The sequence below is a fragment of the Micromonospora rubida genome, assembly GCF_009908295.1.
In the GTDB taxonomy this organism is placed as follows: domain Bacteria; phylum Actinomycetota; class Actinomycetes; order Mycobacteriales; family Micromonosporaceae; genus Micromonospora; species Micromonospora rubida.
Genome location: NZ_JAAALO010000002.1, coordinates 217755 through 274282 on the forward strand (window position 1 = coordinate 217755; position 56528 = coordinate 274282).

Consider the following 56528-nt stretch of genomic DNA (forward strand, 5'->3'; position numbering starts at 1 on the left):
CCGGATGTGCTCGGACAGCAGCATCCCGTTGCCGAACACGTCGCCGGACATGTCGCCGACGCCGACCACCGTGAAGTCCTGGGTCTGGGTGTCGTGCCCCAGCTCCCGGAAGTGCCGCTTCACCGACTCCCAGGCGCCCCGGGCGGTGATGCCCATCTTCTTGTGGTCGTAGCCGGCCGAGCCGCCCGAGGCGAACGCGTCGCCGAGCCAGAAGTTGTGCGCCGCCGAGATCTCGTTGGCGATGTCGGAGAACGTGGCCGTGCCCTTGTCCGCCGCCACCACCAGGTACGGGTCGTCGCCGTCGTGGCGGACCACGTCGTCGGGCGGCACGATCTCGCCGGCGGCGATGTTGTCGGTGATGTCGAGCATCGCGCCGACGAACTCCTTGTAACAGGCGACCGCCTCGTCCCGGTCCCCCGGCTTCTGCTTGAGCACGAAGCCGCCCTTGGCGCCCACCGGCACGATCACGGCGTTCTTCACCATCTGCGCCTTGACCAGGCCCAGCACCTCGGTCCGGAAATCCTCCCGCCGGTCGGACCAGCGCAGCCCGCCCCGGGCCACCGGCCCGTACCGCAGGTGCACGCCCTCGAACCGGGGCGAGTAGACGAAGATCTCGAACTTCGGCCGTGGGGCCGGCAGGTCCGGGATGGCCTGCGGGTCCAGCTTGAACGCCACGTACGCCTTCGGCCGCCCGCCGACCGGCTTCTGGTAGAAGCTGGTGCGCAGGGTGGCCTGGATCAGCGTCAGGTACGACCGCAGGATCCGGTCCTGGTCGAGGCTGATCACGTCGTCCAGCGCGGCGTCGATCTCCTTCACCAGCTCGCCGCTGCGCCCGTGGCGCTGCTCGGCGGTCGACTCCCCGGGCGCGAAGCGGACCTCGAAGAGCTCCACCAGCAGCGCGGTGATCCGCGGGTACGCGATGAAGGTCTGCTCCATGTACTCCTGGGAGAAGACCGTCCCGGTCTGCCGCAGGTACTTCGCGTACGCCCGCAGCACCACCACCTGTCGCCAGGTGAGCCCGCCGCGCAGCACCAGCTCGTTGAAGCCGTCGACCTCGGCCTCGCCCCGCCACGCCGCCGCGAAGGCGTTCTCCACGTGCGGGCGCACCTCGGCCAGCTCCTGGTGGCCCTCGGGCAGCCGCAGGCCGAAGTCGTACAGGTAGACCCGGCCGTCGATCCGGTCCACCTCGTACGGGTGCTCGTCGACCACCCCGACGCCGAGGGAGTGCAGCACCGGCAGCACCGCGGACAGCATCATCGGCTCGCCGTACCGGTAGACCTTGAACCGGACGTCCATCTTCTCGTCGGCGTCCGCCGGGCGACCGGCGCCGTTCACGCGCGGCGAGAGCTGCTTGCGGAACAGGTGCATCTCAAGCTGGCCGGGCTCCTCCAGCAGCTCCAGCTTCGCCAGGTCCTTCATCGCCTCGTACGGCGTGTGCCCGTCCTTGTAGCCCTCCGGGAAGGCGTCGGCGTACCGGCTGAACAGGTGTTTCGCCTGCTCGTCGCCGAGCTTGCGCTCCAACACCAGCCGGTAGTCGTCGTCCCACAGCCGGGTGGCGTCGGCCAACTCCTCGGCGAGCAGGTCCGCGTCGATGTCCCCCGGCGGACGGGCCGGATCGGTGCGGACGATGAAGTGCACCCGGGCCAGCATCGACTCGGTGACCCGGGTGGTGTAGTCCACCCCGACGCCGTTCAGCTCGCGCAGCAGGATGTCCTGCATGCGCAGCCGGTTCTGCGTGGTGAACCGGTCCCGGGGCAGGTAGATCAGGCAGGAGATGAACCGCCCGTACGCGTCCCGCCGCAGGAAGACCCGAAGCTGCCGGCGGCCGGCCATGCGCAGCACGCCGATCACCGCGTGGTACAGGTCCTCCGTCTTGATCTGGAACAACTCGTCGCGCGGGTACGTCTCCAGGATCTGGAGCAGGTCCTTACCCGAGTGGCTGCGCCGGCTCAGGCCGGAGCGGTCCATCACCTCGGCCACCTTGCGGCGAACCACCGGCAGCTCCCGGACGCTCGTCCGGTACGCCGCCGTGGAGAACAGCCCCAGGAAGCGCCGTTCGCCGATCACCTGACCGGCCTCGTCGAAGATCTTGAAGCCGATGTAGTCCAGGTACGCCGAACGGTGCACGGTGGCCCGGGAGTTCGCCTTGGTGATGATCAGCAGGCGCTTCTCCAGCGCCTTCTCGTGCGCCTCGGACGTCATCGAGGACAGCGCCCGCGCCTCCGGGGAGTCCGAGCGCAGGATGCCCAGGCCGGTGCCGAGCACCGCCTCCACCGCCGAGCCCTCGCCGCCCGGGGTGTCCACCAGCCGGTACTCGCGGTAGCCGAGGAAGGTGAAGTGGTCGTGGGCCAGCCAGCGCAGCAGCTCCACCGAGTCGGTGATGTCCTTCTCCGGCACCGGCGGGCGGTTGTCGGCGGTCCGGGCGGCGGCCAGCTCGTCGGCCAGGGCCAGGGCGCGCTGGCGCATCTTCGGCCAGTCCTCGACCGCCTCCCGCACGTCGGTCAGCACCCGTTGCAGCTCGCGGCGCAGCTTCTCCCGCTCGCCCGCGTCGCGGACCGGGTCGATCTCGATCCGCATCCAGCTCTCGACCAGGTCCCCGGCGATCGCGTCGTCGGGCTCCACGTCCGCGGAGACCTCGGTCAGCCGGCCCAGCGGCTCCCGGCGCACCACCACCAGCGGGTGCACCAGCAGGTGCACGTCGAGGTGGTGGGCGTTGAGCAGGGCGGTCACCGAGTCGACCAGGAACGGCATGTCGTCGGTGACGATCTCGATCACCGTGTGGTGCTGGTCGGCGTCCGGTTCGTGGATGCGCAGCTTCAACTCGCCCGGCACCCGCTGCTGGGCGAGATCCCAGTGCGCCCGGGCCGCGTCGAGCATCTCCTCGGCCGTGAACCCGATCAGTTCCTCGTCCGGGGCGAACCGCCAGAAGCGCCCGACCAGTGTCGCCGCGTCATGGTCGTCGCCGGCGAGTGTGACCGCCTGGGCGACCAGTCGTTCCGCGTTCGGCACCGGCTCGTCGAGCTCGGCGTCCTCCACGTCGTCGGTCAGCACCTCCACGGGCAGCCCGAGATCGTGGATGGTGTCGATACTCGAACCGGTCATCCCGGTAACTCCTGTGTCGAGCCGGCCGGAGCCGTCCCCGTCGGTCGCCGAATCGAAGCTGTCGTCGTCCCGGCCGGTGTCATCCTGCCGGAGGTCGGGTCCCGGTTTGATCGCCGGACGCCGGTCCATCGGTGCCACTCCCCTCGACCCACCGCGTTGTGGGTCACTCTGCCGCCCAGCCTAGGCCCTGCCCGTCCGTGCCTTCGTCGGCGGACCACCGGCCGGACGTCCGGTTCGGGACTCTGTCCTTTCACCCGTTGCAGACATGTGGTCGGCCGGCTGGGGAGTACCCCGGTCGGGATGTTCATCACACCTTCGCGGGGCCTCTTTCCGCACGTGGCGGGCCAGGCGGGGCAGTGTGCCAGGCGGGGCCGTACTACCGTGGCGGGAGCCCGACGAGATCCGGAAGGACGGCTCCATGCGTCTGTCGTACCCCCTCGGTGGGTCCCGCCGCCCACAATCCCGCCGGCTGGTCGCGGCGCTCGCGGCCACCGCGCTGGCCGCCGCCACACTGACCGCCTGCTCCGCCGAGGACGGCCCGGAACGCGCCGTGGACGCCTTCCTGTCCGGTTGGGGCAAGGACGACCTCCAGGCGGTCGGCTTCGTCGACCCCACCGGGAAGAAGGTGCCCGCCGCCGACGTGACGCGGGAGATCCGGGAGCTCTCCGGAGAGCTGGCGGCCACCCCACCGGCGCTGCGCCGCACCGGAGACCCGAAGATCGACGCGAACATCGCGACCGCCGGCATCCGGGTGGACTGGACCCTGCCCCCGGCCGGAACCCGCTGGGGATACGACCGGCAGGTACGGCTCACCCGGGGCGGCGACGACCAGTGGCAGGTGATCTGGGAGCCCCAGGTGGTGCACGAGCAGCTCACCTCGGGCGACCGGCTCGCGGTGCGCCGGGACGTCGCGCCCCGGTCCGGGGTGCTCGACAGCGCGGGCACGCCGGTCGTGGTGCCCCGCCCGGTGGTCCGGGTCGGGCTGCAACCGAGCGAGGTCACCGACGCGAAGGCGGTGTCCCGGCAGCTCGACGCCGCATTCCGGGCGATCCGGCCGGCGCTCACCCCGCCGGTCGACCTCGCCGACCTGCCCAAGCGCCTCGCCGAGGCCGACCCGAGCGCGTTCGTCGAGGTGGTGACGCTGCGCGACGAGGCGTACCGGCAGATCCGCTCGCGGATCTACGACCTGCCCGGCACCAAGTTCCAGGCCGAGAAGCTCGACCTCGCCCCCACCCGCGAGTTCGCCCGGGCGCTGCTCGGCTCGGTCGACCAGGCCCAGGCGGACGACCTGGCCGCCCACCCCGACCGGTACCGGAAGGGCGACCTGGTCGGCCACGGCGGCCTCCAGGGCCGGTACGACGAGCGGCTGCGCGGCGTCCCCGGGCTCACCGTGATCATCGAGCGGCCGGGGCCGGACGGCACCGTCACGCCGACCGGCACGGCGCTGTTCCGCCAGGAGCCGAAGGCCGGGCAGACCGTGAAGACCACCCTCGACGTGGCCACCCAGAACGCCGCCGACGCCGCGCTGCGCGGGGAGAAGCGCCGCGCCGCCCTGGTCGCGGTACGGGTCAGCGACGGCGCGGTGCTGGCCGCCGCGAACGGGCCGGGGGCCGCCGGGGAGAACCTGGCCTTCACCGCCCAGGTGCCGCCCGGCTCCACGTTCAAGATGGTCAGCGCCCTCGGCCTGCTGGACCGGGGCGCGGTCACCCTGGAGGGCCCGGTCGCCTGCCCGAAGACGTTCGCCGTGGACGGCCGGTCGTTCAAGAACTCCGACAACTTCGCCCTCGGCTCGGTGCCGTTCCGCACCGACTTCGCGAAGTCCTGCAACACCGCTTTCGCCGCGCTCGCCCCGAAGCTGGGCGCGGACGGCCTCGCCCAGACCGGGCGGGCGCTCGGCCTGGAGGCCGAGTGGGACCTGGGCGTCGACGCGTTCACCGGCAAGGTCTCCGCGAACGGCTCCCCGGCCGAACAGGCCGCCGCCTCGTTCGGGCAGGGCACCACCGTGGTCAGTCCGCTGGCCATGGCCGCCGCCACCGCCGCCGTCGCCCGGGGCCGCTGGGAGCAGCCGAAACTGGTCCTCGACCCGGCCCCGGCCAAGGCCGCGCCCGCCGGGCCGGAGCTGAAGCCGGAGTCGGTGCAGCCACTGCGGACGATGATGCGCGAGGTCGTCACCGCCGGCACCGGCAGCGCGCTGAAGGACGTCCCCGGCGGCCCGGTGCACGGCAAGACCGGCACCGCCGAGTACGACGACAACCCCGCGCACACCCACGCCTGGTTCGTCGGCTGGCAGGGCGACGTGGCGTTCGCGGTCTTCGTGGAGCGGGGCGGGTCCAGCACGGCCAGCGCGGTGCCGATCAGCGAACGCTTCCTGCGCGCCCTCGCCGCCTCCTGACCGCCTCACCGCCCACCGCCTGCCGCCTGCCCTCTGCCGCCTGCCTGCCTGCCCGCCTACCGCCTGCCCGCGCCGTACCGCCCCCACCGGGTCGCCAGCGGCCCAAACCGCCACGGCCTGTGGGTGCTCGCTGACCGGGCTCCGCTACGCCGGGCCGTTCTCCGGCACGGGCTTGCGCCGGAGCGCTTTTGAGGCTGCAAGGTCGCCCTCGACATGCTGCGGGGTCTCGGCGTCGCCAGCACGGGCTTGCCCCCGGAGCGCCTTTGGAGCTGCCCGCACAGACGGGGCACCTGTCGCCCTGCGCACCTTTACGAGCGCTCGATGGGCGCTCGATGGGCGCACAGACGGGGCAGCTCCAAAGGCGCCGTGCAGGTACCGTCGGCCGCGTCACGACCTGGCCGACCGGCGACCGGCGACCGGCGAAGCCTCGACCGGCGACCGGCCATGCCCCAGGTAACGCCTCGACTGCCCGGCGGGTCAGCACCGAACAGATCAGCAGGCAGCGACGGACGAACCCTGCGGCAGACCGACAGCGTCGGACGAGCCGCGCCAGACAAGCCGCGTCAGGCGGACAGCATCGGACAAGCCGCGTCAGACGGACAGCGGCAGACGGACCACGGAGGCCGACGCGTCAGGCCATCCCAGCTGCGGACTGCGACGTGTCGTCGCTCGTGCCGGGGTGGCTGGCGTCCGGGGACGATGCGGGAACACGGCGCAACAGGCCCGGGCCGGCCGAGGCGGGGGGCCCGACGGGTTCCAGGACCGGGCCCGGGGTGCCCAGATCCGCCGGCCTGTCCGGTTCCTCCGGCCCGCTGGCGGCACCGCCGAGGTCGGCGGGGAGAGCGGGGGCGGCAGGGAGAACGTGGGCGGGCGGAAGGGCGGCATCGGCGGGGGCGGGCGGAAGGGCGGCATCGGCGGGGGCGGGGGGAAGGACGGCATCGGCGGGAGCGGCGGCATCGGTCGGTTCCCGTGCCGCGCCCGGGTGCGGCGCGTCGGCGGGGAAGGCTCCGGGGACGGCTGCGGGGAAGGCTGCGGAGACGGCCGGGCGGCGGGCCGAGGGAGGGCGCGGGCCGGGGGTCGCCGGGAGCAGCCGGGGCGCCACCGCACTCTGGGCGGTGACCGGGGCCAGCCCGGCCACCACCGTGTTGACGATCTCGGCGGCGTACGCCCCGTCCTGGTCGTAGTCGGGGTCGAAGACGGTCAGCTCGACGCCGAGGCAGTGCGGGGTGTCCACCAACCCGGCGAGCAGGATCTCCAGCTCGGCGAAGGCGATCCCGCCCGGGTCCGGGGCGTCCACCGCCGGCATCACCGCCGGGTCGAGCACGTCCACGTCGACGTGCACCCAGTACCCGGCGCAGTCGGCCAACTCCTCGTGCGCCCACTGGGCGGTGCGGGCCGCGCCCTCGGCGCGCAGCGTCGGCACCGGCCGGGTGGTGATCCCGGCGGCCTGGAGGTCGAGGCGGTACTCGTCCTGCGCCCGGATGCCGAGCACCACCACGTCGATGTCCCGGAAGTACGGCCGGCGCCCCTCGATGGCCGCCAGGTCGGCCTGCCCGCGCCCGGTGACCAGGGCCAGGTCCTCCCCCGCCGCAGCCCCGACGTAGGAGGCGTTGCCGGGGTGCCGAAAGTCGGAGTGGCCGTCGACGAAGACGAGCCCGATCCGGCCGCCGACCGCCTCACCGAGCCGGTGCATGGCCAGCGCCGAGCCGAGCAGGATCGAGCAGTCCCCGCCGAGCACGAGCGGGAACTCTCCCCGGTCGATGATCGAGCCGATCCGGTCGGCCAGCGCGGCCGAGTACGCGGCGATCTCCGGGGCATGGCAGACGCCGTCGCCGGGACGCCAGTCGCCCGGGTCGTACCGGGGCGGGGTGAGGCAGCCGGCGTCGCGGGCCCGCAGCCGGGCCAGCAGGCCCTGGTCGCGCAGCGCGCCGGGGGCCTTGCCGCAGCCGGGGACGGCGGTGGGGGTGGGCGGGCGCAGCCCGAGGTTGGACGGCGCGTCGAGGACGGCGATCCGGCGCATATGGGCTCCCGTCCTCGTGGGTCGGGCGGGCCGGCGAACGCCGGCCCGCGCTGGCGTACGGCGAACTCAGAACAAGGCGCTGGCCAGGGCCCGGCGGGCGGAGGCGACGGCGGGGTCATCCGGCCCGGCGACGGTAAACAGGCCGACCAGGTGCTGGCGTACCTTCTCCCGGTCTTCGCCCGCAGTGCGGCGGACCAGGCCGACCAGGCGCTGGTAGGCCTGCTCCGCCATGCCGCTGAGCACCTCGACGTCGGCGGCGAGGAGTTGGGCCTCGACGTCGTCGGGGTCGGCCTGGGCCGCGGCGAGTGCCGCGCCCGGGTCCGCCCCGGCGACGCGGCGGGCCAGCCCGACCTGGGCCAGGCCGGCCTCGGCCGCGGCGTCCGCCGGCGACTCGGAGAGGATCTTCCGGTACGCCTGCTCGGCGGCGTCCAGGTCTCCGCCCAGCAGGGCGTCGTCGGCCTCGTCGAGGCGCGGGTCCTCCTGCTCGGCAACGGTGACCCCGCCGGCCTTGAGCACCGCGTCGATCCACTGGCGCAGCTGGGCCTCGGGGACCACTCCGGAGAACGCGTCGACCGGCCGCCCGCCGACGACCGCGTAGACGGTGGGGATCCCCTGGACCTGGAACATCTGGGCGATGCGCGGATTGTCCTGGACGTCGACCCGGGCCAGCACCCACGCGCCGCCGCCCTCAACCGCCAACTGCTCCAGCACCGGCGCGAACTGGTCGCTCTCCGGGTAACCGGCCGCGCCGAAGAAGACCACGACGGGCAGGGCCACGGAACGTTCGAGCACCTCGGACTGGAGGGTGGCCTCGGTCACATCGATCACGGCGGCCCCGCCGCCGTCGACGACGCCACCCGGCAGACCGGGGGGCGGGCCGGCCTGGGCCGGTGTGCTGGGACGGGTGGGGGCCGGTGCGGTGCCGCGCAGTGCGCTGAGGTCGACCGCGCCGCGGGTGAAGATCGACGAGGTGATCCGTGGGTCGCTCATGGTTACCTAGTCTCGCACGGCCGCCGCCCAACTCCGATCAACCGCGACGGCGACAAATGTGACTCTCGCGGCTGCTCACCGGCGGTGCCACCACACCCCACCCACGCCCGCCCCCCACCCCGACGATCTTGCACTTGCGGCCCACTTATTGGGGCTTTCGCGGCTTTCGCCGGGGCCGCAAGTGCAAGATCGCGGAGCAGGGTGGGGTGGGGTGGGGTGGGGTGGGGGGTGGCTAGAAGCGTGCTGGTTCGCGGTAGATGCCCCATTCGGCGCGTAGTGCGTCGCAGATCTCGCCGAGGGTGGCCTCGGCGCGGACGGCGTCGAGCATCGCCGGGATCATGTTCTCCCCGGTGCGGCTCACCTCGACCATCCGGGTCACCGCGGCGGAGACCGCAGCATCGTCCCGGGCGGTCTTGCGCTCGGCCAGCGACCGGCGCTGCTCCAACTCCACCTCGTGCGAGATGCGCAGGATCTCCAGGTCCTTGGCGATCGTGCCGGTGTGGCAGTTGACCCCCACGATCCGCTTGTCGCCCTTCTCCAACGCCTGCTGGTGGACGAAGGCCGACTCGGCGATGTGGCCGGTGAACCAGCCGTCCTCGATGCCACGCAGGATGCCGGAGGTCATCGGGCCGATCTGGTGCGGCCCCTCGCCGCCGAGTTGCCGGATCCGGGCGAAGATCTCCTCCGCCTCGGCCTCGATCCGGTCGGTGAGCGCCTCGACGTACCAGGAGCCGCCGAGCGGGTCGGCCACGTTGGTCACCCCGGTCTCCTCCATCAGCACCTGCTGGGTACGCAGGGCGATCTCGGCGGACTCGTCGGTCGGCAGGGCCAGGGTCTCGTCGAGGGCGTTGGTGTGCAGCGAGTTCGTCCCGCCGAGCACCGCGGCGAGCGCCTCCACGGCGGTGCGGACGACGTTGTTGACCGGCTGCTGCGCGGTCAGCGACACCCCGGCGGTCTGGGTGTGGAACCGCAGCCACAGCGCCTTCTCGCTGGTCGCCCCGTACACGTCGCGCAGCCAGCGGGCCCAGATCCGGCGGGCGGCACGGAACTTGGCGATCTCCTCGAAGAAGTCGACGTGTGAGTCGAAGAAGAAGCTCAGCCCGGGGGCGAAGACGTTGACGTCCAGCCCGCGCGACAGCCCCAGCTCGACGTAGCCGAACCCGTCGGCGAGGGTGTACGCCAACTCCTGCGCGGCGGTCGAGCCGGCCTCGCGGATGTGGTACCCGGAGACCGACAGCGGCTTGTACCGGGGGATCTCGCGGGCGCAGTACTCCATCAGGTCGCCGATCAGGCGCAGGTGCGGCTCCGGGTCGAACAGCCACTCCTTCTGCGCGATGTACTCCTTGAAGATGTCCGTCTGCAGCGTGCCGTCCAGGGTGGACAGGTCGGCGCCCTGCCGCTCGGCGGCCACCAGGTACATGCAGAACACCGGCACCGCCGGGCCGGAGATGGTCATCGAGGTGGTGACGCCGGCCAGGTCGATGCCGCCGAAGAGCGCCTCCATGTCGGCGGCCGTGTCGATGGCCACCCCGCAGTGCCCGACCTCGCCGAGCGCCTGCGGGTCGTCGGAGTCGCGGCCCATCAGCGTCGGCATGTCGAACGCGACGGACAGCCCGCCGCCGCCCGCGCCGAGGATCATCTTGTAGCGCTCGTTGGTCTGCCGGGCGTTGCCGAAGCCGGCGAACTGCCGGATCGTCCAGGTCCGCCCCCGGTAGCCGGTCGGGTGCAACCCCCGGGTGTACGGGAACTCGCCCGGCCAGCCGATCCGCTCGAAGCCCGGGTACGCGGCACCCTCCGGCGGGCCGTAGACCGGGTCGACGGTCATCCCGGAGAGCGTGGTGAAGTCGGCGTCCCGCTTGCGTGCGGCGTCGTAGCGGGCCTGCCAGCGTGCCCGTCCGGCAGCGATCTCGTCGGCGTCCATGCGCGGGGCTCCTCCTCGGGTCCTCGTCAGAAGACCGAGTGTAGAACCCGCGCCTGAACGATCGCTAAGGAAGTTGGTACCGGTTGGTAACCCGGGTCAGGCCGGCGACCCGGCCGGCTCGCCCAGGGCCACGTCGTCGACCCGGATGTTGATCTCATCGACCCGCAGCCCGTACGCCTCGACCGCCTGGGTGACCGCCGCCCGTACCCCCTCGGTCACCTGCGGCACCGGCCGGCCGGCGTCGATCACGATGACCAGGTTGACCACCGCCGCGCCGTTCGTGACGTGCGCCGAGCAGCCCCGCCGGGCATCGCCCACCTGGTCCAGCCCCACCTTGTCGAGCACGGCGTTGAAGAACCGGGCCACGTCGCCGCCCAGCTCCGCCACCCCGGGGACCGACCGCGCGGCGGCCACCGCGATCTTCTCCACCACCTCGTCGGAGACCTGGGTGGTGCCACCCGCCACCGCGTCCGGCGTCACCGACAGCTCCTGCGTCGCCTCGTCGCCCATGCTCTCCCCCAGTACGCTCGCACCGCCCCACGGGTACCCGTGGAGCGGTGCGAGCGTACTAGTTCGTGGGGGTCCGCAGTGGACAGCTCAGGAGCGGAGCTGGGCCAACAGCTCGTCGGCCGCCGCGTACGGGTCGAGGGCCCCCTCGGCCACCCTCGCGGCGAGCGTCGGCAGCTCCGTACCGTCGCGCAGCGAGCCGATCCGGGCGCGCAGCACGCCCAGCGCGATCGCCTCGATCTCGGCGGCGGCCCGCGTCTCCCGACGGCGGCGCAGCTCGTCGTGGCGCTCCAGCCAGTCGCGGTGCTTGTCGATCGCGGCGGCGATGTCGTCGATCCCCTCGCCGCGCGAGGCGATCGACCGGACCACCTGCGGCCGCCAATCGCCGGGCCCCCGCTCGCCCAGGGCGATCATGCCCTGGATGTCGCGGACGGTGGCGTCGACCCCGTCCCGGTCCGCCTTGTTGACCACGAAGACGTCGGCGATCTCCAGGATGCCGGCCTTGACCGCCTGGATGGCGTCGCCCATGCCGGGGGCGAGCAGCACCAGCGTGGTGTCGGCCAGCGAGGCGACCTCCACCTCGGCCTGGCCGACGCCGACGGTCTCCACCAGCACCACGTCGCAGCCGGCGCCCTCCAGCACCCGGACCGCCTGCGGGGTGGCCGCCGACAGCCCACCGAGATGACCCCGGCTGGACATCGAGCGGATGTAGACGCCCGGGTCGGTGGCGTGGTCCTGCATCCGCACCCGGTCGCCGAGGATCGCCCCGCCGGTGAACGGGCTGGACGGGTCGATGGCCAGCACGCCGACCCGGTGCCCGCGCGCCCGCAGCGCGCGGACCAGCTCGTTGGTGGTGGTCGACTTGCCCACCCCGGGGGACCCCGTCAGCCCGACCACCTGGGCCTGACCGGCGTACGGGGCGAGAGCCGCCGCCACCTGGGGCAGCGCCTCGTCGCCGGACTCCACGAGGGTGATCAGCCGGGCCACCGCGCGGGGGTCACCGGCGCGGGCCCGCTCCACCAGCATCGGCACGTCCCGGCTGCGGCGCACCGACGGCACGCCGGCGGCCGGGGCCTGCCCGACCGCTCCGCTCACTGGGCCTCGCCAGCGGCGGGGACGTGGACGATCAGCGCGTCGCCCTGGCCGCCGCCGCCGCACAGCGCCGCCGCGCCGGTGCCGCCGCCACGCCGCTTCAGCTCCAGCACGAGGCTGAGCACCAGCCGGGCGCCGGACATGCCGATCGGGTGGCCGAGCGCGATGGCGCCGCCGTTGACGTTCACCTTGTCCGGGCTGATCCCCAGGTCACGGGTGGACTGGACGCCGACGGCGGCGAACGCCTCGTTGATCTCGACGAGGTCCAGGTCGGAAATGCCCAGGCCGCCCTTCTTCAGGGCGTGGTTGATCGCGTTGGACGGCTGCGAGTGCAGCGAATTGTCCGGGCCGGCGACGTTGCCGTGCGCGCCGATCTCGGCCAGCCAGGTCAGCCCGAGCTCCTTGGCCTTGGCCTTGCTCATCACCACCACGGCGGCGGCGCCGTCGGAGATCGGCGAGGAGCTGCCGGCGGTGATCGTGCCGTCCTTGGCGAACGCGGGGCGCAGCTTGGCCAGCGACTCGACGGTGGTGCCCGGCCGGATCCCCTCGTCCTCGCCGATGACCAGCGGGTCGCCCTTGCGCTGCGGGATGATCACCGGGGTGATCTCCTCGGCGAAGTGGCCGTTCTTCTGCGCGGCGGCGGCCCGCTGGTGGCTGGCCGCGGCGAACGCGTCCTGCTCCTCACGGGTGATGCCGTGCTTCGCGCCGTGCCGCTCGGTGGACTCGCCCATCGAGCAGCAGTCCCAGGCGTCGGTGAGCCCGTCGAGCGCCATGTGATCCTTGATCGTCACATCGCCGTACTTGTAGCCGGCGCGCTGGCCGAGCATCAGGTGCGGGGCGTTGGTCATCGACTCCATGCCACCGGCCACCACGACGTCGAACTCGCCGGCCCGGATGAGCTGGTCGGCCAGGGCGATCGCGTCCAGGCCGGAGAGGCAGACCTTGTTGATGGTCAGCGCCGGCACGGACATCGGGACGCCCGCCTCGACGGCTGCCTGCCGGGCCGGGATCTGGCCCGTGCCGGCCTGGAGCACCTGACCCATGATGACGTACTGCACCTGCTCGGGGGACACCCCGGCGCGCTCCAGCGCGGCCTTGATCGCGACGCCGCCGAGCTTCGTCGCCGGGAGGTCCTTGAGGTTGCCGAGCAGGCGACCCATCGGGGTCCGCGCGCCGCTGACGATCACCGAAGCCACTACTTGCCTCCGAGGGGGATGCCGAGCTGTACACCTTAACGATTGTTTGGTTACCCGGGTGTTCGGTCAGACTAGCGCCATGGCTGAGAACTCCCCCGCCGAGCCCGCTGCCGACTTTGTCACAGACATCGGCCTGCGCCGCATCGACCACGTCGGGATCGCCGTCGCCGACCTGGACGCCGCGATCGACTTCTACCAGCGGACCTTCGGGATGCGCTGCGTACACACCGAGACCAACACCGAGCAGGGCGTCCGCGAGGCGATGCTGGCCGTCGGCCCGAGCGCCGAGGGCGGCTGCGTGCAACTGCTCGCCCCGCTGACCCCGGAGTCGACCATCGCGAAGTTCCTCGACCGCAACGGCCCGGGGGTGCAGCAGGTGGCGTACACCGTGGTCGACATCGACGCGGCCTGCGCGGCGCTGCGGGAACGCGGCTTGCGGCTGCTCTTCGAGACCCCCCGCCGGGGCACCGCCAACTCCCGGATCAACTTCGTCCACCCGAAGGACGCCGGGGGCGTCCTCGTCGAGCTGGTCGAGCCCGCCGAGCACTGAGAGCAGGGGTCCCTGATCGCCGACCGGGAGCACGGCAGGGGCCCTCTAGTTCATGCCCCGCCGGACCTCCGGCGGGCCGCTCTCGCCCGGCACGCGTGACGATGCGCGGTTCAGCGGCCGCCCGGACAGCTCCACGCATCGGCCGATGTAGTTTTTCACAGAGACCTTCCCGCCCTAGCTACCGTTCAGTAACGTCCTGCTCCGACAGGAGCGGCCGTTGCCGGATGCGTCGGATGCCGACATCGCGGTCGGCACGCACCGGCGCCGATGGCAGCACCCGGCCGAGGCGACGGCCACCGAGCGGATCCGCCGGACCCCGACGCGGGTACGGACGAACGGGAGGTCACCGTGCAGGACATCCTCGAAGCGATCATGGCGGTGGAGGGCTCCGACGAATCCGGGCGGCAGCTCGCCGGCCTCGCCGGCCTTCCCGTGCCGAAGAGCTACCGGGGCGTGGTGGTGCGCGCCGACGAGGCCGGGATGTTCGAGGGGCTGGCCACCCGGGACAAGGACCCGCGCAAGTCCCTGCACGTCCAGGAGGTGCCGACCCCTGAGCTGGCCCCCGGCGAGGCGCTCGTCGCGGTGATGGCCAGCGCGATCAACTACAACACCGTCTGGACCAGCATCTTCGAGCCGCTGCCCACCTTCAAGTTCCTTCAGCGGTACGGCCGGATCTCCGCGCTGACCGCCCGGCACGACCTGCCGTACCACGTGGTGGGGTCGGACGCGGCGGGCGTGGTGCTGCGCACCGGGCCCGGGGTGACGAAGTGGAAGGCCGGCGACGAGGTCGTGGCGCACTGCCTGTCGGTGGAGCTGGAGGACGCCGCCGGACACGACGACACCATGCTCGACCCGCAGCAGCGGATCTGGGGCTTCGAGACCAACTTCGGCGGCCTGGCCGAGCTGGCCGTCGTCAAGGCCAACCAGCTCATGCCCAAGCCCCGCCACCTGACCTGGGAGGAGGCGGCCAGCCCCGGGCTGGTCAACTCCACCGCGTACCGGCAGCTCGTCTCGCACCACGGGGCGAACATGAAGCAGGGCGACGTGGTGCTGATCTGGGGCGCCTCCGGCGGCCTCGGCGGGTACGCCACCCAGATGGCGCTCAACGGTGGCGCGATCCCGATCTGCGTGGTGTCCTCCCCGGACAAGGCCGAGCTGTGCCGGCGGATGGGCGCCGAACTGGTGATCGACCGGGCCGCGGAGGGGTTCCGGTTCTGGTCCGACGAGCACACCCAGGACCCGGACGAGTGGCGACGCCTCGGCGAACAGATCCGGGCACTGACCGGCGGCGAGGACCCGGACATCGTCTTCGAGCACCCGGGCCGGGAGACCTTCGGCGCGAGCGTCTACGTCGCCAAGCGCGGCGGCACCGTCGTCACCTGCGCCTCGACCAGCGGCTACCAGCACCAGTTCGACAACCGCTACCTCTGGATGCACCTGAAGCGGATCGTCGGCAGCCACTTCGCCAACTACCACGAGGCCTGGCAGGCCAACCGGCTCGTGGCGCTCGGCCAGATCCATCCGACGGTGTCGAGGACGTACCCGCTGGAGCAGACCGGCCGGGCCGCGTACGAGGTGCACCGCAACCAGCACCAGGGCAAGGTGGGGGTGCGCTGCCTCGCCCCGAGCGACGGCCTCGGCGTACGGGACCCGGAGCTGCGCTCCCGGCACGAGGACGCGATCAACCGGTTCCGCGGTCGCTGAGCCGTCCGGGCGCACCAGGCACCACGGCACCCGGGCCGTCCGGGGGATGCCCGGCCGGACATTGCGGTGATCGCGCATTGCCTTTCGACAGGGGTCATCGACCCACTATTCGCGTGATAACGCCACGAGTCGACAAAGGGCCGCGGAGCGCTCGCGCGGCCCTTTGCCCGCCCGGGCGGGCGGCCGGCCGGAGGGCCACCCGACCCGGCCGGGAGCTGCCAAGATCGCCGGTCGGTGCGAGCCGGGTGACGGCGGCCAGTTGACCATGTAAAGAGGACACGAAAGCCCCGCACCGCTCTTGCGAAACACCCCGGGGCGTCTGCGAGTATGTCCCAATGCCCCAGCAGCAGTCCTCCCCTCTTGCGTTCTTCGATAACGCGAACTCGCAGCCAGATTTCACCGTTGGCCTGCGCGGATACAACGTTGGGCAGGTCGATGACTTCATCGGTCGACTCACCGCCGCGCTGACCCAGTCCGAGCAGGCCCGCGCCGAGGCCGAGCAGCGGATGAACGACGCCCAGCGTCGGCTCCGCCAGGCCGAGCAGCGTCAGAGCGCGCTGGAGCAGAAGCTCGCCGAGACCAACAAGCAGCTCGAGGAGAACAGCCGGCCGACCCTCTCCGGCCTGGGCACCCGCGTCGAGCAGATCCTGCGGCTGGCCGAGGAGCAGGCCAACGACCACCGCAACGAGGCCAAGCGCGAGTCCGAGGGGATCCTCTCCGCGGCTCGCCTGGAGGCCCGCGAGATCACCGACAAGGCTCGCGCCGAGGCCGCCGCGATGAAGGCCACCGCCGAGCGCGAGGCCGGCACCGCCCGCACCGCCGCCGAGCGGGAGGCCGCCGAGGTCCGCGTGCAGGCCCGCCGGGAGGCGGACACCCTGCGCGCCGACGCCGAGCGGGAGACCAAGCAGCTGCGCACCGTCACCGCGCACGAGGTCGCCGAGCTGAAGTCGACCGTCGAGCGGGAGGTCGCCACCCTGCGCGCCACCGCCGAGCGGGAGATCACCCAGCAGCGGGCGAAGGCGGCGCGGGAGGCCGAGGAGAAGCGCGCCGAGGCCACCAAGCTGCTCACCGACGCCCGCGACAAGCGCGACAAGGACCTGCAGGCCCTGGAGCTCCAGCTCGCCGAGCGGCGCGAGAAGTCCGAGCGCGAGGAGTCCGAGCGGCACGCAGCCCAGGTCGCGCAGACCCAGAAGCTGGTCGGCGAGGCCGAGCAGCGGGCCCGGGCCGCCCAGGAGCGGGCCAAGGAGATCGAGCAGCGCGCCGAGGCCCGTCGGGTCGACTCCGAGCGCACCGCCAACGAGACGGTCGAGAAGGCCAAGTCGCTCTCGGAGAAGACCCTCAACGAGGCCAAGTCCGAGGCGAAGCGGCTGCTCACCGAGGCCCGCACCGAGGCCGACCTGACCACCCAGGCCGCCCGCCGCGAGGTCGATGACCTCACCCGCCAGAAGGACGCCGTCACCTCGCAGCTCGGGCAGATGCTCTCCGGCCTCGCCGGCATCGTGCCGGGCATTCCGTCGGCGTCGGCGCAGGCCAAGCCGGAGGCCGCCAAGGCGGACACCAAGGGCGAGCGGGTGACCGCGGAGCCCGCCGGCTGACCCACCGTACGGCCGGGGCATGACACGGCGCGGGGTGACACCGGGTGACCGGTTCAACCCCGCGCCGTATGCGTTTCCCAACCCTTGACACCGCTGTCGGTAGCGTTAGTGAAGTACCTCCCATCCGGGCCGCCCGTATCGCCCCAGCCGAGCCTGATGCGTGTGAGGATGGGGGCATGTCGCACGGCGAGGAACTGTTTGCTCTCGGCGGGGATGTGACTACGGAGCCCAGCTTCGAGTCCGCCCTGCGGGGGTACGAAAAACGACAGGTGGACCGGTACGTCGCTCGTGCGGAGCACGAGATCGCGACCCTGGCGGCCGAGCGGGAACAGGCGTACACACAGATCCACAAGCTGGCCGGGCAGGTCGAGGTGCTGCAACGCGACCTCGCCCAGGTGCGCAAGCAGGTCGGGGTGGTTGACCGGGCCTCGTTCCGGCACCTCGGCCCCCGGGTCGAGCAGATCCTCGGCCTCGCCGAGGAACAGGCCGACGACATCCTGGCCGCCGCGAACGAGGAAATCGAGGCCCGGCGGGCCGCCGCCGAGCACATCGTCTCCGAGGCCAAGGAGCAGGCCGCCCAGGCGCTCAAGGACTTCGAGATCGCCCTCGCCGCCCGGCGGGCCGAGGAGGAGCGGCACAGCGCCGGCCGCCGCGCCGAGGCGGACGCCACGCTCCGGGCCGCCAGGGAGGAGTCCACCCGGCTCGGCAGGGCCGCCCAGGAGGCCCTCGCGAAGGCCCAGCAGGAGGCCACCCAGCTCCGGGACGCCGCCAAGGAGATCCACACCCGGGCCCAGCAGGAGGCGACCAAGCTCCGCGAGGCTGCCAAGGAGGCCCTGGCCAAGGCCCAGCAGGAGGCCACCCAGCTCCGCGAGGCGGCCAAGGAGGTGCACGCCAAGGCCCAGCAGGAGGCCAAGCGGCTCACCGATTCCGCCACCGAGGCCGGTCGGGCCACCCACGCGAAGGCGATGCAGGAGGCCAAGCGGATCACCGACGACGCCGAAGCGGCGGCGAAGGGCAACCGCGACCGGGCCCGGCAGGAGGCCGAGCGGCTCACCGCCCAGGCCGCCGAGGCCACCCGGCACCAGCGCGCGGAGACCGAGGCGTACGTGCAGCGGATGCGCACGGAGACCGAGGCGTACGTGCAGCAGTCGCGCGCCCAGACCCAGCAGGAGCTGGGCGCCTGGCGGGCCGGGGTGGAGAAGGAGGTCAACGACCGGCGGGAGGTCGCCGACCGCGAGTTGGCCGGGCGCAAGGCGAGCGCCGAACAGGAGTACGCCAAGCGCCGTGACGAGCTCGACAAGCAGCACGCCACCCGGCATGGCGCACTGGACGAGCAGCACGCCACCCGGCAGACCGAGCTGGAGCAGCAGTACTCCGCCCGGCGCGCGGAGATCGAGGGCGGCGCCGCCGAGATCCGGCGTGCCGCCGAGCAGGACGCCCTGACGATGCGCCGGCAGGCCGAGGAGGAGGCCGCCACCCTGCTGGGCCGGGCCGAGGCCGACTCGACCGACAAGCGCCGCAAGGCCGACGAGCACGTGGCCGCCTCCCGTCGTCAGTTCGAGGAGTACGCGGCCACCACCCAGCAGCACCTGGCCACCACCCAGCAGCACCTCGCGGCCACCCAGCAGGAGGTGGCCTCGGGCCGCCAGCAGCTGGCCCAGGTGATGCTGGAGATCGCCCAGGCCCAGCAGCAGCTCGCCGACCTGCGGCAGGAGACCTGGCAGTCCCGGCAGGAGTCCGACGAGCTCCAGCGGCAGATGCTCGACCTGCGCCACCAGTTGGCCGACCCGCGGCTGTCCGGCGACGGCACCGGCCCGGCCCTGGTCACGCCGCGCCTGGACGGCGCGGGACCGGCCAGGACCGACGATGGCGCGGGACCGGTCAGGACCGACGACGGCAAGGTTCCGGCGGTGGCCCACAACGGCACCGCCCCGGCGATGGCTGCCGACGGCCCAGCTCCGGCCGCCCAGGTCGCGCCCGGCCCCGTCCCCGCCGACGGTGGGGCCGTCAAGGTGACCGCCGACACGGGGGCCGCGAAGGCCGCACCGGCCGGCGGCGCCGGGCCGACCAAGGCTCGGCCGGTGGCTGAGCCGGTCACCACCGTGGACGGCGGGGCGGCCAGCGCGGGGGTCGACGGCGAGCCGACGGTGGCCGCGGTACCCGGCGAGGGCGGCCGGAAGCCCACCCCCACGAAGATCACCAGCACCGGCGAGAACGGCAAGCGGCCGACCAAGCCGACCACCGACGAACGCAGCGCCAAGCCGAGCAAGGTGACCGTCGAGGCCGAGTGAAAGGTGACCGTCGAGGCCGAGTGAGTCGCCGGCGGGGCCGGTCGCCCGGGCCCACCGGCTGGCCACGGGTGACCGGGCCGACAGCACCGAGGTCGCGAGGCCGGGTGACCGGGGTCGCGAGGCCGGGTGACCTGGCCGGGTGACCGGGGCCGCAGGGCCGGGTGACGGGGGCCGCAGGGCCGGGTGACCGGGGTGGCCTCGGGGATCGTCGGGCACTACCCTCCCGGGCAGGAGCCCGCGCGCCCGGCGACGCCCGCGGGCCCGGGAGAGGGTCTCCGGTCGGGGCACCGGAGCGCGCGGAGGAGGCCCGGTGACGCAGGACGCGCCGGTAGGCGGTAACCCACCGGACGACGAGACGACCGCAGCGGCCCCGGCCGACGGCGGCCCACCACGCACCCCTCCGGCCGACGGGCGGGGCAGCCGGGAGCCGGCGGGCGACGCCCCCACCACCGGAGGACCCGGCTGGGAGACGGCGGGCGACGCCCCGACCCCCGGAGGACCCGGGCGAGAGCCGGCGGGTGACGTCCCGACCGATGGCGTCGACGCGAGCGACTTCGAGGCGCCCGGCGAGGTCGCCACCGGCTCCGGCCGGTTCGGGGCGCCGGGGCGGCCGTTGCGCCGCAACAGCTTCCTGGTCGGCTTCACCGGTGCGCTCGGCGTGCTGCTGGCGTACGCCGTCTTCCTCGGCGTGCGCAACGCGGCCGGCATCCTCGTGCTGGTGGTCATCGCGCTGTTCCTGGCCGTGGGGCTCAACCCGGCGGTGGTCCGGCTGCGCTCGTGGGGCCTGCCGAACGGCCTGGCGGTGGCGACGGTGGCGCTGACCGTGCTGCTGCTGATCGTCGGCGGCCTGGTGGCGCTGGTGCCGCCGGTGGTCACCCAGTCCGGTCAGTTCGTCGAGCAGCTCCCCAGCTACGTGGAGGAGTTGCGCCGCAACGAGGCCGTGAACGACTTCGTCGTGCGGTTCGACGTGATGGAGAAGGTCCAGGCGGCGGCGAACGCCAACACCATCGGCCGGGCGCTGGGCGGGGTGCTCGGCGGCGCGCAGCTGATCTTCGGCACCATCTTCCGGGCGCTCACCGTGCTGGTGCTGACGATCTACTTCCTCGCCTGGTTCGACCGGCTGCGCCACCTCGGGTACTCGCTGGTGCCCCGCTCGCGTCGCCGTCGGGTGCAGCTGATCGGCGACGAGATCCTCGCCAAGGTGGGCGCGTACATGGTCGGCGCGCTGAGCATCGCCGTGCTGGCCGGCGTGACCACCTTCGTGTTCGCGCTGATCGTCGGGCTGTCGTACCCGTTCGCGCTGGCGGTGGTGATCGCGGTGACCGACCTGATCCCGCAGATCGGCGCGACGCTGGGTGCGGTGGCGGTGAGCCTGGTCGGCTTCGCCACCAGCCTGCCGGTCGGGATCGCCTGCGTCGTGTTCTTCGTGCTGTACCAGCAGGTGGAGAACTACCTGATCTACCCGAAGATCATGCGCCGATCGGTGGAGGTCAACGAGGTCGGCGCCCTGCTCGGTGCGCTGCTCGGGGTGTCCCTGCTGGGCGTGGTCGGCGCGCTGGTCGCGATCCCGGTGGTGGCCGCCCTCCAGTTGATCCTGCGCGAGGTGGTCCTCCCCCGCCAGGACGCCCGCTGACGGACGCCCCGAACACCGGACGCCCCGGGCGCCGACGGGCCGCCCGGCTCCGGCGCGGCGAGGTCAGTCCGCGCGCGGGCCGGGGACCGGGGTGTCGGCGAAGGACGCGACCGTCCGGTCGGCGTACGCGCTGACGTCGCCGGTCTGCATCGGGCCGTCCCAGGTGCGCGGCAGGGGCAGCGGGGCGGCCGGGTTGACCCGGCGGACGATCTCGTCGAGCACGGTCTCGGCGTCGCCGACCCACAGGTGCTTCGCGCCGGGCACCCCGACCAGCTCGGCCTGCGGCACCGCCGCGAAGCGCTCGCGGGCCTCGTCGGGGCGCAGGTAGTCGTCGAACTCGGGCACCAGGGCGGTCAGCGGCTTGCCGCTCTCGGCCCAGTGGGTGAGGTCGCCGGGGGCGGAGAAGCGCAGCGGCGGGGAGAGCAGGATCGCCCCGGCCACCGCCGGGTCGCAGCCGTACTTCAGCGCCAGGTCGGTGCCGAAGGACCAGCCGACCAGCCAGATGTTCGGCAGCTCGGCGAACTCGGCGTACTCGATGGCGGCGGCCACGTCGAAGCGCTCGCCGGCCGCGTTGTCGAACGCGCCCTCGCTGGTGCCGCGCAGGCTGCTGGTCCCCCGGGTGTTGAACCGGAGCACGGCCAGGTCGGCCAGCGCCGGCAGCCGCCAGGCCGCCTTGCGGAACACGTGGCTGTCCATCATCCCGCCGTGGGTGGGCAGCGGGTGCAGGCAGACCAGCGTGCCGACCGGCTCGCGGTCCACCGGCCGGGCCAACTCGCCGACGAGCCGCAGACCGTCCGCGGTGTGCAGCTCGATGTCCTCGCGGTGCCCGGGCAGGATCGACGACGCGCGGATCGGTGTGCTCACCGTCCCAGTCTCCCGCGCCGCCGCCGTCGGCGCCCGGCGGGGCGGAAACGGGGTGATCCAGATCGCTCAGCCGTACCGGGGGGCGCCCCGGCCGCGCTGGACCCCCGGGCCGCGCCGGTCCCGCGCCCGCCAGCAGCCGCTGTGCCAGTGCCGGCGGTCGGTCAGGTCGCCCCGGTCGTCCGCCGGCCAGGCCACCAGGTGCGCCACCCCCGGGCGGATCTCCTGGTCACAACCCGGGCAGCGGTACGTCTTGGCCGACGCCCCGCCGCTGATTCCGCGCACCTGCCAGTCGCCGTCGCGCCACTGCTGCACCGTGGGCACGCCGTGTCGGGCCTGGTCGGCGTTCAGTTGGACGTGCTCGTCCCGGCGGGGGCGGTTGCGACGAGGGCTCACAGTCACCAAGCGTACGGTCAGTTCCAGGCCTCGGGCCGGGTGAGGTCGTCGGCGAGCCGGGCCCCGGCGAGGCCCCTCGGCGTACGCCGGGGTGACGCCCGCCGGGCGTCACCCCGCTCAGCGGCGGGTGTGGTCGCGGAACCCGCGCCCGGTCTTACGGCCCAGGTAGCCGGCGGTGACCAGGTGCTCCAGCAGCGGGGCCGGGGCGAAGCCGGGCTCGCGCAGTTCCAGGTACAGCTCGCGCTGGATGGCCAGGGAGACGTCGAGGCCGACAACGTCGAGCAGCTCGAACGGGCCCATCGGGTAGCCGCAGCCGAGCTTCATCGCGTGGTCGATGTCGTCGGCGGTGGAGTAGCTGGCCTCCAGCATCCTCACCGCGTCGTTCAGGTACGGGAAGAGCAGCGCGTTGACGACGAAGCCGGACCGGTCGGCGCAGACCACCCCGGTCTTGCCCACCGCCGCGCAGACCGCGCGGGCCGTGACGGCGGTCTCCTCGGAGGTGCGGATGGTCCGCACGATCTCCACCAGCGGCATGACCGGCGCCGGGTTGAAGAAGTGCAGCCCCACCACGTCGGCCGGCCGGTGGGTGGCCATCGCGACGTCGACCACCGGCAGCGAGGAGGTCGTCGTGGCGAGCACGACGCCCGGCTTGCAGATCTCGTCGAGGCTGGCGAACAGGGCCTTCTTGACGCTGAGCTCCTCGACCACGGCCTCGACGACGAGGTCGACGTCGGCGAGGTGGTCCAGGGTCGCCGACCAGGTGACCCGGCCGAGGGCCGCGTCCCGGTCGTGCTCGCTGAGCTTGCCCCGCACCACGCCCTTGTTCAGCGAGGTCTTGACCGCCTCGCAGACCTTCGCGGACTTCTCCGCTCCCCGGGTCACCGAGACGACCTCGTAGCCGGCCTTCGCGAAGACCTCGATGATCCCGGTGGCCATCGTCCCGGAACCGACCACCCCGACCTTCGCGATGGCCCGCGCGCCGTCGGCCTGCGCCGGCGCCGTCGCCGCCGGGGTCCGCTCGTCCGGTACGACCTTCGGCGAGCCCGGCCGCTCGTAGGTGTAGAAGCCCCGGCCCGACTTTCGGCCGAGCAGCCCCGCGGTGACCATCTGCTTGAGCAGCGGCACCGGCGCGTGCCGGCGGTCCCGCCCGCCCCGCCGGTACATGGTGTCCAGGATCTCGTACGCGGTGTCGAGGCCGATCAGGTCCATCAGGGCGAGGGGGCCCATCGGCAGGCCGCAGCCGAGCTTCATGGCGGCGTCGATGTCCTCGCGGGTGGCGTAGTGCGACTCGTACATCGCCACGGCGTGGTTGAGGTAGCCGAACAGCAGCGCGTTGGCGATGAAGCCGGCCCGGTCGTTGATCGTGACGTCGACCTTGCCGAGCCGGGCGCAGAGGGCCTCCACGTCGGCGACCACCTCGGCGGAGGTGACCACCGTGCGGACCACCTCGACCAGCTTCATGACCGGGGCGGGGTTGAAGAAGTGGATGCCGATGACCTGGTTCGGCCGCCCGGTGGCGACCGAGATCTCGGTGACCGACAGCGAGGAGGTGTTGGTCGCCAGGATCGTCTCGGGCCGGCAGATCCGGTCCAGCTCGGCGAAGAGCCGCTGCTTCAGGTCGAGGTGCTCGGGGACCGCCTCGATCACCAGGTCCACCGAGTGCAGCGCGTCCAGGCCGACCTGGAAGTCCACCCGGGAGAGCAGGGCGTCCCGGTCGGCCTCGGCGAGCTTGCCCCTGGCAACCGCCCGGTCGGTCGATCCGGTGAGGTTGGACCGGCCGCGCTCCAGGGCCCCGTCGGAGATCTCGACCGCGACCACGTCGATGCCGTTACGCGCGAAGACCTCGACGATCCCCGCGCCCATGGTGCCCAGCCCCACGACACCCACGCTGGTGAACTCGCGCGCCACGACCCGCCTCCCGATGCTCCACGAGACCGCTGAACGGTCACTAGGGTTATGCGCGCGAGTCTGCCACGTGACGTTCGGTTGTCGAGTCACGGTGGGGTATTTCACGAGCGTGGGCGCGGTCCGCGGCCGGGGCGGGAACGGGGCGGCACTGCGCGTCGGCACCGGAGCCGGATGTGAGCCGGTGGCGTGGCGGCACGACTGACTGTCTGGGTGGCCTCAGATGCGGGCGGCGGGCGGGGCGGCGAGCGGCAGCGGAAGGGTGCGGCGCTGGTCGCGGCTCCGGAGAATCGGGCTCAGCCGCAGCCCGACGGGGTCGGTCCGGGCCAGACCCGGGTCGAAGAAGCGCAGCTCGGTGCGGCCCAGCCGGATCACGTCCCCATCGGAGAGCTGCTCCGGCCCGTCGATCCGCCGGTCGTTGAGCCAGGTGCCGTTGGTGGAGCCCAGGTCCACCAGCGTCACCCCGCCGACGGTCAACCGCACACTGGCGTGCCTGCGGCTCAGGTGCGGGTCGTCGACGGCGATGTTCGCCGTCGACGCGCGGCCGATCACCTGCGGCTCCGAACGGAGCCGGAAGCTCGCCCCCCGCATCGGCCCGCCCGCGACGGTCAGCAGCGGCATCAGTTCCGGAAGATCCTCCATGGACGGTCAGCCTCCAGCTCCCGGTGTCCCGGCGTCAGCGTGCCATCACGCGGTAGCCGTCCCCACCACCGGCCGGTCACCTCCGCGACCCCGCCCGGCCATCTCCGGTTAGCCGGTTCGGCTCCCGCCAGAGCCGTCCGGCCCGTCCCGCCAGTCGGATTTCCGGCACGGTCGAGGCCACCGGCCCCAGGGCCGTCCGGGAGTGGCTTCCGGGCGGCGCGGCACCGGCCTCCCGGGCTCCCGGGCCACCGGCACCCGGTTCTCCGGGCCACCGGAGAGCTACCAGCGGGTAGCTTTCGGGTCTAGACTTCCGCCATGACGGCTGTGCGTGTCCCGGGTGCCCCGGTCATCGAGGACGGTCTGCTGGTGTCGACCAGCCCCGCCACCGGCGCGGAGGTGGGACGGCTGCCGGTCGCGGCAGCGGCCGACGTCGCGGCGGCGGTGGACCGGGCCCACCAGGCCGCGGCCTGGTGGGCCGGGCTCGGCTTCACCGGCCGCCGGGAGCGGCTGCTGCGTTGGCGCGGCATGCTGGCCCGGCGAATCGAGGAGCTGGCCGAGCTGGTGCACGCCGAGGGCGGCAAGCCGGTCCCCGACGCCATCGTCGAGGTGCTCACCGCGATCGAGCACATCGATTGGGCCGCCCGCAATGCCGGCCGGGTGCTCGGGCCGCGCCGGATGCGCTCCCGGCTCATCCTCGCCGAGTTCTCCGCCCACCTGGAATACGTGCCGTACGGGGTGGTCGGGGTGATCGGCCCGTGGAACTACCCGGTCCTCACGCCGCTCGGCTCCACGGCGTACGCGCTCGCCGCCGGCAACGCCGTCGTCCTCAAGCCCAGCGAGTACACCCCGGCCGTCGGCCAGTGGCTGGCCGACGCCTTCGCCGAGGTGGTGCCGGAGCACCCGGTGTTCACCGTGGTGCACGGCCTCGGCGACGTCGGGGCGGCGCTGTGCCGCTCCGGGGTCGACAAGCTGGCCTTCACCGGCTCGACGGCCACCGCCAAGAAGGTGATGGCGGCCTGCGCCGAGTCGCTGACCCCGGTGCTGCTGGAGGCCGGCGGCAAGGACGCCATGATCGTCGACAGCGACGCCGACCTGGACGCCGCCGCCGAGGCGTGCGTCTGGGGCGCGCTCACCAACGCCGGCCAGACCTGCATCGGCATCGAGCGGGTGTACGCGGTGGAGCCCGTCTTCGACGCCTTCGTCGGCAAGGTGGTGGAGCGGGCCGGTCGGCTGACCGTCGGCGCCGAGGGAGCCGACATCGGCCCGATCACCATGCCCGCCCAGCTCGACGTGATCCGCCGGCACATCGACGACGCGCTGGCCCGGGGCGGTCAGGCCGTGCTCGGCGGCGCGGACGCCGTGCGGCCGCCGTACGTGCACCCGACCGTGCTCGTACAGGTGCCGGAGGACTCCGCCGCCATCCGCGAGGAGACCTTCGGCCCGACGCTGACCATCAACCGGGTCCGCGACGCCGAGGAGGCGCTCACCCGCGCCAACGCCCTCCCGTACGGCCTGGGTGGTTCGGTCTTCGGCCGGCGGCGGGCGGTCGCCATCGCGCGACGGCTGCGCTCCGGGATGGCCGCGGTGAACTCCACCCTGACCTTCGTCGGGATGTCCACCCTGCCGTTCGGCGGGGTCGGCGACTCCGGCTTCGGCCGGATCCACGGCGAGGACGGGCTGCGCGAGTTCGGCCGGGCCAAGGCGATCACCCGTCGCCGGGCCCGGTCGCTGCTGCCGGCGACGACCTTCGAGCGCACCCCGGCCGACGTGGCCCGCCTGATCAAGGTCACCAAGCTGGTGTACGGCCGCCGCCGCTGACCCGCAGCACCGCTGACCCACCGCGCGCTCGGCGGCCGACCAGGCCGATCGGGCGGGCCGGCTGCCGGTCGGGGCCGGTCAGAACAGGGTCAGCTCGTCGCGCTCGATACCACGCAGCTTGTCGTAGTTGACCACCACGCAGCGGATGCCCCGGTCCGTCGCCAGCACCCGGGCCTGCGGCTTGATCTCCTGGGCGACGAAGACGCCGCTGACCGGGGCGAGCAGCGGATCGCGGTTCATCAGTTCGAGATAGCGGGTGAGCTGCTCCACCCCGTCGATCTCGCCGCGCCGCTTCACCTCGACGGCGACCGCGCCCTGCGTGGCGTCCCGGCAGAGCAGGTCCACCGGCCCGATCGCCGTCATGTACTCCCGGCGGACCAGGGTGAACCCCTCACCCAGGGCGGTCGGGTTGGCCGCCAGCAGCTCCTGCAGGTGCGCCTCGACGCCGTCCTTACGCAGGCCCGGGTCGACGCCCAACTCGTACGAGGTGTCCTGGAAAATCTCCTCCAGGGTGATCCGCAACTCCTCGCCGGCCTTGTTCACCACCCGCCACACGCCGGGGGCCTCCTCCAGCCGACAGGGCGGGCTCATCCAGTTCAATGGCTTGTACGCCCGGTCGTCGGCGTGGATCGACACCGACCCGTCCGCCTTCACCATCAACAAGCGGGTGGCCAGCGGCAAGTGAGCCGAGAGCCGTCCGACGTAGTCCACCGAGCACTTCGCAATTACCAGCCGCACCCGACGAGGGTAGCGGAGACCCCGACCTCCGCCGTCGAGCGGCACTGGCGTGGCGGTGCCATGCTGAGGCGGTGTTCGAAGTACTCACGGGTACCGGGCTCGCCGCGTCGGCGGGCCTGAACGCCTACATACCCCTGCTCACCATGGGATTGCTGGCCCGCTACACCGACCTGATCGACCTTCCCAGCGGCTGGCAGTGGCTCGGCAACGGCTGGGTCGTGGTGATCCTCGCGGTGCTGCTCACCGTCGAGGTCGTCGCCGACAAGGTGCCGATCGTCGACCACGTCAACGACGTCGTCCAGACGGTGGTGCGGCCGACCGCCGGCGGGCTGGCCTTCGGTGCCGGCTCCAGCTCCGAGACGGTCACGGTCAGCGACCCCGGCCATTTCTTCTCGTCCAGCCAGTGGGTGCCGGTGGTGACCGGCGTGCTCATCGCCCTCGGAGTGCACCTGCTCAAGTCCGCCGCCCGCCCGGTGATCAACGCGGCCACCGCCGGGGTCGGCGCCCCGGTCGCGAGCACCGCCGAGGACGCCACCAGCGTCGTGATGTCCCTGGTCGCGATCATCCTGCCGGTGCTGGTGCTGGCCTTCCTGGTCGGCTTCGTCCTCTTCCTCTTCTGGTTCCTTCGCCGCCGCAAGGACCGCCGCCGCGAACGCCAGGCCGCCCGCGCCGCCGGCTTCCGCGTCTGACCAACCGCACACCTCACGATCCCTGGACCCTGTTCCCACAGACGCCGCTGGCCGGGCCCCGTTCTCGGGGACCCGGCCAGTTGGCTGTTCGGTGGTGCTGGGGTCAGCTGTTCCAGTGCTGGGTGACGAGGTCGGCGGCCTGCTGTTCCCACTGCGCGTACGCGTCGGGGTAGGCCGACACCTGGACGGTCTGTGCGGCGTCGGTCAGGGGCATGTCCTGCCAGCCGTCGACCTGCTTCAGGCCCTTCAGGAACGCCAGGGTCGAGTACTCGGGGTCGGTGATCTGCTCCGGGGTGCCCCAACCAGACGTCGGACGCTGCTGGAACAGGCCCAGCGAGTCGTGGTCGTTGCGGTCACCCAGGTGGCCCAGGTTCTCCAGCTTCGACTCCTGCAGGGACGTGCCGATGGAGATGACGGCGGCCCGCTCGTCCAGGCCGGCCTTCTTCGTGGCGGCGATGATCGCCTTCACGTTGGCGGTCTCCTCGTCACCGAGGTCGATGCTGGACTGCTCACCCTGCACGCCGTGCGGGATCAGCTTGCCCTTGTCGACGCCGGGCTTGTCGGCCTGCACGGCCACAGCGGTCGTCGGGGTCGCCGACTCGGTGGGGGTGGCGTGGGCGGTGGCCGGGCCGGCGAACACGCCACCGGCGAAGGCCAGACCAGCGATTCCGAGAACGCTCTTACGCATGATCGTGTTCATGGGGGGTTACTCCAATCGGGGGTCGACACACACACCACCCCAAGGGGGAAGGGGCGGGGGTGTAAGCACCACGTCGAGGCGCCCAGAAGATCAAAAGGGGGAAAGTCGTCCGCAGCTCACCGCACCCGGGAGGTGCTGATGGCGGCGGGTCCATGTGTAACGACCGGCGGCCGACCCACATTCCCCGAGGGGCCCCGGGGGCCGGGCGGCTCAGCAGCGGTGTGCGCTACTCGATCGTCTGCCATGTGTAACGACCCCGGGCCGCCCGATGTTCCGCCATCCAAACCCCCCAAACCCCCAAACCCCCCACCCCAACCCCGGCCCTGCGCGGTGATCAAGAGGTTTACGTCAGGTTCGGGGCGCAAACCTGACGTAAACCTCTTGATCACCGCGGCTGGCAGCCCACGGGATCGGTTAGTTGTCCGGGGGTGGATGGGGTCAGCGGGTGGGGGCGTTCGTTGAGATCATCTGGCGGTGTCTGTGAAGAACTCCCGCGTTCCCCTGGTGGCGACGCTCGCCGCCCTGACCGGCGTCGCCGCGGTGCTGGCCGCGCCGACCCCCGTACGCGAAACCGGTCACACCGCCATCGTTCGGGCGCCGGCGCCCTCGGGGGCCGCAATCGCCTCCGGCAGGCCGCGTACCGCCCCGGCCGGGGGCTCGGCGGAGCCGACCGGACAGCCTGCACCGTCGGCACCATCACCCGTGGCGAGCGGTCGGACCGACCCGGGGACAGGGGCGGTGCCGGGTTCGAGCCGGGCGGGGCGACTGCCGCCGGTGGTGGACCACGGGCCGCGCATCGGCGACAAGGTGGCGCTCACCTTCGACGCGGACATGACCGACTCGATGCGGGGCCAACTGCGCAGCGGCGCGGTCCGGTCGTACGCGAACCTGGCGATCATCGACCTGCTGGAGCGGGAACGGGTGCCGGCCACCTTCTTCCTGACCGGCAAGTGGGTCGAGGAGTACCCCGACGTCACCCGTCGCCTGGCCGCCAACCCGCGCTTCGAGCTGGCCAACCACACGTACGGCCATCTCGCCTTCACCGCGGACTGCTACCACCTGCCGATGGTCCCCCGGCGGCGGATGACGGCCGACGTGGCCCGGACCTTCGACGTGATCGCCCCGTACGGCGGGCGGCAGACCCGGTACTTCCGCTTTCCCGGGCTCTGCCACGATCGCGCGGCCCTGACCGAGTTGGCGCCGCTGGGCGTCACGGTGGTGGACGGCGACGTCGTCAGCGGCGACCCGTTCGCGCGGTCCTGGCGGCCGATCGTCGACGCGGTGCTGTCCCGGGTACGCCCCGGCTCCGTCGTCGTCCTGCACGTCACCGAGGCGAACGCCCCGATGACGGACGAGGCGCTGCCGCGCATCCTGGCCGGGCTGGCCGCCCGGGGTCTCACCCCGGCTCCGCTCTCCGAGGTGCTGGCGGCGACGCCGCCCGGCCCCGCCGGTTGACCTCGGCCGCCCCGAGCGGGTGGCCGGCTGGCCGATCATCAACATGAAATATGACAAAAGCCTAATGTCTGAAGGGAGTCGACGAGAACCCAGAGGAGGCCGTCATGACCACGGCGATGGAGATGCCCCGCGTCCAGGAATGCGTGGTCGCGGCCTGCGCCTACAACGACACCGGCGACTGCCACGCGTTCGCCATCACGATCGGCAGCTCGGACCACGCCCACTGCCACACCTTCGTCGAGATGCCGGTCCGTGGTGGCATCGAGACGCTGATCGCCCAGGTGGGCGCGTGTCAGCGGTCGGACTGCCGGCACAACTCCCAGTTGGAGTGCCACGCTCCGGCGATCCGGGTCGGCCCCGACAACGACATGGCCGACTGCATGACGTACGACGGCCGCTGACACCCGTACGGCGGGACCTGCTCACAGGCCGTTGGCGGCGCGGACGACGGTGACGAGGTCGTCGATGATGTAGGTGAGCGCGAAGTCCTTCGGCGTGAACACCCGGGCCACCCCGGCCGCACGGAGCGTCTCGGCGTCGCCGGGCGGGATGATGCCGCCCACCACGACCGGCAGGTCGCCCCGGCCGGCGGCGCGCAGGCCGTCCAGCACCGCCGGCACGGCGGCCAGGTGCGAGCCGGAGAGCACGGACAGGCCGACCAGGTCGACGTCCTCCTCCACGGCGGCGGCGACGATCTGCCCGGCCGTCAGCCGGATGCCCTGGTAGATCACCTCGAAGCCGGCGTCGCGGGCTCGTACCGCGATCTGCTCGGCACCGTTGGAGTGCCCGTCCAGGCCGGGCTTGCCGACCAGCAGCCGCAGCCGGCCACTGCCCAGCTCGCGGGCGGTGGCGGCGACCCGCTCCCGGACGGCGGCCAGGCCGCCGCCGCTCACCCCGGTCGTCGCGCCGGCCAGCCCCGTCGGTGCCCGGTACTCGCCGAAGACCTGGCGCAGCGCGCCGGCCCACTCGCCGGTGGTCACTTCGGCCCGCACGCACGCCAGGGTCGCCGGCATCAGGTTCGCGGTGGTCGCGGCGTCCGCGCGCAGCCGGTCGAGCGCCGCGTCGACCGCCGCGCCGTCCCGACCGGACCGCCACTCGCGTACGGAGGCCACAGCCGCCGCCTCGACCGCCGGGTCGACCTGCTCGATCGCCCCGGCACCGGCCGCGGTCAGCGGCGACGGCTCGGTCTCGGTGAACCGGTTGACGCCGACCACCACGTCGGTGCCGACCTCCAGCCGCCGGCGGCGTTCGGCCAGCGAGCCGACCAACGCGCTCTTGAGGTACCCGGTCTCGACGGCCGCCACCACGCCGCCCATCTCCAGCACCTTGTCCAGCTCGGCCCGGGCGCCGGTGACGATCCCGTCGACCAGCGCCGTCATCACGTGCGAGCCGGCGAACAGGTCCGGGTATTCGAGCAGGTCCGACTCGTACGCGAGGACCTGCTGCATACGCAGCGACCACTGCTGGTCCCACGGCCGGGGCAGGCCGAGCGCCTCGTTCCAGGCCGGGAGCTGCACCGCGCGGGCGCGCGCATCCCGGGACAGGGTGACGCCGAGCATCTCCAACACGATCCGCTGGATGTTGTTCTCCGGCTGGGCCTCGGTCAGGCCGAGCGAGTTGACCTGCACGCCGTACCGGAACCGGCGCTGCTTCGGGTCGGTGACGCCGTACCGCTCGCGGGTGATCTCGTCCCAGAGCGCGCCGAACGCGCGCATCTTGGCGATCTCCTCGACGAAGCGCACCCCGGCGTTGACGAAGAACGAGATCCGGGCGACCACGTCGCCCATCCGCTCGGCCGGCACCTGGCCGGCGTCGCGCACCGCGTCGAGCACGGCGACGGCGGTGGCCAGGGTGAAGCCGACCTCCTGCACCGGCGTCGCGCCGGCCTCCTGGAGGTGGTACGAGCAGATGTTCACCGGGTTCCACCGGGGCATCTCCCGCAGCGTGTACGCGATGACGTCGGCGGTCAGCCGCAGCGACGCGGCCGGCGGGAAGATGTACGTCCCCCGGGACAGGTACTCCTTGATGATGTCGTTCTGCGTGGTCCCGGCGCAGCGGGCCAGTTCGGCGCCCTGCTCCGCGCCGACGGTGCCGTAGAGGGCGAGCAGCCACATCGCCGGCGCGTTGATGGTCATGGACGTGTTCATCTCGGCGAGCGGTATGCCGTCGAAGAGGGCCCGCATGTCGCCGAGGTGGGCCACCGGCACGCCGACCCGGCCGACCTCGCCGGCTGCCAGCTCGTGGTCCGGGTCGTATCCGGTCTGGGTGGGCAGGTCGAAGGCGACCGACAGGCCGGTCTGCCCCTTCGCCAGGTTGCGGCGGAACAGGGCGTTGCTCGCGGTGGCCGAGGAGTGCCCGGCGTAGGTGCGCATCACCCACGGACGCTCGCGCTCGGGAAGCCGGCCGGGGGGAGCCTTCTCGTCCATGGCGGGAGTCTAAGTTACCGTTAAGTCACTGGGGTTGGTGAAAAACCGCACAGGTCCATGCTCCCGGGGCACCGCCGACCGTTCCGCAGGACGCACACTTGACGACATGGATGACGAGCTCGCAATCTCCGTCCGGGGGCTGCGCAAGGCGTACGGCGACAACGTCGCGGTGGCGAGCGTGGATCTCGCGGTCCACCGCGGCGAGGTGTTCGCCCTGCTCGGGCCGAACGGCGCGGGCAAGACCACCACGGTGGAGATCCTGGAGGGCTACCGGCAGCGCGACGCCGGCGAGGTCTCCGTGCTGGGCAGCGACCCCGCCCGCCCCGGGCCGCACTGGCGGTCCCGGGTCGGCATCGTGCTCCAGGGCACCGGCGAGTTCGACGAGCTGACCGTCGGCGAGTTGGTCTCGCACTTCTCCGGCTTCTACCCCGACGCCGACGACCCGGCGAAGGTCATCGAGCGGGTCGGCCTGGGGGCCAAGGCGAAGGCCCGCACACACACCCTCTCCGGCGGACAGAAGCGTCGTCTCGACGTGGCGCTCGGCATCATCGGCCGCCCCGAGCTGCTGTTCCTGGACGAGCCGACCACCGGCTTCGACCCGGAGGCCCGGCGCGAGTTCTGGGAGCTGATCCGGGACCTGGCCGCCGCCGGCACCACCATCGTGCTCACCACCCACTACCTGGACGAGGCCGAGGCGCTGGCCGACCGGGTCGGGGTGATCGCCGCCGGCCGGCTCATCGAGGTGGCCCCGCCGAACCGACTCGGCAACCGGCAGGAGGCCCTGACGACGGTCTCCTGGCGTACCCCCGAGGGGGCCGCGGAGACCACGGAGAGCGCGACGCCGACGGCCCTGGTGGCGGAGCTGGCCGCGCGCTTCGGCGGCGAGGTCCCCGGGCTCACGGTGACCCGGCCGACCCTGGAAGACATCTACCTGAAGATGATCGGACACTGATGACCACCACCACCAGGCCGGCGGCCCCGGTCGACCCCGCCGCACCGGCCCGCCGGCTCGGAGCGGGCGCGCTCGCCCTGCGCCAGGGCCGGCTGGAGATCACCCAGTTCATGCGCAGCCGGGAGTCCGTCGTGTTCACGATGGGCTTCCCGATCATCATGATCCTAATCTTCGCGGCCATCTTCAGCGACGAGATCGCCCCGGGCGTCAGCTACACGCAATACTTCATCACCGGCATGATCGCCACCGGCCTGATGACGGGGAGCTTCCAGAACCTCGGCATCTGGATCCCGATCGAGCGGGACCGGGGGGTCCTCAAGCGCTACCGGGGCACCCCGATGCCGAAGTGGGTGTGGTTCGCCGGCAAGGTGCTCATGGTGGTGGCGATCAGCGTCGCCGAGACCGCCCTGCTGCTCGCCGTCTCGGTCGCCATGTTCGACCTGAAGCTGCCCGGCACGGCCGGCAAGTGGTTCACCTTCGGCTGGGTCTCCCTCCTCGGGGTCACCGCGTGCACCCTGTGCGGCATCGCGATCTCCTCGCTGGCCCGCACGGCGCGCAGCGGCTCCGCCGTGGTCACCCCCATCGCCCTGGTGCTCCAGTTCACCTCCGGGGTCTTCTTCGTCTTCACCAACCTGCCGAGCTGGATGCAGCAGGTGGCGGCCCTCTTCCCGCTGAAGTGGATGTGCCAGGGGCTGCGGTCGGTCTTCCTGCCGGAGAGCTTCGGCGCCCAGGAGCCGGGCGGCTCCTTCGAGCTGGGCCGGGTCGCCATCGTCCTCGCGCTGTGGTGCGTGATCGGCCTGGTGCTCTGCCTCACCACCTTCCGCTGGACCACCAAGCGCGACGGCTGAGGGTCTTGCCACGGCACGAAGTGGAGGTTGCGGTGGGTTACGCGGTGGCTCCCTTCGGGTAGTGGCGGCGCAGGTTGGCGGCGCTGACGCGGTCGAGCGTGCGGTCGGACAGCACCCGGGCCAGACGGGTGAGCAGGGCGGCATCCCGGCCGATGGTGTAGCGCGTGCGTGGTCTGCGGGTCGTCACGGCCTTCGCGATGACCCGGGCGGCGGCGTCGGCGGTCTCCACGCACGCGGGGTGATCGGGCGTCCGGCGGGGCGGCGGGCCGAGGACGGGGCTGGCAGACTGGGCCGGTGGTGGCGAGACCGACGCGGCGACGGCTACTCCTGGCCGGGGCAGCCACGGCGGCGCTGGCCATGGCCGGCGGCGCGACGGCGCGGGAGCTGACCCGCCCGCGCCCGGGGCCGACACCGGCGCTGCCCGACGCCCCGGCCGGCGACGAGCGGCTGCTCCGGCGGCAGTCGGCGGCCCGGGGCCGTGCCGTCGACTTCTGGACGGCCGTGCCGGCCGGGCACGGCGACGGGCGAGGGCTGCCGGTCTGCCTGGTGCTGCACGGCGCTTCGTCCACCCCGCACGACTACGCGCGCTTCGGGCTCGCCCGGTTCCTCACCGACGCGGTGCGCCGGGGCGCTCCGCCGTTCGTGCTCGCCGGGGCGGCCGGCGGCCGGCTCTCCTGGCGGCGCTCCGGAGCGGACGACCCGCAGCGGATGGTGCGCGAGGAGCTGCCGGCCTGGTGCGGCGAGCGCGGCTTCGACACCAGCCGGGTGGCCGCGTGGGGCTGGTCGATGGGCGGCTTCGGATCACTGCTGCTCGCCGAGACCTTCCCCGGCTGGCTGCGGGCGGTGGCCGCGTTCTCCCCCGCCGTACGCCCCGGGGACGCGGTCTTCACCGACGTGGAGCGGCTGCGCGGCACGCCGGTCGGGCTCTGGTGCGGCCGGCAGGACGGCCTGTTGCGCGACGTGCGGGCGCTGGCCCGCGCCCTGCCCGAACCCCCGGCCCGCGCCGAGTACGCCGACGGCCGGCACAACTTCGTCTACTGGGGCACGGTCGTCCCGGACGCCTTCGCCCTGCTGGGCGCGGCCCTCACGCCGCCGCGCCCCTGACCCGGCCCCGAGCGGGAACGGATCAGGGGTCGGTGCGGCGTCAGTACGTGTAGAAGCCCTTGCCGGTCTTGCGGCCCAGGTCGCCGGCGGTGACCATGCGCTGGAGCAGCTCCGGCGGGAAGAACTTCTCGTCGGCTGTGTCGGTGTAGATGTTCTTCGAGGCGTGCAGCAGCACGTCCACGCCGGTGAGGTCGGTGGTGGCCAGCGGGCCCATCGCGTGGCCGAAGCCGAGCTTGCAGGCCGTGTCCAGGTCCTCGGCCGACACCACGCCGGACTCGACCAGCTTGACCGCCTCGACGACCAGTGCGGCGATCAGCCGGGTGGTGACGAACCCGGCGATGTCCCGGTTCACCACGACGACGGTCTTGCCGATCTCCTCGGCGAACGCCTTCACCGTGGCCAGGGTCTCGTCGCTGGTCTTGTACCCGCGCACCAGCTCGCAGAGCTTCATCATCGGCACCGGGGAGAAGAAGTGCGTGCCGACGACCGCCTCCGGGCGCTCGGTCACGGCGGCGATCTGGGTGACCGGGATGGCCGAGGTGTTGGTGGCGAGCACCGCGTCGGCCTTGCAGATCTTGTCGAGCGCCCGGAAGACCTCGTGCTTGATTTCCAGCCGCTCGAACACCGCCTCGACGACGATGTCCGCGTCGGCGACCGCCTCCAGGTCGGTGGTCGGGGTGATCCGGCCCAGCGTCGCCTCGACCTCGGAAACCTCGATCTTGCCCTTCTCGGCGAACTTCTCCAGCGACTTCCGGATGCCGGCCAGTCCGCGCCCGGTGGCCGCGTCGTCCAGGTCCCGCAGCGTCACCTGCCAGCCCGCCTGCGCCGCCACCTGGGCGATACCCGAGCCCATCAGCCCGGCCCCGACGACCGCGAGTCGACCCGCCATCTGCTTCTCCCTCGCCTGATTGAGTGTCTGTCTGCACCCTAGTCGGCGACCTTGAACGATGGCTAAGCCAGCCTGCGGCCGGACCCGCGCCGCAGTCAGATCTCCAGCGCCGGCTCCTCCGGCACGCTGCCGCGCTCGACCTCCACGCCCAGCGCCCGCAGGTCGGCGACGAAATCCGGGTAGCCGCGGTCGACGTGGTGCACGTGGGAGACCTCGGTGACCCCGTCGGCGCAGAGCCCGGCGATGATCAGACCGGCGCCGGCCCGGATGTCGGTGGCCCGGACGGGCGCCCCGGAGAGCCGGTCCCGGCCCCGGACCACGGCGTGGTGGCCGTCGGTCTTGATGTCCGCGCCGAGCCGCATCATCTCGTTGGCGAACATGAACCGGCCGTCGAAGATGTTCTCGGTGATCAGGGACGCGCCGTCGCTGACCGCGGCGAGCCCGATCGCCATCGGCAGCAGGTCGGTGGCGAAGCCCGGGTAGGGCAGGGTGACCACGTCCACCGCCCGGGGGCGCTCGTCGACCCGTACCCGGAAGGCGTCGCCGCGGGTCTCCACCAGGCCGCCCGCGCAGATCAGCTTGTCCAGCGCGACCTCCAGGAAGCCCGGGTCGATCCCCGTCACGGTGACGTCCCCCCGGGTCATCGCGGCGGCGAACGCCCAGGTCCCGGCGACGATACGGTCGCCGACGGTGGCGTGCCGCACCGGCCGCAGCTCCGGCACCCCATCGATGTGCAGGGTGGAGGTGCCCTCGCCCTCGATCCGGGCACCCATCCGGATCAGCATCGAGCAGATGTCCACGATCTCCGGTTCCCGGGCCGCGTTGTCGATCACCGTCGTGCCCTGGGCCAGCACGGCGGCCATCACCAGGTTCTCGGTGGCCCCGACGCTGGGGAAGTCGAGCACGATCTCCGCGCCGTGCAGCCCGTCCGGGGCGGCGGCGATGACGAAGCCGTGCTCGCCGGAGATGTCCGCGCCCATCCGGGTCAGCCCGGCGATGTGCATGTCCAGCCCCCGGGAGCCGATGGCGTCCCCGCCGGGGTGGGCCACCCGGACGTACCCCCGGCGGGCCAGCAGCGGGCCCAGCACGCAGATCGACGCGCGCAGCCGGCGGACCAGGTCGTAGTCGGCCTCCGCGCCGGGCCGGTCGGGCACGTCGACGGTGACCGACCGGGACCGGGCAACCCCGCCCCGGGCCACCATCGGGTCGACGGGCTCGTCCGCGTCGAACCGGACGCCGCACCCCAACCGGCGCAGCACCTCGCCCATGATGGCGATGTCGGTGATCCGGGGGACGTTCGTGATGACGCTGCGCCCGGGGGCCAGCAGCGCGGCGGCCATCAGCTTGAGGGCCGAGTTCTTCGCCCCGACGACGTGCACCGTCCCGGCGAGCCGGGCGTTCCCGGAGACCCGGATGACGTCGACGTCGTTGACCGCCGGGTCGCTGGCGTCGCCGGGGCCCACCCCGGCCGGCCGGGTCGGAGTCGGCCGAGCGGGGATGGTCAGGTCGGGTATCCGTAGGCTGTGCGTCATGGCCGTCCACCTCACGCGCATCTACACCAGGGCCGGCGACGCCGGCATGACCAGGCTGAGCAACAACGAGCAGGTGCCGAAGACCGATCCGCGGATCGCCGCGTACGCGGACGTCGACGAGTGCAACGCCGCGATCGGCGTCGCGATCGCGCTGGGGCAGCTCGACGACGAGCTGCGGGCGGTGCTGGGGTCGATCCAGAACGACATGTTCGACGTCGGCGCCGACCTGTCCACCCCCGTGGAGCCGGACCCGGAGTACCCGCCGCTGCGGGTCACCGAGGAGTACGTGGACCGTCTTGAGGGATGGTGCGACGAGTACAACGCACGCCTGAGCAAGCTCGACTCCTTCATCCTCCCCGGCGGCACCGCGGGAGCGGCGCTGCTGCACGTGGCACGGACGATCGCCCGGCGGGCCGAGCGTGCGGCATGGGCGCTGGTCGCACAGGACTCCGACCGGACCAGCATCCTCCCGGCAAAGTATCTCAACCGGCTCTCCGATCTGCTCTTTATCCTGTCAAGAGCGGCCAATCCGGCAGGAGACGTGCTGTGGGTTCCGGGCGGTAAGCGCTGAGCGTCGACGCGAGCCGCGCCCCGGTCGGGGCCCTGCACCACGTCGAGGTCTGGGTGCCCGACCTGGCCGGCGCGGTCCGCAGTTGGGGCTGGTTGCTGGGCGAGCTGGGCTGGACGCCGTTCCAGGACTGGCCGGCGGGCCGGTCCTGGCGGCTCGGCCCGACGTACCTGGTGCTGGAGGAGTCCCCCGCGTTGTCCGGACGAAACCACGACCGGCTCGCCCCGGGCCTGAACCACCTGGCCTTCCACGCCGGCCCGCCGGCCGCCGTGGACCGGCTGGTCGCGGCCGCGCCGGCCCACGGCTGGACGCTGCTCTTCCCTGGCCGCCACCCGCACGCCGGAGGCCCGGCCACCTACGCGGCCTACCTCACGAACACCCAGGGGTACGAGGTCGAACTGACCGCCTCCACCACCACCTGACCCCGCACGACACCCCTCGGGTCCCCGGCGATCTTGCAGTTACGGCCCCGAAAGCGCACCCTTTGACCGTTACGCCCGGGCCCCAAGTGCAAGATCGCCGAGGGGTGGGGGTGGGGTGGGGGTGGGGTGGGGGTGGGGTGGGGTTAGGCGGCGGGCCAGTCTTGGGATGCCAGGCGGGGCGAGGCTGCCCCGGGTGCGGCGGCCTCCAGCCAGGAGAGGAAGCCGGTGACGGTGGAGCGGGCCATGGCGATCTCCACCGGGGCGTGCTGACTGGTGCACCGCAGGATCACCCAGTCGGCGGGCATGGAGAGGCGCTCCTGCCCCTCGGGCAGCCGCCGGCGCTCGACCGCGAGGGTCTTGCGGGACAGCGCCAGCTTGGGGCGCAGGGCGAACGAGAACATCCGGTACCACCGGAGCTCATCGCCCGCGAACCGGCCGAACCCGGGTGACCAGCCCCGGCCGTCGAGCATCGTGGAGACCCGGACGCTGAGCCGGATGATCCCGCCGGTGCGGGTGACCAGCGCCCGTCGGACGAAGAGGATCAGCAGAGCGGCGATCACGGCGGCGAAGCCGATCCCGATCCCCTCCACGATCTCCATCGACGGGTATCGACTCAGCGACTCTGCGGGGCGGAGACCGGGGTGGCGCTCTCGGCGAGCACGGTGACGCCCTCGCTGCTCACTGAGAGGAAGCCACCGGCCACCTCGTACGAGACCTGCTCGCCGCTGGCCAGCTTGATCCGGACCTGGCCGGGCTCGGCGAGCTGGCCCAGCAGGGGCGCGTGCCCCGGCAGCACACCCAGCTCACCCTCGGTCGTGCGGGCGACGACCATCTCGGCCTCGCCGGACCAGACCTTCTCCTCGACGGCTACGAGCTCGACGTGAAGCTGCTTTGCCACGCTGTCTCCTTGCTGCGGCGGCGGATTGTCGAAAGTCTAGTCGCGCCCCCCGTGGACGCCGAACGCGGGTGGCGTAAGCTGCGCCACCCGCGTTCGGACCCCGCTCGCGGGGCGCTACTTCGTCTTGTTGCGGAAGTCCGGATGTTCCAGCAGGAACGCGTCCAGTTGCTCCTTCTCCAGGGCGGTGAAGAAGTCCTCGGCCTCGGGCAGCAGCCGCTCCCCCCGGTACGCCGACCCGGTGCCGATGTTCTCCCCCGGCAGCTTGATCAGCTCGACGTTGTCGGCGCGCGTGGACTTGAGGGCGATCGCGAAGTCGATCACGCTGCTGCCCCGGCCGTTGAAGATCAGCGACTGCCCGGCGGCCCGGATCACCTTGTCCAGCTTGATCGGGTTGGTCACCACGTCGGCACTGAACGCCTGGTTGACCATCGCCTTGATGAACTGCTGCTGGTGCCGCTGCCGACCGTAGTCGGCGTCCGGGACGCCGTTCTTCGGGTACCGCTGCCGGACGTAGTCCAGCGCCTGCCAGCCGCTGAGGTGCTGGTTGCCCTTCTTGTAGATCGCCTGGGGGCCGATGTAGCCATCGCCGTAGGGATTGCCCTTGCGGTGCACCCCGCTCGGCTCGCGGTGCTCGGAGCGGACCTCGCGCTCGACGTACATGTCGACGCCGCCCATCGCGTCGACGATCTTCTGGAAACCGGTGAAGTTGATGATCGCGCCGGCGTCGAAGCGCTCGATCCCGGTCACCTGCTGCACGGTCTTGGCCAGCAGCTCGAAGCCGCGGGCGGCATCGGGGTTCTGCCCCGACACCCGGCTGCCGTACGACATCGCGGCGTTGAGCTTGTCGGTGCCGCCGTGGAACTCCGCCTTGCTGAACTTCGGGATCTCGACCCGCAGGTCGCGGGGCAGCGAGAAGAGGTACGCCCGGTCCAGATCGGCCGACACGTGCAGCACCATGATCGAGTCCGCCAGCGGCGGGGTCTCCGGAACCCGCGGGTCGATGCCCACCAGCAGGATGTTGAGCGGGCCCTTGATGTCGCTCTTGCGCTCCTGGGCGCCCGCGGCCTGGTCGCCGAACAGGTCGCCCTTGCCGACCGAGCCCTCGTACCGGGACAACAGCGCCTCGTAGCCCACCAGCACGGCGCCGCTGAGCAGCATGAGCACGGCGCCGAACACCGTTAACACCCGCGCCCACTTCGGCACGCCCGACCACACCGACGGCTTCTTCCCGCCGCTCTTGCCGGCCTTACCCACGAGATTCTCCGTTCGTCACGCCCACAAAGAGGAGACGGGCGCACGCAGCCGAAAGGTTGCAGTATTTGTCACTCGCCGGGGGACGGCGTGGATCGACGGTACCCCGCCCACGACGCGACCACCGGCTCGGCAACCGGACAGCGGAGATCATAGGGCCTGTAGACGACCGAAGACCGCCCCGGTTGCAACCGGGGCGGTCCTCAAGGGTGTGACGGTCGTCTACTTCATCAGCTCCGCGGCCTTGCGCTCCAGGTCCTCAAGACCGCCGCACATGAAGAAGGCCTGCTCGGGGAAGTGGTCGTACGCGCCCTCGCTGATCTTCTTGAACGCCTCGATGGTCTCGGCAATCGGGACCGTCGAGCCCGCGACGCCGGTGAACTGCTCGGCGGCGTAGGTGTTCTGCGACAGGAAGCGCTCGATCCGCCGGGCGCGCTGCACGGTGATCTTGTCTTCCTCGGAGAGCTCCTCGATGCCGAGGATGGCGATGATGTCCTGCAGGTCCTTGTACTTCTGCAGGATCCGCTTCACCTCGGTGGCCACCGCGAAGTGCTCGGCGCCGACGAACTCCGGGGCGAGGATCCGGGACGAGGACGCCAGCGGGTCCACGGCCGGGTAGATGCCCTTGTCGGAGATCGACCGCTCCAGGTTGGTCGTCGCGTCGAGGTGGGCGAACGTGGTGGCCGGGGCGGGGTCGGTGTAGTCGTCCGCCGGCACGTAGATCGCCTGCAACGAGGTGATGGCCTGGCCCCGGACGGAGGTGATCCGCTCCTGGAGCTCGCCCATCTCGTCGGCCAGGGTCGGCTGGTACCCCACGGCGCTCGGCATGCGGCCGAGCAGGGTGGACACCTCGGAACCGGCCTGGGTGAAGCGGAAGATGTTGTCGATGAAGAGCAGCACCTCCTGCTTCTTCACGTCGCGGAAGTACTCCGCCATGGTCAGCGCGGAGAGGGCGACCCGGAGCCGGGTGCCCGGCGGCTCGTCCATCTGGCCGTAGACCAGGGCGGTCTTGTCGATGACGCCGGACTCGGTCATCTCGGCGATGAGGTCGTTGCCCTCACGGGTGCGCTCACCCACGCCGGCGAACACCGACGTACCACCGAAGTTCCGGGCCACCCGGGTGATCATCTCCTGGATGAGCACCGTCTTGCCCACGCCCGCGCCGCCGAACAGGCCGATCTTGCCGCCCTTGACGTACGGGGCGAGCAGGTCGATGACCTTGATGCCGGTCTCCAGCATCTCGGTCTTCGGCTCCAGGTCCGCGAAGGCCGGGGCCTTGCGGTGGATACCCCAGTGGTCGTCGGGGTTCAGCGTCTCGCCCTCGGTGAGGTTGAGGCACTCGCCGATCGCGTTGAACACGTGGCCCTTGACCGCGTCGCCCACCGGAACGGTGATCGGCGAGCCGCTGTCGCGCACCTCGGTGCCGCGCACCAGGCCGTCGGTCGGCTGCATCGAGATCGCGCGGATCAGGTTGTCACCCAGGTGCTGGGCGACCTCCAGGGTCAGCGTCTTCTCGCCGCCGGACAGCGTCACGTTGACGTGCAGGGCGTTGAACAGGGCCGGCATGGCGTCGCGCGGGAACTCGGCGTCGACGACCGGGCCGATGACCCGGACCACGCGACCCGTGGCCGTCTTGGTCTCAGCTGGTCCACCAGCAACTGCGGATACAGTCATCACACTTCACTTCCCGACGCGGCGAGCGCGTTCGCGCCGCCGACGATCTCGCTGATCTCCTGGGTGATCCCGGCCTGGCGGGCCGAGTTCATCTCACGCGTGTACTTCTCGATCATGTCTTCGGCGTTGTCGGTGGCGCTCTTCATCGCCCGCCGCCGGGCCGCCGACTCGCTCGCCGCCGATTCCAGCAACGCCGCGTAGATCCGCGTGTTGATGTACTTCGGCAGCAGCGCGTCGAGCAGCGACTCCGCCTCCGGCTCGAACTCGTACGCCGGGAGCAGGCCCTCCGACCGCGGCCGGTCCTCGACCTGCATCGGGCCGATGATCTTCGCGACCGGCGTCTGGGTCATCAGGGAGTGGAACTCGGTGTAGACGATGTGCAGCTCGTCGACCCCCAGCACCCCGTCGGCTCCGGCGTCGCCGTCCACGTCGTCCGCGCCGGCGGTGAACGCCTTGATCAGCGTCTCACCCACCTCGCGGGCGTCGGCGAACGTCGGCTGCTCCGAGAAGCCCGTCCAGTTCGCCGCGATCGGCCAGTCCCGGAACCGGTAGAACGCGACGCCCTTGCGGCCGATGACGTAGAGCACGGGCTCCTTGCCCTCGGCGCGCAGGCGGGCGATCAGCGACTGTGCCGTCTTGATCGCGCTGGAGCTGTAACCGCCGGCCAGGCCCCGGTCGCTGGTTACCAGCAGGACACCCGCCCGCCGCACCTGCTCGCGCGGGGTGAGCAGCGGGTGGTCGATCCGGGCGTTGGACGCCAGCGCGGTGAGCACGCCGGTGATGGCCTGGGCGTACGGCAGGGACGCCTGCACCCGGGCCTGGGCCTTGGCGATCCGGCTCGTCGCCACGAGCTCCATCGCCTTGGTGATCTTCTTCATCCCCTTCGCCGAGCGAATCCGTTGACGAAGAACGCGTACCTGGGCCGCCATGAGTCAGCCCTACTGCTTCTCGGCGTTGCCGTGGTAGCGGGTCACCGTCTCGCGGCTCTGCTCGCCCTCCAGCGGGGCGGCCGGGGCCTCGTTGATCCGGGGCTCGTCCTCCTTGCCCAGGAACATCTGCTTGAAGCTCGCGATGGCCTGGTCGAGGGTGGAGACCACCTCGTCGTCCCACTTGTGGTCGGCGATCGCCGCGAGGGTGCCCTCGTGCTTGTGCCGCAGGTACTGGAGGAACTCCGACTCGAAGCGGCGGACCTCGCCGACCGGGATGTCGTCGAGCTTGCCCTCGACGCCGGACCAGACGGTGACGACCTGCTCCTGCACCGGGTACGGCGAGTAGTTCGGCTGCTTGAGCAGCTCGACCAGGCGGGAACCGCGGTCCAGCTGGGCCCGGGAGGTCTTGTCCAGGTCGGAGGCGAAGGCGGCGAACGCCTCCAGCTCGCGGTACTGGGCCAGGTTGAGCCGGAGCGAACCGGAGACCTTCTTCATCGGCTTCACCTGGGCGGCGCCGCCGACCCGGGAGACCGAGGTGCCGACGTTGATGGCCGGCCGGACGCCCTGGTTGAACAGGTCCGTCTCCAGGAAGATCTGGCCGTCGGTGATGGAGATGACGTTGGTCGGGATGAAGGCCGAGATGTCGTTGGCCTTGGTCTCGATGATCGGCAGGCCGGTCATCGAGCCGCCGCCCAGCGCGTCGGAGAGCTTCGCGCAGCGCTCCAGCAGCCGGGAGTGCAGGTAGAAGACGTCACCCGGGTACGCCTCGCGGCCCGGCGGGCGGCGCAGCAGCAGCGACACGGCCCGGTACGCCTCGGCCTGCTTGCTCAGGTCGTCGAAGACGATCAGGACGTGCTTGCCGCCGTACATCCAGTGCTGCCCGATGGACGAGCCGGTGTACGGGGCCAGGTACTTGAAGCCGGCCGGGTCGGACGCCGGGGAGGCGACGATGGTGGTGTACTCCAGCGCGCCCGCATCCTCCAGGATGCCCTTGATCGAGGCGATCGTGGAGGCCTTCTGGCCGATGGCGACGTAGATGCAGCGGACCTGCTTCTTCGGGTCGCCGGAGCGCCAGTTGTCCCGCTGGTTGAGGATGGTGTCCAGCGCGACCGTGGTCTTGCCGGTCTTCCGGTCACCGATGATCAGCTGCCGCTGGCCCCGGCCGATCGGGGTCATGGCGTCGATCGCCTTGATACCGGTCTGCATCGGCTCGTCCACGGACTGCCGGGCCATCACGTTCGGGGCCTGCAGCTCCAGCTCGCGGAAGCCCTCGTTGGCGATGTCGCCGAGGCCGTCGATCGGCTGGCCGAGCGCGTTGACCACGCGGCCGAGGAAGGCGTCGCCGACCGGCACGGAGAGCACCCGGCCGGTGCGCTTGACGCGCTGGCCCTCTTCGAGCTTCGCGGAGTCACCGAGGACGACGACGCCGATCTCCCGGACGTCGAGGTTCAGGGCCACGCCGAGCGTGCCGTCCTCGAACTCCAGGAGCTCGTTGGTCATGGTCGAGGGCAGGCCCTCGACGTGGGCGATGCCGTCGCCGGTGTCGGCGACGGTGCCGACCTCCTCGCGGGAGACGTCGGGCGAATAGGAGGAGACGTAGCGCTCCAGGGCGCCGCGGATCTCCTCCGTCGAGATGGTCAGCTCGGCCATCCTCTGCTTCCTTAAATTTCAGGGGCCCGGGATACCTAGTACCGACCGGTCCGAATGGCGTCTGTCAATCCGGGCGCTTCGCGGGGTGTGCCAGCGGGCGCCGGTCAGCGCTTCGCGAGCGCGTTGCGGGTCTCGTTGAGGCGGCGCAGGACGGTGCCGTCGTAGAGGTCGGAGCCGACCCGGACGCTGACGCCACCGAGGATCGTGGGGTCCACCGTCTGCTTGACGGAAACCTCTCGACCGTACATCGCGGAGAGGCGGGCACCGAGCCGGCGCTCGTCCTCTTCACTCAACGGGGCCGCCACGGTCACGTACGCGACCTGCCGGTCCCGCCGGTCGGCGGTGAGCTCGACCAGCCGGGTGACCGAACCGGTGAAGGACCGCCCGCCGAACCCGCCCAGCGCCACCTCGACGAGGCGGACGGTGATCGGGCTGGCCTTGCCGGCCAGCAGCTCGCGGGCCAGCGCGGCCCGCCGCTCGACCGGGGCGACCGGGTCGGACAGCGCGCCGGAGAGCGCGGGCTGGCCGGCGACCACCTGGCCGAAGCGGAACAGCTCGTCCTCGACCTCGCCCAGCTCGCCGGACGCGTCGGCGCTGGCCAGCAGCGCCTCCACGCCCAGCCGCTCGGTGCCGTCGAGCAGTTCCGACGGCGCCGACCACCGGCCGGACGCCAGCCCGGTGAGCAGGTCGAGCGCGCCCGCGCCGACCTTCCCCCGGAGCATGTCGCCGAGCAGCCCGGCGCGGTCCGCGCCCGGCCGGGCCGGGTCGGACAGCGCCCGGCGCAGCCGCGGCTCGCGCCGCAGCAGGCCGGCGACGGAGAGCAGGTCGTCGGCGGTGGCGGCCACCGCCGACGGCTCCGCACCCCGCGCGTACGCCGTCAGGCGCTCGGTCGCGGCCCGGTACGACTCCCGGCTGGCGGCCTGCATCAGCGGGCCCCCGTGCTTTCGAGGCCGCTCAGGAACCGGTCGACGGTGCCCTTGCGGCGGGCCTCGTCGGCCAGCGACTCGCCGACGATCTTGCTGGCCAGGTCGACCGCGATCGTGCCGACCTCCGTGCGCAGCTCGCGCACGATGGTGGCCCGCTCGGCGGCGAGCTGCTCCTTGCCGGCCGCGATGATCCGGTCGGACTCCTCGCGCGCCTTGGCGAGGACGTCCTGGCGGATGCCCTCGGCGTCGGCCCGCGCGTCGTCCCGGATCCGGGCGGCGTCGGTGCGCGCCTCGGCGAGCTGCGCGCGGTACTGCTCGAGCAGCTGGTTGGCCTCGGCCTGGGCGGCCTCGGCGCGCTTGATGCCGCCCTCGATCGCGTCCACCCGAGCCTGGAACGTCTGCTCCATGCGGGGGAAGACGAACTTCATCAGCACGAAGCAGAGCACGGCGAAGGCGACGGACCCAACCACGATCTCCTGCCAGATCGGGATGATCGGGTTGTGCGTCGACTCACCACCCTCAGCGGCGAGGAAGAACATGGAAGACCTCCCGGTCGAAGGGGGGCGGGATTAGGAGAGCGTGCCCTGCCAGATGAAGCCGAACGCGATGCCGAGCAGCGCGAGCGCCTCGATGACGGCGAAGCCGATCCAGACGTACGGCAGGGTCATCTTGGACGACTCCGGCTGGCGGGCCGTCGACTGGATGTAGGCGGCGAAGACCAGGCCGACACCGATACCCGGGCCGATGGCCGCGAGACCGTAGCCGATGGCGGCGGTGCTGCCCTCTACCGCGGCGTAGATGTCCATTAGTTGGTTCCTCCTGGTTATCACGCGTGACGGTCACGCGGGACGACAACTGGTTGGTGCAAGGTGGATCAGTGCTCGTCGGCGAGCGCGCCCTGTACGTAGCTGGCGCTGAGCACCGTGAAGACGTAGGCCTGGAGGCAGATCACCAGGAACTCGAGGAAGGTGAGCGCGATGGTCATCACCCAGGACAGCACCGAGACCGGCGCCAGCCAGGCGTTGGCGCTCAGCATCGCGAAGCCGCCGAGCGTGAAGACCAGCAGGAGCATGTGGCCGGCGAACATGTTCGCGAAGAGACGGACGGCCAGCGAGAACGGCCGGACCAGGAAGGTCGAGAAGAGCTCGATCGGGATCAGCAGCGGCAGGATGTACCACGGTGCCGGCGGGATCAGGGAGTTCTTGAAGTACTTCGCGAAGCCGTGCTTGCGGATGCCGATGTAGTTGAACAGCACGTAGCTGATCAGCGCCAGGAAGGCCGGGAACGCGATGTGCGAGTTCGGCGAGATCTGGAAGAACGGCAGGATCGCGAAGAAGTTCGTCAGCAGGACGAAGCAGAAGAGCGTGGTGAAGTACGGCGCGAACCGCACCCCCGCGTGCCCGATCATGTCGACGGCGATGTTGTTCCGCACGAAGCCGTAGATCGACTCGGCGAGCCACTGCTTCTTCGTCGGCACGAGCTGCGGCTTCCGGTACGTGACCAGGAAGAAGATGATCAGGATGCCGACGGCGATCCAGACCATGGCCGTGATCTTGGTGAACCAGTACGAGTCGTGCGCACCCCAGGGGAGGATGCTGGGCAGGTAGAAATCGTCCACGCTGGGTGGGAATGCTGCCTCGCCCTGTGCCAGGACGTTCGCCTGTCCGAACACCGCGTCCCTTCCTAAGTAGGCGTGCCGAGCCGGCGGATGACCAGGATGATCCCCCCGGCCATGCCGAGCACGACGCCGATCCCGGTGGCGATGCCGCCGGTGTCGAGCCACTGGTCGACCAGCCAGCCGATGAAGCCCCAGACGAGCATGCCCCCGATGAGGTACGAGAGCGCGGTCCAACCCTGGCCGGCGCCGGTCGGAATGTCGTCCGGGCCGCCGGTGGGTTGGGGGGTTTGGTCACCAGCCATGACGGGGCGAACGATATCAGTCGGGAAAACGAGGCTGTGCCTCACCCCCCGCACAACCGGCGTTGTGTGGGTGTCGGGCGGGCAGTTCGTCTGTGGGCACGCTACTCCCCTTCCGCCACCCAGAGAATGACCGGCATCGGACATATTCGCGCGTCGTGTCGATGAGTGGGACGCCGACGAGGTCAGGCCCTGGTCCGGCGCATGTGGACCGTGCTGATCCACCAGATGTGCGCGCCGGTCCAGGCCGCCACGCCGACGGCGATGCCGAGGCAGAGCGGAAGCAGCCCGGCCCACCCGGTCGACGCGACCGCCACCATCACGCCACCCAGGAGGGTGAACTTGGCGGCGTAGAGGCCGAGCCCGAACGGCAGCACGAGCTGCGGGTTCCGCGCGTCCGCCCAGGCCAGCACCACCGTGGTGAGGGTGTAGCTGGCCACCGTGACGGCCATCCCGGCGGCCACGCCGAGCGCCGCGTCGGCGCCGCCGAGGACGCCGCCGGCCACCGCGCCGAGGGCCGCCACCACGGCGGAGACGACCAGCAGCACCGGCAGGTGGCGCAGCCGCCAGCCACCGTCGTCGGCCGCGTGCGCCGCGTCCACCCCGCGCTCAGCCACGGCGGTACGCCGGGAAGGCGACGGCCATCTCGGCCACCTCGCCGACGATCTCCGGGTCGGTGGCTCTGAGCTGCTCGAAGTCCGGCCCCCAGGGGGTGCGCGTCGGGTTCTCCACAGCGCAGGAGTCTATGGGTCCGCGCACCGGAGGCCGTGAGATGCCCCGTCACGGGCGCGACGCGGGCACGGCCGACCCTTCGCCGTCGCGGCCCGCCGCGCGGGCGTACGGCTCGCGTGGGCAGCACCACGCACCCTGATCACGGGTCAGTTGCCGGTGCGGGCGCCCGTGACGCGGAAGGCGACCGACTCGCCGGGCGGAACGAAGTCGCGGACCGGCTCGTCCCGGAGGGTGTCGTACAGGATCCTGCCGACGACGTCGACCAGGCGGGCCTGGACCGCCTTGCCGACCGCGTCGCGCGGGTCGTCGGGGTTCGCCGCGATCGAGGCGACGGCGAGCTGCGGGGTGAAGGCCACGACGGTCTCCGTCCCGTTGCCGTCCGAGCTGCCGGTCTTGCCGGCCACCGGCCGGCCGAGCCGGGAGCGCAGGTCGGCGGCGGTGCCGCCGGTGCAGCGGCGGTACATCGACTGGTCGCCGACCGGACAGCGGGCGGCGTCCGCCGCGCCTCGGGCCACGTCGACGTCGAGCACCTGCCGGCAGTCCGGGCGACCGGCCGAGGCCGCCCGGCCACCGCCGTCGGTGATCGACAACACCGGCATGGGGGCGCACCACCTGCCCTCCGCGGCCACCGCGGCGTACGCACCGGCCAGGTCGAGCGGGGTGGTGGCGGTGACCCCAAGGGTGAACGGCCCCCACTCCCGCGCGCCGTACCGGGCCATCCGGGCGTCGGACTCGGCGCGGAACCGGATGCCGAGCCGCTCGGCCATCTCGACCACCCGGTCCGCGCCCACCCGTTCGGTCAACCAGGCGAAGTAGGTGTTGACCGACAGGCCGAAGGCGTCCCACATGGTCCGGTGGCCGTCCATCCCGAGCGGGTCGGCGTTGACCGGGCACCACCGGCCGTCGCAGTTGGCCGAGTCGCCGTCGATCTGGAAGCGGGTGACGATGCGGGACGGGGAGTCGAACCCGGTGTCCAGCGGCAGGCCGGCCTCCAGCGCGGCGAGCAGGGTGAAGAGCTTGAACGTGGAGCCGGCCTGGTAGCCGGTGATGGCCCCGCCCCCGGCGACGAGCTGGTTGGCCGTGTTCGGGCGGTTCTTCCAGCCCGCCGGGTTCTCGGCCACGCCGTAGTTCCGGTTCACCGCCATGGCGAGCACCCGGCCGGTGCCCGGCTGCACCACCGCCGTCGGCGCGGCGCGGCGGTCGTTGACGTCGTACACCTTCCGCACCTGCTCGGTGGCGGTCCGCTGCACGGCCGGGTCGAGCGAGGAGACGATCCGGAACCCGCCCCGGCGCAGGGTGCGCTGCCGCTCGTCGGCTGTGGCGCCGAAGGCCGGCTGCTCGTTCCACCAGCGGGTGAACCAGTCGCAGAAGAAGCCCCAGTCCTCGTGCCCCTTCGGAACGGCCGCGCAGTCGTTCGGCGTCGTGCTGGGCTTCAGCGTCAACGGCTCGGCCTGCGCCGACGCGGCCGCGTCGGGCGCGACCTGGCCGGTTTCGACCAGCCGGTCCAGCACGTACGCCCGGCGCAGCAACGCCGCGTCGGCGTCGCCGTTGATCGGGTCGTCGGTGTTCGGCGAGCGGACCAGCCCGGCGAGCAGGGCGGCCTCCGCCAGGGTGAGCTTCGCCGGCGGCTTCGAGAAGTACCGCTTGCTGGCGGCGCCCACCCCGTACGCCCCGGCTCCGAAGTAGGCGATGTTCAGGTAGCCGGCGAGGATCTGCTCCTTGCTCAGCTTCTGTTCCAGCGCCAGGGCGTACCGCATCTCCTTGAGCTTGCGGGCGAGGGTGATCTCGGTGGCCCTGGCCCGCTCCTCCTCGGTGAGCCCCGGGTCGCTGGCCAGCACGTTGCGGACGTACTGCATGGTCAGCGTCGACGCGCCCTGCCGGGTGCCGTCGCGCTGGTTGGCGGTGAACGCCCGGACCACGCCGCGCGCGTCGACGCCCCGGTGCTGGTAGAAGCGGACGTCCTCGGCGGCGACGATGGCCTGGCCCATCACCGGCGCCACCTCGCTCAGCGGCACGTCCACCCGGTCCTCGGTGTAGAACGAGGTGATCAGGGTGGTGCCGTCGTTGGCGTAGAGGGTGGAGCGCTGGGCCGTGGGCGGTGTGCGCAGCGACTCGGGCAGCCCGGACCAGGGCTCGGTGAGCCCCCGCACGCCGATCCCGAGGACCAGGGCGGCCGGCAGGGCCGCCACGGCCAGCGCCAGCCCGGCGAGCACCCCGGCGATCACGATGGTCATCAGCTTGTCGAGACGGCGGACCCGGATCATCAGCTCTCCCCGCAGGAGCCAGCGTGCGAACCCGTCCAGAATGACCCGGAAGCCACCAGACGCCCCCGGTTTTCCCCAAAGGGGGACGAGTTTCGCGAGAAAAGCACGCGACGCGCCGCAGGACGCGCGGGACGACCGACCCGGCCGGGGCCGGCGGTACGCCGGTGGCGGGCGTCAGGGCAGCAGGGCGGCGGCCAACGGGTGGACGGTCTCCTCGATCTCGTCGGCCACCCGGCTGAAGCACTGGTCGCCCCGCCCCCACGGGTCGTCGAGGTCGTCGGTGCGCAGCGGGGACGTGCCCTGCCGGCCGGCGTGCGCGGCGGCGACCAGGGCCACCCCGCGCGCGAACACCGCGTCGGGGCTGGCCTCGGCGGCCGGCAGCGCGGCGGCGTCCACCGCCGCCAGCAACCGGCCGAACTCGCCGAGCACGAAGGTGCGGGCGGCGGCGTCGGGGCGCAGCGCCACCACGTACTCCTGCTGGTCCGCGGTGGCGGTGAGGACCAGGTCGGCGGCGTCGATCTGGTCGGAGCGCAGCTTGCGGGCGGCGAAGCCGTCCACGTCGCCGCCCCGGGAGAGCACCTGCCGGGCGGCCGGCGGGTTCATCTCCTCACCCGCGTGCCAGCCGCCGGTGCCGGCGCTGTGGCTGTGCAGCAGCCCGTCCGCGCCGGCCGGGTCGACACCGCGCCGGGTCAGCCGCTCGCGGACGGCCAGCGCCAGCAGCCGCTCCGCCATCGGCGAGCGGCAGATGTTGCCCATGCAGACGTGCAGGACGGTGAACGGCGGCACTCAGCCCACCCGACTCTCGACGATGTCGGGCACGACGTCCCGCAGCTTCTCGAACGGGATCGCCCCGGCGCGCAGCACCCGGGGCACCTCGCCCGTGAGGTCGACGATGGTGCTCGGCACCGGGTCCGGGCAGGGCCCGGCCTCCAGGTACGCCCGGACGGAGTAGCCGAGCTGCTCCCGGGCCGCCTCGGCGGTGACCGTCGCCGGCTGGCCGAGCTTGTTGGCCGACGCCACCGCCATCGGGCCGGTCTCCCGCAGCACCTCCAGGGCCACCGGGTGCAGCGGCATTCGCACGGCGACCGTGCCGCTGTCGTCGCCCAGGTCCCACGACAGGCTCGGCGAGTGCTCCACCACGATGGTCAGCGCGCCCGGCCAGAACGCCTCGACCAGGTCGCGGGCCGCCTGCGGCAGCGTGAACACCAGCCCGTCGAGGGTGTGCCGGGAGCCGATCAGCACCGGCGGCGCCTGCCGGGTGCCGCCCTTGGCGTCCGAGAGGGCCTTGACGGCATACGGCGTGAAGGCGTCGGCGCCGATCCCGTAGACCGTGTCCGTCGGCAGGACGACCAGCTCGCCGTTCTTGACAGCCTCGATGGCAGCGGCGATGCCGCGGTCCCGGTCGGCAGGCGACCGGCAGTCGTAGAGCATCACGAGAAGCCAGTCTGCCACGCCCGGGCCCCGCCGGTGTCCTCGGCGTGACCAGGTGCCCCGGGCACGGACCCCCGGCGGCGGCGGGCGGTGGCGAACCGGGGCCGTCCGGCCAGGTCCCGGTGCTCCTCGACCGCCTCGTACCGGCCGTCGGCGGCGAGCAGCGCCGGCAGCGCCACGCCGTGCGTGTCGTCGTGCTCGACCCCGAGCACCCCGCCGGGGCGCAGCAGCTCGGCGGCCCGGGCGAGCACCGGCCGGATCACGTCCAGCCCGTCCGCCCCGCCGAAGACCGCCTCGTCCGGGTCGTGCGCCGCCACCTCGGGCGGGACGAGCACCGCGCGCGGCACGTACGGCGGGTTGCAGAGCAGCACGTCCACCCGCCCGGTCAGCCCGGCCAGTAGCTCCGGGTCGGTGACATCGGCGGCCACCACCTCGATCGGCCGGTCCCCGGCGGCGGCCCGGTCGGCGGCGTTGCGGCGCAGCCAGGCCAGCGCTGCCGGCGACCGCTCCACCGCCACCACCCGGGCTCCGGGCGCCTCCTGGGCGACGGCGAGGGCGATCGCCCCCGACCCACTGCACAAATCGACCACCAGCGGCCCGTCGCCCACCCCGGCGATCTCGCCCACCCCGGGGCGCGGGGGGTCGACGATGGTGGCCCCCGGTCGCAGCCGGGCCTGGTCGACGCCCCAGCCGGCGAGCAGTTCCGTCTCCGGCCGGGGCACGAAGACGCCCGGCCCGACCGCCAGCTCCAGGTGCCGGAAGCCGGCGCTGCCGGTGAGGTGCTGCAACGGCTCCCTGGTCGCCCGCCGGGCGACCAGGGCGTCGTACCGGTCGAGCTGGCCGGCGGTGAGGCCGTCGGCCAGCGCCAGCCGCCCCCGGGGTACGCCCAGCACGTGCGCGGCGAGCAGCTCGGCCTCGGCGCGGGACGCCTCGACGCCCGCCGCGGCGAGGGTCCGCGCGGCGCGGGCCACCGCCACCGAGGGCCGAAGCCGTTCTGACCCTTCGGACGGGTGTTGCGGAAGGGAGGTCACGACATAATCATGAAGCGTCGCCGGAGCGCGCCACGAACTGGTGCGTCGGCGCACACCGACAGGGAGGTCGCGGGTGGGCTGGCTCGACCGGGTCAACGACCAGGTTGACGCCCTCACCCGGGCCCGCACCCTGCAGGAGGTGGACCGCTCCGCCGAGGCGTGCACCCTCCTCGACAGGGTGGTGGGCAGCACCACCGACCCGCACGCCCGGGCCGACGCGCTGGTGCAGCGCCTCTCCGCGTTGATCAATCTCGGTCGCACCGCCGAGTTCACCCGGGCCATCGAGGAGGCTTCCGCCGCCGTGCGGGACCTCGCCGAGCCGTACCTGCACGGGCACCTCAACGCGCTGGCCGCGCTCGCCGCCCACCACCAGGGGGCGCTCGACCGGTGCGTCACCCACCTGGTCAAGGCGGCCCGGGCGCTCGGCGCGGTGGACGACCCGGACCGGGACACCGCGTGGGGCTGGCACGACCTGGCGATGGCCTACTCGTACCTCAGCTTCCACGGCTACGCCCTCGGCGCCATCGAACGCGCCCGCCAGCTCGGGGTCGCCGCCGGCATCCCCGAGGAGACCTTCGCCGCCCCCGGGATCCGGCTGCGCAACGCGGTGGCCCTCGACCACAACGGCGACAGCGACGGCTGCCTGCGGGTGCTCCGGGACGTCGCCTCCGACCTGGGCCGGTTCCTGCGCGGCGAGCGGGCCGGCCGGCTGCGGCCGAGCAGCCTCGCCGCGTACGGCTACGCCGCCGCCCGGCGGGCGGCACTGGGCGACCAGGTGGAGACCGGCACCGACGCCGACCCGTCCCGGCTCCTCGCGCACGGCGGGGACAGCGCGCGGGCCCGGGACATGCGTCAGCTCGGCCAGGTGTGCCTGGCCATCGCCGCCGGCAACCCGATCGAGGCGGTCACCCGGCTGGACACCGCCCGGGTCTCCCACGAGACCCTCGGCGCCGCCGAGGCGGCGCGGCTGCGCAGCATCGCGTACGGGCGGGCCGGCGACCACCCGGCGGCACACCGGGCCGACCGGCACGCGTTCCGGCTCGCCGCGCAGCGCAACGACCGGCTGCGGGACGTCTACATCGACGGCATCGCCGCCCGGATCGACCACGAGGAGATGCGCCGCGAGGCGGCCCGGTACGAGGGCGAGGCGCTCACCGACCCGCTGACCGGGCTGCCCAACCGGCGCCGGCTGGAACGCTACATCGCGGCGGTGGTGGCCCGCGGCGAGCGGGTGGTGATCGGCGTCTGCGACCTGGACGGCTTCAAGGCGGTCAACACCCGGCACGGCCACCACTCCGGCGACCTGGTCCTCCAGCGCGTCGCCGGGGTGATCAACCGGGTGATGCGCCGGGGTGACTTCGTGGCCCGCTACGGCGGCGACGAGTTCGTGGTGGTGCTGTCGGGCGCGGGCATGACCGAGGCCGCCGAGGTGGCCCGCCGGATCGAGGCGGCGGTGCGCACGGAGGACTGGGAGTCGCTGGTGCCCGGCACCCCGGTCGGGGTCAGCATCGGCTTCGCCGAGGTGACCGGCTCCGGCCCGGGCCTGCGCGACGCGCTCGGCACGGCGTTCGAGATCGCCGACCGGGAGATGCTCGCCGCCAAGACCCGCCCCCGCGCCTCCTGACCCCGGGGGCGGTTCCAGGGGCCGGTCAGCGGCGGGTCAGCTCGGTGTCGCCGGCCAGCCGGGCAGCCCGGTCGGCCTCGGCGAGGGCGTCCAGCACGCCGTCCAGCTCACCGGCGAGGGCCAGGTCGAGGTTGTACGCCGTGTAGCCGATCCGGTGGTCGGTGATCCGGTTCTGCGGGAAGTTGTACGTGCGGATCCGCTCCGAGCGGTCCACCGTGCGCACCTGCGCCTTGCGGGCGTCCGAGGCGGCGGCGTCGGCCTGCTCCTGGGCGGCGGCCAGCAGCCGGGCCCGCATGATGCGCATCGCCTGCTCCCGGTTCTGGAGCTGGGACTTCTCGTTCTGGCAGGAGACCACGATCCCGGTCGGCACGTGGGTGATCCGCACCGCCGAGTCGGTGGTGTTCACCGACTGCCCGCCCGGCCCGGACGAGCGGAACACGTCGATCCGCAGATCGTTGGGGTCGATGGTGACGTCCACGTCCTCCGCCTCGGGCAGCACCAGGACCCCGGCGGCGCTGGTGTGGATCCGCCCCTGCGACTCGGTGACCGGGACGCGCTGCACCCGGTGCACGCCGCCCTCCCACTTGAGCCGGGACCAGACCCCGTTGCCGCCCTCCGGGACGCCCTTGGTCTTGATCGCCAGCGAGACGTCCTTCACCCCGCCCAGGTCGGAGTCCTGCGCGTCGATCACCTCGGTGAGCCACCCGTGCCGCTCGGCGTACCGGGTGTACATCCGCAGCAGGTCGCCGGCGAACAGGGCCGACTCCTCGCCGCCCTCGCCGGCCTTGATCTCGACGATCACGTCCTTGGCGTCGTGCGGGTCGCGCGGGATCAGCAGCTCGGCGAGGCGTTCCTCCAGCGCCGGCAGTCCGGCGGCGATCGACTCCGTCTCGGCCGCGAAGGACGGGTCCTCGGCCGCCAGCTCCCTCGCCGCGACCAGGTCGGCGCGGGCCTGCTCCAGCTCGCCGGCCGCCTTGTTCAGCGGCACCAGCTCGGCGTACCGGCGGCCGACCCGGCGGGCGGTGTTCTGGTCGGCGTGGATGGCCGGGTCCGCGAGGCGCTTCTCCAGCTCGGCGTACTCGTCGAGGAGGGCGGCCAGCCGCTCACTGCTCATGCTCGGGGTGCTCCTTCGACGACGAGGACCGGCCGGGGACGGTGACCCGGACGGGGGGCAATACGGACAGCGCCCGCGCCCGGCGGGAAGCCGGACGCGGGCGCCGAACGTGGAGCTACTTGGCCTTCTTGGCCTGAACCTTGGCGTAC

The 56528-nt window shown here is 72.5% G+C and carries 52 protein-coding genes (2 of these 52 cut by a window edge); 16 read left to right on the forward strand and 36 right to left on the reverse strand.

From position 1 onward, the window contains the following. Positions 1-3231 carry the 5' portion of an NAD-glutamate dehydrogenase gene (locus GVV04_RS05410; RefSeq protein ID WP_161685106.1) on the reverse strand. 1830 nt of this gene lie to the left of the window's left edge, so the window shows 3231 of its 5061 coding nt (coding positions 1-3231); the start codon lies at positions 3229-3231; its stop codon lies off the left edge, out of view. Positions 3232-3520: 289 nt separating this feature from the next. On the opposite strand from GVV04_RS05410, the gene GVV04_RS05415 reads away from it, so the two are divergent. Further along, the gene (locus tag GVV04_RS05415; RefSeq protein ID WP_161685108.1) at positions 3521-5494 is read left to right on the forward strand and encodes a penicillin-binding transpeptidase domain-containing protein; all 1974 of its coding nucleotides are present in this window, start codon (positions 3521-3523) and stop codon (positions 5492-5494) included. A gap of 631 nt (positions 5495-6125) precedes the next feature. On the opposite strand, the gene GVV04_RS05420 is transcribed toward GVV04_RS05415, so the two are convergent. From GVV04_RS05420 to GVV04_RS05445, 6 genes are all read right to left on the reverse strand, one after another. Next, complete coding sequence (locus tag GVV04_RS05420; RefSeq protein ID WP_407938760.1) at positions 6126-7514, reverse strand: arginase family protein; 1389 nt, start codon at positions 7512-7514, stop codon at positions 6126-6128. Positions 7515-7580: 66 nt separating this feature from the next. After that, positions 7581-8504 (reverse strand): tetratricopeptide repeat protein, encoded by a 924-nt coding sequence (locus GVV04_RS05425; RefSeq protein ID WP_161685110.1) that lies wholly within the window; start codon positions 8502-8504, stop codon positions 7581-7583. 232 nt (positions 8505-8736) lie between these two features. Continuing rightward, complete coding sequence (locus tag GVV04_RS05430; RefSeq protein WP_161685112.1) at positions 8737-10425, reverse strand: acyl-CoA mutase large subunit family protein; 1689 nt, start codon at positions 10423-10425, stop codon at positions 8737-8739. Positions 10426-10521: 96 nt separating this feature from the next. After that, positions 10522-10935 (reverse strand): Asp23/Gls24 family envelope stress response protein, encoded by a 414-nt coding sequence (locus GVV04_RS05435; RefSeq protein ID WP_161685114.1) that lies wholly within the window; start codon positions 10933-10935, stop codon positions 10522-10524. Positions 10936-11022: 87 nt separating this feature from the next. Further along, positions 11023-11958 carry a methylmalonyl Co-A mutase-associated GTPase MeaB gene (gene meaB / locus GVV04_RS05440; protein ID WP_201753068.1) on the reverse strand — a complete coding sequence of 312 codons (936 nt, stop codon included), beginning with the start codon at positions 11956-11958 and terminating at the stop codon, positions 11023-11025. A gap of 65 nt (positions 11959-12023) precedes the next feature. Next, on the reverse strand, positions 12024-13220 hold the full coding sequence (locus GVV04_RS05445) for an acetyl-CoA C-acetyltransferase (protein ID WP_161685118.1): 1197 nt from the start codon (positions 13218-13220) through the stop codon (positions 12024-12026). 79 nt (positions 13221-13299) lie between these two features. Here GVV04_RS05445 and mce point away from each other — a divergent pair, with 79 nt between their 5' ends. The 5 genes from mce (at position 13300) to GVV04_RS05470 (ending at position 20993) form a co-directional block, all read left to right on the forward strand. Further along, positions 13300-13770, forward strand: coding sequence for a methylmalonyl-CoA epimerase (mce, locus tag GVV04_RS05450; protein WP_161685120.1), 471 nt, complete (start codon positions 13300-13302; stop codon positions 13768-13770). A gap of 348 nt (positions 13771-14118) precedes the next feature. Further along, positions 14119-15474 carry a crotonyl-CoA carboxylase/reductase gene (gene ccrA, locus GVV04_RS05455; RefSeq protein ID WP_161685122.1) on the forward strand — a complete coding sequence of 452 codons (1356 nt, stop codon included), beginning with the start codon at positions 14119-14121 and terminating at the stop codon, positions 15472-15474. A gap of 335 nt (positions 15475-15809) precedes the next feature. After that, positions 15810-17069, forward strand: coding sequence for a coiled-coil domain-containing protein (locus GVV04_RS05460; protein ID WP_161685124.1), 1260 nt, complete (start codon positions 15810-15812; stop codon positions 17067-17069). Positions 17070-17245: 176 nt separating this feature from the next. Further along, positions 17246-19360: a coiled-coil domain-containing protein gene (locus tag GVV04_RS05465; protein ID WP_161685125.1), complete on the forward strand. Its 2115-nt coding sequence runs from the start codon at positions 17246-17248 to the stop codon at positions 19358-19360. A 613-nt stretch (positions 19361-19973) separates the two neighbouring features. Continuing rightward, positions 19974-20993 (forward strand): AI-2E family transporter, encoded by a 1020-nt coding sequence (locus GVV04_RS05470; RefSeq protein ID WP_161686687.1) that lies wholly within the window; start codon positions 19974-19976, stop codon positions 20991-20993. Positions 20994-21056: 63 nt separating this feature from the next. Here the strand turns inward: GVV04_RS05470 and GVV04_RS05475 are convergent, their stop codons facing one another. The 4 genes from GVV04_RS05475 to GVV04_RS05490 form a co-directional block, all read right to left on the reverse strand. Next, positions 21057-21857 carry an alpha/beta hydrolase gene (locus GVV04_RS05475; RefSeq protein ID WP_161685127.1) on the reverse strand — a complete coding sequence of 267 codons (801 nt, stop codon included), beginning with the start codon at positions 21855-21857 and terminating at the stop codon, positions 21057-21059. Positions 21858-21923: 66 nt separating this feature from the next. Further along, complete coding sequence (locus tag GVV04_RS05480; RefSeq protein ID WP_396670725.1) at positions 21924-22205, reverse strand: hypothetical protein; 282 nt, start codon at positions 22203-22205, stop codon at positions 21924-21926. Positions 22206-22367: 162 nt separating this feature from the next. Further along, positions 22368-24158 carry a 3-hydroxyacyl-CoA dehydrogenase family protein gene (locus GVV04_RS05485; protein ID WP_161685131.1) on the reverse strand — a complete coding sequence of 597 codons (1791 nt, stop codon included), beginning with the start codon at positions 24156-24158 and terminating at the stop codon, positions 22368-22370. A gap of 216 nt (positions 24159-24374) precedes the next feature. After that, the gene (locus GVV04_RS05490) at positions 24375-24797 is read right to left on the reverse strand and encodes an FHA domain-containing protein (protein WP_161685133.1); all 423 of its coding nucleotides are present in this window, start codon (positions 24795-24797) and stop codon (positions 24375-24377) included. A gap of 315 nt (positions 24798-25112) precedes the next feature. On the opposite strand from GVV04_RS05490, the gene GVV04_RS05495 reads away from it, so the two are divergent. Continuing rightward, entirely contained in the window at positions 25113-26615 is a 1503-nt protein-coding gene (locus tag GVV04_RS05495) for an aldehyde dehydrogenase family protein (RefSeq protein ID WP_161685135.1), read from the forward strand. Positions 26616-26693: 78 nt separating this feature from the next. Here the strand turns inward: GVV04_RS05495 and nucS are convergent, their stop codons facing one another. Continuing rightward, the gene (gene nucS / locus GVV04_RS05500; protein ID WP_161685137.1) at positions 26694-27353 is read right to left on the reverse strand and encodes an endonuclease NucS; all 660 of its coding nucleotides are present in this window, start codon (positions 27351-27353) and stop codon (positions 26694-26696) included. 71 nt (positions 27354-27424) lie between these two features. On the opposite strand from nucS, the gene GVV04_RS05505 reads away from it, so the two are divergent. Further along, positions 27425-28042, forward strand: a complete 618-nt coding sequence (locus GVV04_RS05505) for a DUF4126 domain-containing protein (RefSeq protein WP_161685139.1) — start codon at positions 27425-27427, stop codon at positions 28040-28042. A 103-nt stretch (positions 28043-28145) separates the two neighbouring features. On the opposite strand, the gene GVV04_RS05510 is transcribed toward GVV04_RS05505, so the two are convergent. After that, a complete protein-coding gene (locus GVV04_RS05510) occupies positions 28146-28742 on the reverse strand; it encodes a hypothetical protein (RefSeq protein ID WP_161685141.1) in 597 nt (198 codons plus the stop codon). Between the two features lie 474 nt (positions 28743-29216). Between GVV04_RS05510 and GVV04_RS05515 the strand changes: the two genes are divergently transcribed. Further along, the gene (locus GVV04_RS05515; protein ID WP_328822222.1) at positions 29217-30197 is read left to right on the forward strand and encodes a polysaccharide deacetylase family protein; all 981 of its coding nucleotides are present in this window, start codon (positions 29217-29219) and stop codon (positions 30195-30197) included. Between the two features lie 104 nt (positions 30198-30301). Further along, a complete protein-coding gene (locus GVV04_RS05520) occupies positions 30302-30598 on the forward strand; it encodes a DUF1540 domain-containing protein (RefSeq protein WP_161685143.1) in 297 nt (98 codons plus the stop codon). Positions 30599-30619: 21 nt separating this feature from the next. Here the strand turns inward: GVV04_RS05520 and GVV04_RS05525 are convergent, their stop codons facing one another. Next, positions 30620-32623, reverse strand: a complete 2004-nt coding sequence (locus GVV04_RS05525; protein WP_161685145.1) for a protein meaA — start codon at positions 32621-32623, stop codon at positions 30620-30622. Positions 32624-32729: 106 nt separating this feature from the next. Here GVV04_RS05525 and GVV04_RS05530 point away from each other — a divergent pair, with 106 nt between their 5' ends. Beyond that, on the forward strand, positions 32730-33575 hold the full coding sequence (locus GVV04_RS05530; protein ID WP_161685147.1) for an ABC transporter ATP-binding protein: 846 nt from the start codon (positions 32730-32732) through the stop codon (positions 33573-33575). Next, a complete protein-coding gene (locus GVV04_RS05535; RefSeq protein ID WP_161685149.1) occupies positions 33575-34423 on the forward strand; it encodes an ABC transporter permease in 849 nt (282 codons plus the stop codon). Before GVV04_RS05530 ends, GVV04_RS05535 begins: the two co-directional genes overlap by 1 nt. A 37-nt stretch (positions 34424-34460) precedes the next feature. On the opposite strand, the gene GVV04_RS05540 is transcribed toward GVV04_RS05535, so the two are convergent. After that, positions 34461-34652, reverse strand: a complete 192-nt coding sequence (locus tag GVV04_RS05540) for a hypothetical protein (RefSeq protein ID WP_201752973.1) — start codon at positions 34650-34652, stop codon at positions 34461-34463. 128 nt (positions 34653-34780) lie between these two features. Here GVV04_RS05540 and GVV04_RS05545 point away from each other — a divergent pair, with 128 nt between their 5' ends. Further along, positions 34781-35527, forward strand: coding sequence for an alpha/beta hydrolase (locus tag GVV04_RS05545; protein WP_235965774.1), 747 nt, complete (start codon positions 34781-34783; stop codon positions 35525-35527). Positions 35528-35567: 40 nt separating this feature from the next. Here GVV04_RS05545 and GVV04_RS05550 read toward each other — a convergent pair whose 3' ends face one another. Both GVV04_RS05550 and murA read right to left on the reverse strand, forming a co-directional pair. Further along, the gene (locus tag GVV04_RS05550) at positions 35568-36416 is read right to left on the reverse strand and encodes a 3-hydroxyacyl-CoA dehydrogenase family protein (RefSeq protein ID WP_161685153.1); all 849 of its coding nucleotides are present in this window, start codon (positions 36414-36416) and stop codon (positions 35568-35570) included. A 95-nt stretch (positions 36417-36511) separates the two neighbouring features. After that, positions 36512-37948, reverse strand: a complete 1437-nt coding sequence (murA, locus tag GVV04_RS05555) for a UDP-N-acetylglucosamine 1-carboxyvinyltransferase (protein ID WP_161685154.1) — start codon at positions 37946-37948, stop codon at positions 36512-36514. Here murA and GVV04_RS05560 point away from each other — a divergent pair. Both GVV04_RS05560 and GVV04_RS05565 read left to right on the forward strand, forming a co-directional pair. Continuing rightward, the gene (locus GVV04_RS05560; RefSeq protein ID WP_161685156.1) at positions 37947-38519 is read left to right on the forward strand and encodes a cob(I)yrinic acid a,c-diamide adenosyltransferase; all 573 of its coding nucleotides are present in this window, start codon (positions 37947-37949) and stop codon (positions 38517-38519) included. The two genes, murA and GVV04_RS05560, sit on opposite strands and share 2 nt — an antisense overlap. Continuing rightward, a complete protein-coding gene (locus GVV04_RS05565; protein ID WP_161686691.1) occupies positions 38516-38938 on the forward strand; it encodes a VOC family protein in 423 nt (140 codons plus the stop codon). Before GVV04_RS05560 ends, GVV04_RS05565 begins: the two co-directional genes overlap by 4 nt. A 143-nt stretch (positions 38939-39081) precedes the next feature. Here the strand turns inward: GVV04_RS05565 and GVV04_RS05570 are convergent, their stop codons facing one another. The 17 genes from GVV04_RS05570 to prmC form a co-directional block, all read right to left on the reverse strand. After that, the gene (locus GVV04_RS05570) at positions 39082-39537 is read right to left on the reverse strand and encodes a DUF2550 domain-containing protein (protein ID WP_161685158.1); all 456 of its coding nucleotides are present in this window, start codon (positions 39535-39537) and stop codon (positions 39082-39084) included. Positions 39538-39551: 14 nt separating this feature from the next. Next, entirely contained in the window at positions 39552-39836 is a 285-nt protein-coding gene (locus GVV04_RS05575; RefSeq protein WP_161685160.1) for a F0F1 ATP synthase subunit epsilon, read from the reverse strand. Positions 39837-39950: 114 nt separating this feature from the next. Next, positions 39951-41090: an LCP family protein gene (locus tag GVV04_RS05580; RefSeq protein ID WP_161685162.1), complete on the reverse strand. Its 1140-nt coding sequence runs from the start codon at positions 41088-41090 to the stop codon at positions 39951-39953. Positions 41091-41309: 219 nt separating this feature from the next. After that, a complete protein-coding gene (gene atpD / locus GVV04_RS05585) occupies positions 41310-42761 on the reverse strand; it encodes a F0F1 ATP synthase subunit beta (protein WP_161685164.1) in 1452 nt (483 codons plus the stop codon). Beyond that, positions 42761-43690: a F0F1 ATP synthase subunit gamma gene (locus tag GVV04_RS05590; RefSeq protein ID WP_161685166.1), complete on the reverse strand. Its 930-nt coding sequence runs from the start codon at positions 43688-43690 to the stop codon at positions 42761-42763. Before GVV04_RS05590 ends, atpD begins: the two co-directional genes overlap by 1 nt. 9 nt (positions 43691-43699) lie before the next feature. Further along, positions 43700-45340: a F0F1 ATP synthase subunit alpha gene (atpA, locus tag GVV04_RS05595; RefSeq protein WP_161685168.1), complete on the reverse strand. Its 1641-nt coding sequence runs from the start codon at positions 45338-45340 to the stop codon at positions 43700-43702. A gap of 104 nt (positions 45341-45444) precedes the next feature. Continuing rightward, entirely contained in the window at positions 45445-46266 is an 822-nt protein-coding gene (locus GVV04_RS05600; protein WP_161685170.1) for a F0F1 ATP synthase subunit delta, read from the reverse strand. Beyond that, entirely contained in the window at positions 46266-46805 is a 540-nt protein-coding gene (locus GVV04_RS05605) for a F0F1 ATP synthase subunit B (protein ID WP_161685172.1), read from the reverse strand. The genes GVV04_RS05600 and GVV04_RS05605 overlap by 1 nt, the downstream gene beginning before the upstream one ends. 30 nt (positions 46806-46835) lie before the next feature. Continuing rightward, complete coding sequence (locus tag GVV04_RS05610; RefSeq protein ID WP_117665579.1) at positions 46836-47072, reverse strand: ATP synthase F0 subunit C; 237 nt, start codon at positions 47070-47072, stop codon at positions 46836-46838. Positions 47073-47140: 68 nt separating this feature from the next. Next, the gene (atpB, locus tag GVV04_RS05615; protein ID WP_161685174.1) at positions 47141-47938 is read right to left on the reverse strand and encodes a F0F1 ATP synthase subunit A; all 798 of its coding nucleotides are present in this window, start codon (positions 47936-47938) and stop codon (positions 47141-47143) included. Positions 47939-47949: 11 nt separating this feature from the next. Then, a complete protein-coding gene (locus GVV04_RS05620) occupies positions 47950-48186 on the reverse strand; it encodes an AtpZ/AtpI family protein (RefSeq protein ID WP_161685176.1) in 237 nt (78 codons plus the stop codon). A gap of 182 nt (positions 48187-48368) precedes the next feature. Beyond that, a complete protein-coding gene (locus GVV04_RS05625; RefSeq protein ID WP_161685178.1) occupies positions 48369-48800 on the reverse strand; it encodes a hypothetical protein in 432 nt (143 codons plus the stop codon). Next, positions 48793-48915, reverse strand: coding sequence for a hypothetical protein (locus GVV04_RS33880; RefSeq protein WP_268926237.1), 123 nt, complete (start codon positions 48913-48915; stop codon positions 48793-48795). The genes GVV04_RS05625 and GVV04_RS33880 overlap by 8 nt, the downstream gene beginning before the upstream one ends. A gap of 146 nt (positions 48916-49061) precedes the next feature. Further along, entirely contained in the window at positions 49062-51179 is a 2118-nt protein-coding gene (locus tag GVV04_RS05630) for a transglycosylase domain-containing protein (protein ID WP_161685180.1), read from the reverse strand. Positions 51180-51353: 174 nt separating this feature from the next. Further along, positions 51354-51965, reverse strand: coding sequence for an arsenate reductase/protein-tyrosine-phosphatase family protein (locus GVV04_RS05635; RefSeq protein WP_161685182.1), 612 nt, complete (start codon positions 51963-51965; stop codon positions 51354-51356). Beyond that, positions 51966-52631, reverse strand: coding sequence for an L-threonylcarbamoyladenylate synthase (locus GVV04_RS05640; protein WP_407938761.1), 666 nt, complete (start codon positions 52629-52631; stop codon positions 51966-51968). Then, positions 52610-53641, reverse strand: a complete 1032-nt coding sequence (gene prmC / locus GVV04_RS05645) for a peptide chain release factor N(5)-glutamine methyltransferase (protein ID WP_161685184.1) — start codon at positions 53639-53641, stop codon at positions 52610-52612. Before prmC ends, GVV04_RS05640 begins: the two co-directional genes overlap by 22 nt. 73 nt (positions 53642-53714) lie before the next feature. Here prmC and GVV04_RS05650 point away from each other — a divergent pair, with 73 nt between their 5' ends. Next, on the forward strand, positions 53715-55265 hold the full coding sequence (locus GVV04_RS05650) for a GGDEF domain-containing protein (protein ID WP_161685186.1): 1551 nt from the start codon (positions 53715-53717) through the stop codon (positions 55263-55265). A gap of 25 nt (positions 55266-55290) precedes the next feature. Here the strand turns inward: GVV04_RS05650 and prfA are convergent, their stop codons facing one another. Beyond that, complete coding sequence (prfA, locus tag GVV04_RS05655; RefSeq protein WP_161685188.1) at positions 55291-56379, reverse strand: peptide chain release factor 1; 1089 nt, start codon at positions 56377-56379, stop codon at positions 55291-55293. Positions 56380-56494: 115 nt separating this feature from the next. Beyond that, positions 56495-56528: the 3' end of a 50S ribosomal protein L31 gene (rpmE, locus tag GVV04_RS05660; protein ID WP_117665559.1), read on the reverse strand. The gene runs 191 nt beyond the window's last position; 34 of the gene's 225 nt are visible here — the last part of the coding sequence; the start codon falls outside the window, past its right edge; it ends in the stop codon at positions 56495-56497.

What these genes read in the sequence shown, in the direction of transcription:
- GVV04_RS05415 (WP_161685108.1), top strand. Translation starts at nt 3,521, where the DNA reads ATGCGTCTGTCGTACCCCCTCGGTGGGTCCCGCCGCCCACAATCCCGC.
- GVV04_RS05420 (WP_407938760.1), bottom strand. Translation starts at nt 7,514, where the DNA reads ATGCGCCGGATCGCCGTCCTCGACGCGCCGTCCAACCTCGGGCTGCGC.
- GVV04_RS05425 (WP_161685110.1), bottom strand. Translation starts at nt 8,504, where the DNA reads ATGAGCGACCCACGGATCACCTCGTCGATCTTCACCCGCGGCGCGGTC.
- GVV04_RS05430 (WP_161685112.1), bottom strand. Translation starts at nt 10,425, where the DNA reads ATGGACGCCGACGAGATCGCTGCCGGACGGGCACGCTGGCAGGCCCGC.
- GVV04_RS05435 (WP_161685114.1), bottom strand. Translation starts at nt 10,935, where the DNA reads ATGGGCGACGAGGCGACGCAGGAGCTGTCGGTGACGCCGGACGCGGTG.
- meaB (WP_201753068.1), bottom strand. Translation starts at nt 11,958, where the DNA reads ATGCTGGTGGAGCGGGCCCGCGCCGGTGACCCCCGCGCGGTGGCCCGG.
- mce (WP_161685120.1), top strand. Translation starts at nt 13,300, where the DNA reads ATGGCTGAGAACTCCCCCGCCGAGCCCGCTGCCGACTTTGTCACAGAC.
- GVV04_RS05460 (WP_161685124.1), top strand. Translation starts at nt 15,810, where the DNA reads ATGCCCCAGCAGCAGTCCTCCCCTCTTGCGTTCTTCGATAACGCGAAC.
- GVV04_RS05465 (WP_161685125.1), top strand. Translation starts at nt 17,246, where the DNA reads ATGTCGCACGGCGAGGAACTGTTTGCTCTCGGCGGGGATGTGACTACG.
- GVV04_RS05490 (WP_161685133.1), bottom strand. Translation starts at nt 24,797, where the DNA reads ATGGAGGATCTTCCGGAACTGATGCCGCTGCTGACCGTCGCGGGCGGG.
- GVV04_RS05495 (WP_161685135.1), top strand. Translation starts at nt 25,113, where the DNA reads ATGACGGCTGTGCGTGTCCCGGGTGCCCCGGTCATCGAGGACGGTCTG.
- GVV04_RS05510 (WP_161685141.1), bottom strand. Translation starts at nt 28,742, where the DNA reads ATGAACACGATCATGCGTAAGAGCGTTCTCGGAATCGCTGGTCTGGCC.
- GVV04_RS05520 (WP_161685143.1), top strand. Translation starts at nt 30,302, where the DNA reads ATGACCACGGCGATGGAGATGCCCCGCGTCCAGGAATGCGTGGTCGCG.
- GVV04_RS05525 (WP_161685145.1), bottom strand. Translation starts at nt 32,623, where the DNA reads ATGGACGAGAAGGCTCCCCCCGGCCGGCTTCCCGAGCGCGAGCGTCCG.
- GVV04_RS05530 (WP_161685147.1), top strand. Translation starts at nt 32,730, where the DNA reads ATGGATGACGAGCTCGCAATCTCCGTCCGGGGGCTGCGCAAGGCGTAC.
- GVV04_RS05535 (WP_161685149.1), top strand. Translation starts at nt 33,575, where the DNA reads ATGACCACCACCACCAGGCCGGCGGCCCCGGTCGACCCCGCCGCACCG.
- GVV04_RS05545 (WP_235965774.1), top strand. Translation starts at nt 34,781, where the DNA reads ATGGCCGGCGGCGCGACGGCGCGGGAGCTGACCCGCCCGCGCCCGGGG.
- GVV04_RS05550 (WP_161685153.1), bottom strand. Translation starts at nt 36,416, where the DNA reads ATGGCGGGTCGACTCGCGGTCGTCGGGGCCGGGCTGATGGGCTCGGGT.
- GVV04_RS05560 (WP_161685156.1), top strand. Translation starts at nt 37,947, where the DNA reads ATGGCCGTCCACCTCACGCGCATCTACACCAGGGCCGGCGACGCCGGC.
- murA (WP_161685154.1), bottom strand. Translation starts at nt 37,948, where the DNA reads ATGACGCACAGCCTACGGATACCCGACCTGACCATCCCCGCTCGGCCG.
- GVV04_RS05570 (WP_161685158.1), bottom strand. Translation starts at nt 39,537, where the DNA reads ATGGAGATCGTGGAGGGGATCGGGATCGGCTTCGCCGCCGTGATCGCC.
- atpD (WP_161685164.1), bottom strand. Translation starts at nt 42,761, where the DNA reads ATGACTGTATCCGCAGTTGCTGGTGGACCAGCTGAGACCAAGACGGCC.
- GVV04_RS05590 (WP_161685166.1), bottom strand. Translation starts at nt 43,690, where the DNA reads ATGGCGGCCCAGGTACGCGTTCTTCGTCAACGGATTCGCTCGGCGAAG.
- atpA (WP_161685168.1), bottom strand. Translation starts at nt 45,340, where the DNA reads ATGGCCGAGCTGACCATCTCGACGGAGGAGATCCGCGGCGCCCTGGAG.
- GVV04_RS05600 (WP_161685170.1), bottom strand. Translation starts at nt 46,266, where the DNA reads ATGCAGGCCGCCAGCCGGGAGTCGTACCGGGCCGCGACCGAGCGCCTG.
- GVV04_RS05605 (WP_161685172.1), bottom strand. Translation starts at nt 46,805, where the DNA reads ATGTTCTTCCTCGCCGCTGAGGGTGGTGAGTCGACGCACAACCCGATC.
- GVV04_RS05610 (WP_117665579.1), bottom strand. Translation starts at nt 47,072, where the DNA reads ATGGACATCTACGCCGCGGTAGAGGGCAGCACCGCCGCCATCGGCTAC.
- GVV04_RS05620 (WP_161685176.1), bottom strand. Translation starts at nt 48,186, where the DNA reads ATGGCTGGTGACCAAACCCCCCAACCCACCGGCGGCCCGGACGACATT.
- GVV04_RS05630 (WP_161685180.1), bottom strand. Translation starts at nt 51,179, where the DNA reads ATGATCCGGGTCCGCCGTCTCGACAAGCTGATGACCATCGTGATCGCC.
- prfA (WP_161685188.1), bottom strand. Translation starts at nt 56,379, where the DNA reads ATGAGCAGTGAGCGGCTGGCCGCCCTCCTCGACGAGTACGCCGAGCTG.